The organism is Streptomyces sp. ISL-11, from assembly GCF_018614525.1.
Classification (GTDB): domain Bacteria; phylum Actinomycetota; class Actinomycetes; order Streptomycetales; family Streptomycetaceae; genus Streptomyces.
The window spans coordinates 1-41805 of sequence record NZ_JAGGOL010000100.1; the positions used below are offsets into that span (position 1 = coordinate 1).

Here is a 41805-nt window from a genome sequence, read left to right on the forward strand (position 1 = left end):
GGCGGGGGCAGCGGCGGGGGTGAGGCGGCGGCCTCGGCGCGGGCCCTGCGCGGCGGCACGGCCAGCTGGACGACGTCGGCGAGGGTGCCGGCGTACCGGTCGGCGACGGCGCGGCACAGGCTCAGCAGCCCGGGGCCGAGCACCGGCTCCGGGGAGAGCACCTGGGCGATGGGCGCCAGCGGGCCGCGGTAGTCGCTCTCCGCGAGCCGCTCGACGATGAAGCCGTTGTGCAGCTCCCCGCCCTCCCGGCGCCCTTTGGCCACGACCCGGGCACCGAAGCGCACCCGCACCCGGGCTCCGGGACGCGCCTCGGCGTCCATGGCGGCGGGCACGGCGTAGTCGAAGTACTGGTCGAGGTGGATGAGCCCCTTGTCCACGAGCACCCGGGCCACGGGCAGCTCCTCGGCGAGCGCCGCCCCCCGCCAGGTGCGCGGCTTGGCGCGGGGCACCTTGGCCTGGCGGACGGTCTCCCGTATGAGCGCGAGCTGCTCGGCCCCCTGCGGTTCCCCCGCAGACGCCTCCCCCGACCCCGACCGCCCGTTCTCGCTGCTCACGGCTCCAGTCTTAGCAGACCCCACTGACACCCCCACGGCCGACGGCGATCCGGGCGGGCCCCGCCCCCGTACGCGCGACGGCCCCGAACCGTTTCTTCGGTTCGGGGCCGTACGTGGTGCTCAGTGGCGGTCGCGGGCCTACAGCCCCGCGGCCTTCTTCAGGGCGTCCACGCGGTCCGTGCGCTCCCAGGTGAAGTCGGGGAGCTCGCGGCCGAAGTGGCCGTACGCCGCGGTCTGGGCGTAGATCGGGCGGAGCAGGTCGAGGTCACGGATGATCGCGGCCGGGCGGAGGTCGAAGACCTCGCCGATCGCGGTCTCGATCTTCTCGACGTCGACCGTGGCGGTGCCGAAGGTCTCGACGAACAGACCCACCGGCTCGGCCTTGCCGATCGCGTAGGCGACCTGGACCTCGCAGCGGGTGGCCAGGCCCGCGGCGACCACGTTCTTCGCGACCCAGCGCATCGCGTACGCGGCCGAGCGGTCGACCTTGGACGGGTCCTTGCCGGAGAAGGCACCGCCGCCGTGGCGGGCCATGCCGCCGTAGGTGTCGATGATGATCTTGCGGCCGGTGAGGCCGGCGTCGCCCATCGGGCCGCCGATCTCGAAGCGGCCGGTCGGGTTCACCAGCAGGCGGTAGCCGTCGGTGTCGAGCTTGATGCCGTCCTCGACGAGCTCCTTGAGGACGTGCTCGACGACGAACTCGCGGATGTCGGGTGCCAGCAGCGAGTCGAGGTCGATGTCCGAGGCGTGCTGGGAGGAGACGACGACGGTGTCCAGGCGCACGGCCTTGTTGCCGTCGTACTCGATGGTGACCTGGGTCTTGCCGTCGGGGCGCAGGTACGGGATGGTCCCGTTCTTGCGGACCTCCGACAGGCGGCGGGAGAGCCGGTGCGCCAGGTTGATCGGCAGCGGCATCAGCTCGGGGGTCTCGTCGCAGGCGTAGCCGAACATCAGGCCCTGGTCGCCGGCGCCCTGCTTGTCGAGCTCGTCCTCGTCGCCCTCGACGCGGCTCTCGTACGCGGTGTCGACGCCCTGCGCGATGTCGGGCGACTGTGCGCCGATGGACACCGACACGCCGCAGGAGGCGCCGTCGAAGCCCTTCTTGGACGAGTCGTAGCCGATTTCGAGGATCTTGTTGCGCACGAGCGTGGCGATCGGCGCGTAGGCCTTGGTCGTCACCTCACCGGCGACGTGCACCAGGCCGGTGGTGATGAGGGTCTCGACGGCGACGCGGGAGGTGGGGTCCTCCTGGAGCAGCGCGTCGAGAATGGTGTCGCTGATCTGGTCAGCGATCTTATCGGGGTGGCCCTCGGTGACAGACTCCGAGGTGAACAGGCGGCGGGACACATCGCTCCCTGGGGTTGCAGCGGCTGCTGGCTGATCATTGACGGACCCGGTCGAGAGCTGCGCTCGACGCGAGTCCTGGGCCAGTTTATCCGGCGTTCGCGTGGTTGGGGCATCCGGTCCCGCATCAGTGGGCGGGTGACCTGCGACACTCGGCGCCCGAAAGTGCCCGGAAGCCTCAGGAGAGGCGGTCCGCCACAAGATCCCAGACCGTGTCGGCGAGGGTCTCCTTCGGCCCGTACGGCACCGGGGTCTCCGAGCCGTCGGGGGCGAGCACGACCGCCTCGTTCTCCTCGGCGCCGAAGGTCTTGCGCTCCCCCACCTCATTGACGACGAGCAGGTCGCAGCCCTTGCGGGCGAGCTTGGCGCGGCCGTTGGCGAGGACGTCGTCGGTCTCGGCGGCGAAGCCCACCACGACCTGCCCGGGCCGGGGGCGGTCCGCCGAGAGTTCGGCGAGGACGTCCGGATTGCGCACCAGAGCGACCGGTTCCGGTTCCTGCCCGTCCCGCTTCTTGATCTTTCCGGTGGCGTAGGCGGCCGGCCGGAAGTCGGCGACGGCGGCCGCCATCACCACGGCGTCGGCGTCGGCGGCGGCCTTGAGCACCGCCTCGCGCAGCTGGACGGCCGTGCCGACGCGCACCACGTCGGCGCCGGCGGGGTCGGGCAGCTCGCTGTTGGCGGCGACGAGCGTGACCCGGGCGCCGCGGGCGACAGCCGTACGGGCCAGGGCGTAGCCCTGCTTGCCCGAGGAGCGGTTGCCGAGGAAGCGGACGGGGTCCAGGGGCTCGCGGGTGCCGCCGGCGCTGATGACGACGTGGCGGCCGGAGAGGTCGGCGGGCATGCCCTCGGGGCCGCGGGCCAGCACCCGGCGGCAGACCTCGAAGATCTCCGCCGGCTCCGGGAGCCGCCCCTTGCCGGTGTCGACGCCCGTGAGGCGGCCCACCGCGGGCTCGATGACGACCGCACCGCGGCGGCGCAGGGTCGCCACGTTCTCCTGGGTGGCCGGGTGCTCCCACATCTCGGTGTGCATGGCGGGCGCGAAGACGACCGGGCAGCGGGCGGTGAGGAGCGTATTGGTCAGCAGGTCGTCGGCGAGGCCGTGGGCGGCCTTGGCCAGCATGTCGGCGGTGGCGGGCGCGACGACGACGAGGTCGGCCTCTTGCCCGATGCGCACGTGCGGCACCTCGTGGACGGAGTCCCACACCTGGGTGGCGGCGGGGTGGCCGGAGAGCGCGGACCAGGTCGCCTCGCCGACGAAGTGCAGCGACGCCGCGGTGGGTACGACCCGTACGTCGTGGCCCGACTCGGTGAGGCGGCGCAGCAGCTCGCACGCCTTGTAGGCGGCGATCCCGCCGCTGACCCCCAGGACGACCTTGGGCTTGTCCATCGCTTGGCCTCTCCCCGCGCTCTCGCACACTTCGTGGGTTGCTACGTACCCATGACACACCAAGGGCCCGGCAGCTGTGCTGCCGGGCCCTTGGTGACGTTTGTTACCGCCGCTTACTGCGCCGGGGCCTCGATGGCCTCGGAGGTCAGCAGGCCGGCGTTGATCTCGCGCAGCGCGATGGACAGCGGCTTCTCGTGGACGTGGGTGTCCACCAGGGGGCCGACGTACTCCAGCAGGCCCTCGCCGAGCTGCGAGTAGTACGCGTTGATCTGACGCGCGCGCTTGGCGGCGTAGATCACCAGGCTGTACTTCGAGTCGGTTGCCTCGAGCAGCTCATCAATCGGCGGGTTGATGATGCCCTCGGGCGCGGTGATGGAAGAGGACACTCTCTGCCTTCCGAAGGGGGTGAAGAAAGATGGTCAACGGAGCAAGGCTAGCAGTTCGCGGGCGACGTCCTCGACGGAGGTGTTGACGAGCGTCACATCGAACTCCGACTCGGCGGCCAGTTCGACCTTGGCGGCCGCCAGCCGGCGCTCGATGACCTCGGGCGACTCCGTGCCGCGGCCGGTGAGCCTGCGGACCAGTTCCTCCCAGCTCGGCGGCGCGAGGAAGACCAGCTGGGCGTCCGGCATGGTCTCGCGGACCTGCCGGGCGCCCTGCAGGTCGATCTCCAGCAGGACGGGCTCACCCGCCTCCAGGCGGTCGAGGACCGCCTGGCGCGGAGTGCCGTAGCGGTTGCCGGCGAACTCGGCCCACTCCAGCAGCTCACCATTGGCGACGAGCTTGTCGAACTCACCGTCGTCCACGAAGAAATACTGGACGCCCTCCCGCTCGCCGGGGCGCGGCTTGCGGGTGGTGCAGGAGACCGACAGCCACACCTCGGGGTGGGCCTTGCGCATATGGGCGACGACCGTGCTCTTACCGACCCCGGAGGGGCCGGAGAGCACGGTCAGCCGCGGTTGTCCGGCCGGGGGGACGGGGGACGTCCCCCGGGAGACTGCAGTACTCATGCAGCGATTATCCCGGTTCCCAGGAGTGCCTGGGAACGTCAGGCGGCCTTGCCTCCGAACTCACGCTCCAAAGAGGCGATCTGGTTGGAGCCGAGTCCGCGCACCCGGCGGCTCTCGGAGATCCCGAGCCTCTCCATGATCTGCTTGGCGCGGACCTTGCCCACACCCGGAAGGCTCTCCAGGAGTGCGCTGACCTTCATCTTGCCGATGACTTCATTCTTCTGGCCCTGCTCGATGACCTCGTGCAGCGAGGCGCCGGAGTGCTTGAGCCGATTCTTGACCTCGGCGCGCTCCCGGCGAGCCGCGGCGGCCTTTTCGAGCGCGGCTGCGCGCTGTTCAGGGGTAAGGGGCGGAAGAGCCACGCCTACGTCACCTCGGATATCGAACTGTCGGATAACGGACCGGTGAGGAACCTAGTCGGACCACACCTTGGGAGCAACGAGCAACGCGCTTGCACGTTCGCTCTCGTCGGAGACTAGCGGCCGATCCCGCTCCAGTCAGCGAGAACAGACGAAAAGTCCTGGTCAGACTCGCTCGACCGGGACTTTTCCGGACATAAAGCCCGACAATTTTGTCTGATGTTGGCTGACGTTGGCCGACGTTGGCCGGAGTCTGCCGAGGTTGGCCGGGGTGAGCCGGACCGACCGGAGGGGCCTCAGCGCACCGCCGGGCCGCTCGCGGCCACCGCTTCCCGCACCTCGTCCGCGAAACGGGCCGCGCTCTCGCGCAGCGCCGCCACGTCCGGGCCGTGCCGCAGGACGCCCCGGCTGACATTGGGGACGACGTCTCGGACGGCCGCGCCGAAGACCTTCGGCAGATCGGCGGCGGTCGCGCCCTGGGCGCCGATGCCGGGAGCGAGCAGCGGGCCGTTGATGGCCAGGTCGGCGCCGGCCGCGCCGAGCGTGTCGCCCAGCGTCGCGCCGACGACCGCGCCGTACGAGCCCATGGGCGCGGCGCCCGCGTTCTCGGCCCGGAGGTGCTCCAGCATCGTCGCCGCGACGCTCGCTCCCCCGGCCCGCACCGCGTGCTGCACCTCGGCGCCCTCGGGGTTCGAGGTGAGCGCGAGGACGAAGACGCCGGTGCCGCTCTCGCGCGCCAGGTCCAGGGCGGGGCGCAGCGAGCCGTAGCCGAGGTAGGGGCTGACGGTGACGGCGTCCGAGAACAGCGGCGAGGCCGGGTCGAGGTAGGTGGCGGCGTAGGCGGCCATGGTGGAGCCGATGTCGCCGCGCTTGGCGTCCATCAGGACCAGCGCGCCGGCGTACCGGGAGTCGGCGACCGCCCGCTCCAGGACGGCGATGCCCCGGGAGCCGAACCGCTCGAAGAACGCGGACTGCGGCTTGAGGACGGCGACGCGGTCGGCGAGGGCATCGACGACCGTGCGCGTGAACCGCTCCAGGCCGCGGATGTCGTCGGTGAGGTCCCAGTCGGCGAGCAGGGAGGCGTGCGGGTCGATGCCGACGCAGAGCGGGCCGCGCTCGTCCATGGCGCGGCGCAGGCGCGTGCCGAAGGCTTCGAGGGTCATGCGGTCACCTTCCGGTGCTCGGCGCCGACGGCTTCGGCGAGGGTGGCGTACGGGCTCGCGGCCAGCTTCTCGACGAGGCCCCGGTGGATCCGGCGGGCCCAGAAGGGGCCCTCGTAGATGAAGGCGCTGTAGCCCTGGACGAGCGTGGCGCCCGCGAGGATGCGCTCCCAGGCGTCGTCGGCGCTCTCGACGCCCCCGACGCCCACCAGGGTGATCCGGTCGCCCACGCGCGCGTACAGGCGGCTCAGGACCTCCAGGGAGCGGGCCTTGAGGGGAGCGCCGGACAACCCGCCGGCGCCGATGGCCTCGACGGTGGCCTTGGGCGTCCGCAGGCCCAGCTCGTCGCGGGCGATGGTGGTGTTCGTCGCGATGATGCCGTCCAGGCCCAGCTCCACGGCGAGGTCGGCGACGGCGTCGACATCCTCGTCGGCCAGGTCGGGGGCGATCTTCACCAGCAGCGGCACGCGGCGGTCGGTGACCGTGCGGTCGGCCGCCTCGCGCACGGCGGTGAGCAGCGGGCGCAGCGCCTCGGTGGCCTGGAGGTTGCGCAGGCCGGGCGTGTTCGGGGAGGAGACGTTGACGACGAGGTAGTCGGCGTGACCGGCCAGGCGCTCGGTGGAGGTGACGTAGTCGGCGACGGCCTCGTCCTCGGGGACGATCTTCGTCTTGCCGATGTTGACACCGACCGTCGTACGGAAGGCCGCCTTGCGGGCCGCCAGGCGCTCCGCCACGGCCGCGGAGCCGTCGTTGTTGAAGCCCATGCGGTTGACGAGCGCGCGGTCCGCCACGAGGCGGAAGAGGCGCTTCTTGGGGTTGCCGGGCTGCGGCTGCGCGGTGACCGTGCCGATCTCGACGTGGTCGAAGCCGAGCATGGTCATGCCGTCGATCGCGGTGGCGTTCTTGTCGAAGCCGGCGGCGAGGCCGAAGGGGCCGTGCATGCGCAGGCCGAACGCCTCGGTGCGCAGCGCCTTGTGGCGAGGGGCGAGGACGGCCGCGACGAAGGTGCGCAGCACGGGGATGCCCGCGGCGCGGCGGATCCACCTGAAGGCCAGGTGGTGGGCCCGCTCGGGGTCCATCCGCCGGAAGATCAGTCGGAAGAGGAGGGAGTACATGCAGGGCCAGGCCTTCGTTGGGCGAGCGGGGTATCCGTCAGGTCCGCCCGCCCGCCCCTGGCGGGGCGGGCGGGCGGAAGAGGATTACTGCCGGGCGGCGATCAGGTGTTCCGCGTGCTCCTGGAGGGAACGGACGCCGACGTCGCCGCGGGTGAGCGCCTCGATGCCCTGGACGGCGGCCGCGAGGGCCTGGACCGTGGTCAGGCACGGCACCGCGCGGGCGACCGCGGCGGTGCGGATCTCGTAGCCGTCGAGGCGGCCGCCGGTGCCGTACGGGGTGTTGACGATCAGGTCGACCTGGCCGTCGTGGATGAGCTGGACGATCGTCTTCTCGCCGTTGGGGCCCTCGCCCTCGCTCTGCTTGCGCACGACGGTGGCGCTGATGCCGTTGCGCTTGAGGACCTCGGCGGTGCCGGAGGTGGCCAGCAGCTCGAAGCCGTGGGCGACCAGCTCACGGGCCGGGAAGATCATCGAGCGCTTGTCGCGGTTGGCGACCGAGACGAACGCGCGGCCCTTGGTGGGCAGCGCGCCGTACGCGCCGGCCTGCGACTTGGCGTAGGCCGTGCCGAAGACCTTGTCGATGCCCATGACCTCGCCGGTGGAGCGCATCTCCGGGCCGAGCACGGTGTCCACACCGCGGCCGGAGGCGTCGCGGAAGCGGCTCCACGGCATCACGGCCTCCTTGACGGAGATCGGCGCGTCCAGCGGCAGCGTGCCGCCGTCGCCCTCCTTGGGCAGCATGCCCTCGGCGCGCAGCTCGGCGACGGTCGCGCCCAGCGAGATGCGGGCGGCGGCCTTGGCCAGCGGCACGGCGGTCGCCTTCGAGGTGAAGGGGACGGTGCGGGAGGCGCGCGGGTTGGCCTCCAGCACGTAGAGGATGTCGCCGGCCATGGCGAACTGGATGTTGATCAGGCCGCGGACGCCGACGCCCTTGGCGATGGCCTCGGTGGAGGCGCGCAGCCGCTTGATGTCGAAGCCGCCGAGGGTGATCGGGGGCAGGGCGCACGCCGAGTCGCCGGAGTGGATGCCGGCCTCCTCGATGTGCTCCATGACGCCGCCGAGGTAGAGCTCCTGGCCGTCGTAGAGCGCGTCGACGTCGATCTCGATGGCGTCGTCGAGGAAGCGGTCGATGAGGACCGGGTGCTCGGAGATCAGGCCGGCGTGGCGGGTGAGGTACTCCCCCAGCGAGGGCTCGTCGTAGACGATCTCCATGCCGCGGCCGCCGAGCACGTAGGACGGGCGGACCATGACCGGGTAGCCGATCTCGGCGGCGATGCCCTTGGCCTCCTCGAAGGAGAAGGCGGTGCCGTACTTCGGCGCGGGCAGCCCGGCCTCGGTCAGCACGCGGCCGAAGGCGCCGCGCTCCTCGGCGAGGTCGATGGCCTCGGGCGAGGTGCCGACGATCGGCACGCCGTTGTCCTTGAGCGCCTGGGCCAGGCCCAGGGGGGTCTGGCCGCCGAGCTGGACGATGACGCCCGCGACGGGGCCGGCGAGGGTCTCCGCGTGGACGATCTCCAGGACGTCCTCCAGGGTGAGCGGCTCGAAGTAGAGCCGGTCGGAGGTGTCGTAGTCGGTGGAGACGGTCTCGGGGTTGCAGTTGACCATCACGGTCTCGAAGCCGGCGTCGCTGAGCGCGAAGGAGGCGTGGACGCAGGAGTAGTCGAACTCGATGCCCTGGCCGATGCGGTTCGGGCCCGAGCCCAGGATGATCACCGCGGGCTTCTCGCGCGGCGCGACCTCGGACTCCTCGTCGTAGGAGGAGTAGAAGTACGGGGTCTTGGCGGCGAACTCGGCGGCGCAGGTGTCGACGGTCTTGAAGACCGGGCGGACGCCGAGCGCGTGCCGGACCTCGCGGACGACGTCCTCGCGCAGGCCGCGGATGGCGGCGATCTGGGCGTCGGAGAAGCCGTGGCGCTTGGCCTCGGCGAGGATCCCCGGCTCCAGCTTGGGCGCGTCGCGCAGCTCCTCGGCGATCTCGTGGATGAGGAAGAGCTGGTCGACGAACCAGGGGTCGATGCGGGTGGAGCGGTAGACCTCGCCCTGGGTGGCGCCGGCGCGGATGGCGTCCATGACGGTGTTGATCCGGCCGTCGGTGGGCACCTGGGCCTTGGCCAGCAGCGCGTCCTTGTCGCCGGGCTCGGAGGCGAAGTCGAACTGCGAGCCCTTCTTCTCCAGCGAGCGCAGCGCCTTCTGGAGCGCCTCGGTGAAGTTGCGGCCGATGGCCATGGCCTCGCCGACCGACTTCATGGTCGTGGTGAGGGTGGCGTCGGCGGCCGGGAACTTCTCGAACGCGAAGCGGGGCGCCTTGACGACGACGTAGTCGAGCGTGGGCTCGAAGGACGCCGGGGTCTTTTCGGTGATGTCGTTGGGGATCTCGTCCAGCGTGTAGCCGACGGCCAGCCGGGCGGCGATCTTCGCGATCGGGAAGCCGGTGGCCTTGGAGGCCAGCGCCGAGGAGCGCGAGACGCGCGGGTTCATCTCGATCACGATGACCCGGCCGTCGTCCGGGTTGATCGCGAACTGGATGTTGCAGCCGCCGGTGTCGACGCCGACCTCGCGGATGATCGCGATGCCGATGTCGCGCAGCCGCTGGTACTCGCGGTCGGTGAGCGTCATCGCCGGGGCGACGGTGATCGAGTCACCGGTGTGCACGCCCATCGGGTCGAAGTTCTCGATGGAGCAGACGACCACGACGTTGTCGTTCTTGTCGCGCATCAGCTCCAGCTCGTACTCCTTCCAGCCGAGGATGGACTCCTCCAGGAGCACCTCGGTGGTCGGGGAGAGCGTCAGGCCCTGGCCGGCGATGCGGCGCAGCTCCTCCTCGTCGTGGGCGAAGCCGGAGCCGGCTCCGCCCATGGTGAAGGAGGGGCGGACGACGACGGGGTAGCCGCCGAGCGTCTCGACGCCCGCGAGGATCTCGTCCATGGTGTGGCAGATGACCGAGCGGGCGGACTCGCCGTAGCCGATCTTGGCCTTGACGGCCTCGACGACGCCCTTGAACAGCTCGCGGTCCTCGCCCTTGTGGATCGCCTCCACATTGGCGCCGATGAGCTCGACGTCGTACTTCTCCAGGACGCCCTGCTCGTGCATGGAGATCGCGGTGTTGAGCGCGGTCTGGCCGCCGAGGGTGGGCAGGAGGGCGTCGGGGCGCTCCTTGGCGATGATCTTCTCGACGAACTCCGGGGTGATCGGCTCGACGTACGTGGCGTCGGCGATCTCCGGGTCGGTCATGATCGTGGCCGGGTTGGAGTTGACCAGGATGACGCGCAGGCCCTCGGACTTCAGGACCCGGCACGCCTGGGTGCCGGAGTAGTCGAACTCGGCGGCCTGGCCGATGACGATCGGGCCGGAGCCGATGACCAGAACGGACTGGATGTCGGTGCGCTTAGGCACGCTGGCCCTCCATCAGGGAGACGAAGCGATCGAACAGGTACGCGGCGTCGTGCGGGCCCGCTGCTGCTTCGGGGTGGTACTGGACGCTGAATGCCGGCTGGTCGAGCAGTTGGAGCCCTTCCACCACGTTGTCATTGAGACAGACGTGGGAGACCTCCACCCGGCCGTAGGGCGTGTCGGTCGCGCTGTCGAGCGGTGCGTCGACGGCGAAGCCGTGGTTGTGCGCGGTGACCTCGACCTTGCCGGTCGTACGGTCCTGCACGGGCTGGTTGATGCCGCGGTGGCCGTACTTCAGCTTGTAGGTGCCGAAGCCGAGCGCGCGGCCGAGGATCTGGTTGCCGAAGCAGATGCCGAAGAGCGGGGTCTTCCGCTCCAGGACACCACGCATCACGGAGACCGGGTGGTCGGCGGTGGCCGGGTCGCCGGGGCCGTTGGAGAAGAACACACCGTCGGGGGCGACGGCGTAGACGTCCTCCAGCGTGGCGGTGGCGGGCAGGACGTGCACCTCGATGCCGCGCTGGGCCATTCGGTGCGGAGTCATGCCCTTGATGCCGAGGTCGACCGCGGCGACGGTGAACTTCTTCTCGCCGATCGCGGGGACGACGTAGCTCTCCTTGGTGGCGACCTCGGCCGCGAGGTCGGCGCCCTGCATCTCGGGGGCCTGGCGCACCTCGGCGAGCATCGTGCCCTCGTCGGGCAGGGCGTTGCCGGAGAAGATGCCGACCCGCATGGCCCCGCTCTCACGGAGGTGGCGGGTGAGGGCGCGGGTGTCGATGCCGCTGATGCCGACGACGCCCTGGGCGACGAGTTCCTCGTCGAGGGAGCGGCGCGAGCGCCAGTTCGAGGAGACCCGGGCGGGGTCGCGCACCACGTAACCGGCGACCCAGATGCGGCCGGACTCGGGGTCCTCGTCGTTGACGCCGGTGTTGCCGACGTGCGGGGCGGTCATGACGACCACCTGGCGGTGGTACGAGGGGTCGGTCAGGGTCTCCTGGTAGCCGGACATGCCGGTGTTGAAGACCGCCTCGCCGAAGGTCACCCCCACGGCCCCGTAGGCGCGGCCGCGGAAGGTCCGGCCGTCCTCCAGGACGAGTACGGCGGGAACCTTGGTGGCTCCCCGGGTGGAGGTCGTCATCGTGCGCCTTCCATGTCGTTCTGCTGGTGCTGTGTGTGTTCCATGCCGGTATCGCCCAGGGCCTCGACCCAGGCGGCGTGCTCGGCGGCCCGGTCGGACCGGAAGCCGGAGTCGATCCGCTTGCCGCCGTGCTCCCAGGTGATCACCAGCAGGCCGCCCTCGGCGAGGACCTTGCCGGCGATGCCCTTGTCGAGCCTGGCTCCGCGCAGCGCGCCGGCGGGGACGAAGAAGTCCCGCGCGCCCGGCCGGACGACGTCCAGGCCCTGGTCCGTCAGGGTGAGCTCGACGCGGCTGCGGGTGCCCAGGCCCTGGGCGACGATGCGGTCGAGCCACTGGCCGGCGGTGGTGGAGCCGTGGTAGCGGCCCGTCATCGCCAGCCTGGCCTCGCCGGGCTCCTCGGGCGCCGTGGGCAGCTCGGGCAGGTCGCCCTGGAGCGTGCCGCGCCACTTCCAGCCCTCGCGCATCAGCCAGTAGACGAGCGCGATGAAGAGCAGCAGCCCGACGACCCAGCCGATGCGGGCGGCCCAGTCCGTGACGTCGGCAGACTTCTGCCCGGCCGCCAGATTGATCAGTGCAGGTGTCACGCGAGTTTCCCGTCCACGACCGTCGCGCGGCCCCGCAGGAAGGTGTGGGTGACGCGCCCCGGCAGCTCACGGCCCTCGTAGGGGGTGTTGCGGCTGCGGGAGGCGAAGCCCGCGGGGTCCACGACTCCACGGTAAGCCGAATCGACCAGGGTGAGGTTGGCGGGTTCCCCGGCGGCCACGGGCCGCCCGTGTCCGGCGAGGCGGCCGATGGCGGCCGGGCGGGCGGACATCCGGTCCGCGACCTGCGCCCAGTCCAGCAGGCCGGTCTCGACCATGGTGTGCTGGACGACCGACAGGGCGGTCTCCAGGCCCACCATGCCCATGGCGGCCGCGCCCCACTCGCAGTCCTTGTCCTCGTGCGGGTGCGGGGCGTGGTCGGTGGCGACGATGTCGATCGTGCCGTCGGCGAGGGCCTCGCGCAGGGCCATGACGTCGCGCTCGGTGCGCAGCGGCGGGTTGACCTTGTAGACCGGGTTGTACGAGCGCACCAGCTCGTCGGTGAGGAGCAGGTGGTGCGGGGTGACCTCGGCGGTCACGTCGATGCCGCGGGACTTGGCCCAGCGGACGATCTCGACGGAGCCGGCGGTGGAGAGGTGGCAGATGTGTACGCGCGAGCCGACGTGCTCGGCGAGCAGCACGTCGCGGGCGATGACCGACTCCTCGGCGACGGCCGGCCAGCCGCCCAGGCCCAGCTCGGCGGAGACGACGCCCTCGTTCATCTGGGCGCCCTCGGTCAGCCGGGGCTCCTGGGCGTGCTGGGCGACGACGCCGTCGAACGCCTTTACGTACTCCAGGGCGCGGCGCATGATCACCGCGTCGTCGACGCACTTGCCGTCGTCGGAGAAGACCCGCACCCCGGCGGCCGACTCGTGCATCGCGCCGAGCTCGGCGAGCTGCTTGCCCTCCAGGCCGACGGTGACGGCGCCGATGGGCTGGACGTCGCAGTAGCCGGACTCCTTGCCGAGCCTCCAGACCTGCTCGACGACGCCGGCGGTGTCGGCGACGGGGAAGGTGTTGGCCATGGCGAAGACGGCCGTGAAGCCGCCGCTGGCCGCGGCGCGGGTGCCGGTCAGGACGGTCTCGGAGTCCTCGCGGCCGGGCTCGCGCAGGTGGGTGTGGAGGTCGACCAGGCCGGGCAGCAGGATCTTGCCGTCCGCCTCGATGACCGTGGCGTCGCCGGCGTCGCCGGCGTCGAGGCTCGTGCCCACCGCCGCGATGGTCTCGCCGTCGATGAGGACGTCCTGCGGCTCGCCGCCGAGGATCTTCGCACCGCGGATAAGAATCTTGCTCATGGTTACTTGTTCTCCTCGGTGCGGGGGGCGGAAACGGCGGGCTCGGCGCCACCGAGCAGCAGGTAGAGGACGGCCATGCGGATGCTGACGCCGTTGGCGACCTGCTCCACGGCCGTGCAGCGGGTGGAGTCCGCGACCTCGGCGGTGATCTCCATGCCGCGGTTCATCGGGCCGGGGTGCATGACGACGGCGTGCTCGGGCATCCGGGCCATCCGGTCGCCGTCGAGCCCGTACCGGCGGGCGTACTCGCGCTCGGTGGGGAAGAAGGCGGCGTTCATGCGCTCGCGCTGGACGCGCAGCATCATCACGGCGTCGGACTTCGGCAGCACGCTGTCGAGGTCGTAGGAGACCTCGCACGGCCAGTGCTCGACGCCGATCGGCACCAGGGTCGGCGGGGCGACGAGCGTGACCTGCGCGCCGAGGGTGTTCAGCAGGTGGACGTTGGAGCGGGCCACGCGGCTGTGCAGGATGTCGCCGACGATGGTGATCCGGCGGCCGGCGAGGTCGTGGCCGAGGCCGGCGTCGCGGCCGACCAGGCGGCGGCGCACGGTGAAGGCGTCCAGGAGCGCCTGCGTGGGGTGCTCGTGGGTGCCGTCACCGGCGTTGACGACCGCGCCGTCGATCCAGCCCGAATTGGCGAGCCGGTAGGGGGCGCCGGAGGCGTGGTGCCGGATGACGACGGCGTCCGCGCCCATCGCCTCCAGGGTCAGGGCGGTGTCCTTGAGCGACTCGCCCTTGGAGACCGAGGATCCCTTGGCGGAGAAGTTGATGACGTCGGCGGACAGCCGCTTGGCGGCGGCCTCGAAGGAGATGCGGGTGCGGGTCGAGTCCTCGAAGAAGAGGTTCACGACGGTGCGGCCGCGCAGGGTGGGGAGTTTTTTGATCGGCCGGTCGGCGACCCGGGCCATCTCCTCGGCGGTGTCGAGGATCAGGACGGCGTCGTCGCGCGTGAGGTCGGCGGCCGAGATGAGGTGACGCTTCATCCGGTTGCTCCGTGGTTGAGGAGGTTTTGTGGGGTACGAACGGGCAACAGCCGGGCACACGGCTCCACGGCCCCGGGTCACCGGGTCCGCGGAGGGCAGCCGCTACTGCTCGGCCGGAACGGTCTCGCGCGTGCCGAGGAGCACGCTGTCGCGGCCGTCCTCCTCGGTGAGCTGGACCTTGACCGTCTCCCGCAGCGACGTGGGGAGGTTCTTGCCGACGTAGTCGGCGCGGATCGGGAGTTCGCGGTGGCCGCGGTCGACGAGGACCGCGAGCTGGACGGCGCGGGGCCGGCCGATGTCGCCCAGCGCGTCGAGCGCGGCGCGGATCGTGCGGCCGGAGAAGAGCACGTCGTCGACGAGGATCACCAGGCGCCCGTCGATCCCCTCACCGGGGATCTCCGTACGGGCGAGCGCACGGGCGGGGCGGAGCCGCAGGTCGTCGCGGTACATGGTGATGTCGAGGGAGCCGACCGGGGTCTTGCCGCCGGTGATTTCCTCGAGCTTTGCGGCCAGCCGGCGGGCGAGGAAGACCCCGCGCGTCGGAATGCCGAGGAGCACCACGTCGTCGGCGCCCTTGGCGCGTTCGACGATCTCGTGGGCGATGCGGGTCAGTACCCGGGCGATGTCCGGTGCTTCCAGCACGGGACGGGCGGCCGGGCCGACAGAGGAGCTGACGGACCCCACGGGGTGCGCGTCGCGATGTGCGTCCATACGAAACGGACCTCCTTCTCCGCCTCACGGGACGGACTTTAAAGGACGTCGGATTAACGCTTTCACGGTACCAGGGTCCGCGGCGGGCACCCGCCACCGCCCCTGACGGGGGACGCCTATGGACCATTCGGCTTGACGAAGTCAGATTACGCTGCGTAACCTCACAGTGAGTAACCAGCCACGCGGCAGAGCCGCACGTTGATACAGCGTCCGGGGAGCTTTATGTCCAGCGAATACGCCAAACAGCTCGGGGCCAAGCTCCGCGCCATCCGCACCCAGCAGGGCCTCTCCCTCCATGGCGTCGAGGAGAAGTCCCAGGGCCGCTGGAAGGCCGTCGTAGTGGGCTCGTACGAGCGCGGCGACCGTGCCGTGACCGTGCAGCGCCTGGCCGAGCTGGCCGACTTCTACGGAGTTCCGGTGCAGGAACTGCTGCCGGGCACCACGCCGGGCGGGGCCGCCGAGCCGCCGCCGAAGCTGGTCCTGGACCTTGAGCGCCTGGCCCACGTGCCGGCCGAGAAGGCGGGCCCGCTCCAGCGCTACGCGGCCACCATCCAGAGCCAGCGCGGCGACTACAACGGCAAGGTCCTGTCGATCCGCCAGGACGACCTGCGCACTCTTGCCGTGATCTACGACCAGTCGCCCTCGGTACTTACCGAACAGCTGATCAGCTGGGGCGTCCTGGACGCCGACGCGCGCCGCGCCGTGCAGCACGAGGACGCCTAGTCCCCGCGCCGTGGATACAGAAACCGCCGGGGGCGGGGCCATCCTTTCGGATCGCCCCGCCCCCGGCGGTTTTCGTCTGTCCTGCGGTACGCGCTACTTCTCGTCGCGCCGAAGACTCGGCTTGAGCTCCTTGAAGCGGCCGAGCAGACCGTTGACGAAGGACGGCGAGTCGTCGGTGGAGAACTCCTTGGCGAGCTGCACCGCCTCGTCGATCGCCACCGCGTCCGGGGTCTCGTCCTCCCAGATGAGCTCGTACGCACCGAGGCGCACGATGTTCCGGTCGGCGACCGGCATCCGGTCCAGATCCCAGTCGACCGCGTAGTCCGCGATCAGGTCGTCGATGCGGGACACGTGCTGTGCGTATCCCTCGACCAGCTGCATCGTGTACTCGTTGACCGGGGGCTGACGATCGTCGGACCGCGAGTGCCGGATCCAGTCCGCGAGGACGTTCTGCACGGTGGTGCCGCGCTGATCGGCCTCGAAGAGGATCTGGAAGGCGCGCTTACGGGCCTTGCTGCGAGCGGCCACGGTTAGCTGTTCACCCGACCGAGGTAATCACCGGTGCGCGTGTCGACCTTGATCTTCTCACCGGTGGTGATGAAGAGCGGGACCTGGATCTCGTAGCCGGTCTCCAGCTTGGCCGGCTTGGAGCCACCGGTGGAACGGTCGCCCTGGACGCCCGGCTCGGTGTGCTCGATGACGAGCTCGACCGCGGCCGGCAGCTCGACGTAGAGCACCTCGTCGCCGTGCTTGGCGACGGTGGCCTCGAAGCCCTCGAGCAGGAAGTTGGCGGCGTCGCCGACGGCCTTGCGGTCGACCATGAGCTGGTCGTACGTGTCCATGTCCATGAACACGAAGTACTCGCCGTCCATGTACGAGAACTGCATCGTCCGCTTGTCGACGGTGGCCGTCTCGACCTTCACGCCCGCGTTGAAGGTCTTGTCGACGACCTTGCCGGAGAGCACGTTCTTCAGCTTCGTACGGACGAAGGCGGGGCCCTTGCCGGGCTTGACGTGCTGGAACTCGACGACGGACCAGAGCTGGCCCCCGTCGAGCTTGAGCACCATGCCGTTCTTGAGGTCGTTCGTGGATGCCACGGTTGCGGTATCTCCTGGACTGGTGGAACCAGAAAGTGCGGTGCGCCGCTAGAGCGCGAGCAGCTCTTTGGTCGTAATGGTGAGTAGCTCGGGTCCGCCGTCCGCCTCGGGGCGAACGACGAGCGTGTCATCGATCCGGACGCCGCCCCGCCCCGGGAGGTGAACCCCCGGATCTACGGTGACCGGCACGCAAGCGTCCAGTTTACCCATTGCCGACGGTGTGAGCCGAGGGTCCTCGTCGTTTTCGAGTCCCACGCCGTGTCCGATGCGCGGTCCGAGGCGTTCACCGTGCCCCGCGGCCTCCAGGACGACCCGCGCAGCGCGGTCCACGTCGCGGTACGGAGTGCCCGGCGCCAGGGCCTCCCGGCCGGCCCGCTGCGCCGCGAAGACCTGCTCGTACAGCTCGATCTGCCAGTCGGCCGGAGTCGTGCCGATGACGAAGGTGCGGGCGATCTCACTGCGGTAGCCGCGGTAGTCGGCACCCAGGCAGACGCTGAGGAAATCGCCCTCCTCGACCCGGCGGTCGGTGGGCGTGTGCCCGGCCAGCCCGGAGTTCGGCCCGGTGCCCACCGAGGTCGGCAGCGCCGGGCCGGTCGCGCCGTGGTCGACCAGCCGGCGCTCCAGCTCCAGCGCGAGGTGCCGCTCGGTGCGGCCCACGAGGATCGACTCCAGGAGCTCTCCCAGGGCCTGGTCGGCGATCTCCGCTGCGATGCGCAGCGAGGAGATCTCCTCGGCGTCCTTGACCAGCCGCTGTTGCTCCACGGCGGTGCCCAGGTCGTCCAGGCGGAGCCGGGGCGCGACCGAGCCCAGGGCACGGTGGCGGGCGACGGTGAGGTGCTGCTCCTCGACGGCGAGCGAGCCGGCGCCCGCCGCGGCCGCCCGCTCGGCGCCGGCCACGGCCGTGTCGCTGCCGGGCTCCGGCAGCTCCTGTACGCGCAGCCCTTCGGCCAGCCGGTCGTCGGGGGTGTCCCCGAAGGAGTCCCGGCAGTAGAGCAGGACGTCCTCGCGGGGCCCCACGAGCAGGGCGGCGCCCGGCGGGGCGCCGCCGGCCAGATACCGGACGTTGGCGCGGCCGGACACCAGTGCGGCCTCGCTGCCGGCCGCCTCGTACCGCTCGCGCAGCCGCGCGCGGCGTGCCGCGTACACCTCGGACATGTTTCCGAGCCTACGGCCGCGGGTCGCGGGCGGCCGTTCCAGCGCGTCCGACCGGGCGCGGGTGCCGTGTCCGTTGTCGTGCGCACCACCGCTGCGCGGCGGTGTCCTCAAACGCCGGACGGGCTTGATTCGGCTGGGCTCAGCCGCCTTCAGCCCGTCCGGCGCTTGAGGACGCGCCCGCAGGGCGCCCGCCGCCGCAGGCGGCACAGACGACCCGCAGCCGAAGACCCACCGGACACCGCCTAGCAACCGGGCGTGCCCGCCACGGCGCGGGCGACGATGTCGTCCAGGAGGCGGGCCGTGGTGGCGACGTCCTGCTGGGTGTTGTCGATGATGGGCAGCCCGGAGCCGTACCAGCCGGCCATGCGGCCGTGGATGCGGGCGACCTCCTCGTCGCTGAGACGGCGGTTGCCGCTGCGCTCGGCGTTGCGCTCCAGGACGACCTCCAGGCCGGGCAGGAGCACCACGGGCAGCAGGCCGGGGCCGACGTGGCGCTTCCAGCCGCCGAGGCCGACGACGGGCCGGTCGGGGAAGACGGCGTCGTCGAGGATGCAGGAGATGCCGTTGGCGAGGAAGTTGCGGGCCGCGAAGCCACAGGTGCGCCGGGCGAGGCGGTACTGCGCCTCGGAGTGGTCGTTCCACCCGGACTGCGGGTCGGCGAAGCCGGACCGCACCCATTCGCGGACATCGTCGAGGCTGATGTGCGCCGTGGGCACCCGGCGGGTGTCCGCCCAATGGCGCGCCACGGTCGTCTTGCCGGCCCCGGCCGGGCCGATGAGGAGCACGGCGACGGCGGCGTGCGCGGAGGCGGCCGCGTCGGTGGGCATCGGGAAGTGCCCGGTCGCCGCGGCCGGGGGCGGCGGCATCGGGGGCGGGGGCGGCGGCAGCGGCGGTCCCACGGGGTACTGCATCCGGTGGCACTCCGTCTCGTACGGGCGACTGGCGCGGGCAAGGGGCAGGAACCGGGGCTTCGCCCCTGACCCCGGTCCGCGGGGGACAGACCACTGGCCCACCACCCGGGCGGGCCAGACGGGAGAGTACCCGACGCGGAATGAACGCCCCTGCTAACCCGCGAGTTCCTCCGCGAGCGCCCGCAGCGCCAGCCGGTACGAACCGATGCCGAACCCGGCGACCGTGCCGCTGGCCACCGCCGCGATGACGGACGTGTGGCGGAACTCCTCCCGGGCGTACGGGTTGGAGATGTGCACCTCGATGAGCGGCGCCGTGCGCTGCGCGGCCGCGTCCCGCATCGCGTAGGAGTAGTGCGTGAAGGCACCGGGGTTGATGACGACGGGGACCGAGCCGTCGGCGGCCTCGTGCAGCCAGCGGACCAGCTCGCCCTCGTCGTTGGTCTCACGGACCTCGACGGCGAAGCCGAGCTCCTTGCCGAGCCGGGCGCACTCCTCCACCAGACCGGCGTAGGAGGTCGCGCCGTACACATCGGGCTCCCGCGAGCCGAGGCGGCCCAGGTTCGGCCCGTTGAGGACGAGAACCCTGCGCGCGCTCACGCCGCGATCTCCGCGTGGGCCGCCAGCAGCATCGCCGGGTCGGGGCTCTCCAGGACGGTGGGCTTGGCGAGACCGTCGAGGACGATGAAACGCAGCCGGTCGCCGCGCGACTTCTTGTCGACCTTCATGGTCTCCACCAGCTTGGGCCACTGGTCACCGCGGTAGGTGACGGGCAGGCCCACGGACTGGAGGATCGCGCGGTGGCGGTCGGCGGTCGCGTCGTCGAGGCGGCCGGCGATGCGGCCGAGCTCGGCGGCGAAGACCATGCCGACGGAGACGGCCGCCCCGTGCCGCCAGTTGTACCGCTCGTTCTTCTCGATGGCGTGGGCGAGGGTGTGGCCGTAATTGAGGATCTCGCGCCGCCCCGACTCCTTGAGGTCGCCGGAGACGACCTCGGCCTTGACGCGGATGGCGCGCTCGATCAGCTCGGCGGTGTGCGGGCCGCGGGGCGTGCGGGCCGCCTCCGGGTCGGCCTCGATGAGGTCGAGGATGGCCGGGTCGGCGATGAACCCGGCCTTGATGATCTCGGCGAGGCCGCTGACGTAGTCGTGGACCGGCAGCGACTCCAGCGCGGCCAGGTCGCACAGGACCCCGGCCGGCGGGTGGAAGGCGCCGACGAGGTTCTTGCCCTCGGCGGTGTTGATGCCGGTCTTGCCGCCGACGGCGGCGTCGACCATGCCCAGGACGGTGGTGGGCACGGCGATCCAGCGCACGCCGCGCAGCCATGTGGCGGCGACGAAGCCGGCCACGTCGGTGGTCGCGCCGCCGCCGACGCCGACGACGACGTCGGTGCGGGTGAAGTTGGTCTGGCCCAGGGCCTTCCAGCAGTAGGCCGCGACCTCGACGGTCTTGGCCTCCTCGGCGTTGGGGAGCTGAATGGCGATGGCCTCGTAGCCCTGGGCCGCCAGGTCCGCGCGCAGCACCTCGCCGGTCTCGGCGAGCGCCTCGGGGTGCAGCACGGCCACGCGCTTGGCCTGGGGGCCGATGAGGCCGGGCAGCTCGCCCAGCAGCTGGTTCCCGACCAGGACCTCGTACGGCGCGGTGCCCGCGCTGCCGGCGACCTGGATGCGGGTGGGGGCGTCGGTCATGCGTTCCTCACTGCGTGGTGTCGGGGGTACGGTCCCGGGGCAGCGCCAGCGCCTCGATCACGGCGTCGGCCACCTCGGCCGGGGTCCGGCCGCCGGTGGCGACGGTGGCGCGGGAGACCTCGGTGTACAGCGGGCGGCGCGCCTCCATCAGCTCGCGCCAGCGCTGCCGCGGGTTGACCGCGAGCAGCGGACGCGGGGCGTCCAGGCCCACCCGGCGGACGGCGTCGGCGAGTTCGACGTCGAGGAAGACCACCGGGAGGCCGGTGAGCAGCGCGCGGGTGCCGTCGTCCATGATCGCGCCGCCGCCGAGGGAGAGCACCCCGAGGTGCTCGTCGACGGCGTCGCGCACGGCCTGCCGTTCCAGCTCGCGGAAGTGCGGCTCGCCCTCGTCGATGAAGATCTCCGGGATGGGCTTGCCGGCCCGCCGCTCGATGTCGGCGTCGGTGTCGCGGTAACCGGTGCCCAGCCGCTGGGCGAGCAGGGCACCGATGGTGGACTTGCCGGCTCCCGGCGGGCCCACCAGCACGACGAGGGGCGAGGTCACTTGATGGCCAGGTTGTCGAGGTAGCCGCGGACGTTGCGACGTGTCTCGGGCACGCTGTCGCCGCCGAACTTCTCGACGACCGCGTCCGCCAGGACGAGCGCCACCATGGCCTCGGCGACGATGCCGGCGGCGGGGACGGCGCACACGTCGGAGCGCTGGTGGTGCGCCTGGGTGGCCTCGCCGGTGACGACGTCGACGGTGGCCAGCGCGCGGGGCACGGTCGCGATGGGCTTCATCGCGGCCCGTACGCGCAGCAGCTCGCCGGTGGTGAGGCCGCCCTCGGTGCCGCCGGAGCGGCCGGAGGTGCGGCGCAGGCCCTCGTCGGTGGCCACGATCTCGTCGTGTGCCTTGGAGCCGGGCACGCGGGCCAGGTCGAAGCCGTCGCCGACCTCGACGCCCTTGATGGCCTGGATGCCCATCAGCGCGGCGGCCAGGCGGGCGTCGAGGCGCCGGTCCCAGTGGACGTGCGAGCCGAGGCCGACGGGGACGCCGTAGGCGAGGACCTCGACGACGCCGCCGAGGGTGTCGCCGTCCTTGTGGGCCTGGTCGATCTCGGCGACCATCGCCTTGCTCGCGTCCGCGTCCAGGCAGCGCACCGGGTCGGCGTCGAGCTTCTCGACGTCGGAGGGCTTGGGAAGGACGCCGTACGGGGCCTTGGCGGCGGCCAGCTCGACGACGTGGGAGACGATCTCGATGCCGGCCGTCTCCTTGAGGAAGGAGCGGGCGACGGCGCCGAGGGCGACCCGGGCGGCGGTCTCGCGGGCGGAGGCACGCTCCAGGATCGGGCGGGCCTCGTCGAAACCATACTTCTGCATTCCGGCCAGGTCCGCGTGGCCGGGGCGGGGCCGCGTCAGCGGGGCGTTGCGGGCCAGCGAGGCGAGCTCCTCCGGGTCCACCGGGTCGGCCGCCATGACCTGCTCCCACTTGGGCCATTCGGTGTTGCCCACCATGACGGCGATCGGGGAGCCCAGGGACAGGCCGTGGCGCACGCCGCCGAGGAAGGTGACCTGGTCCTGCTCGAACTTCATGCGGGCGCCGCGGCCGTAGCCGAGGCGGCGCCGGGCGAGGGCGTCCGCCACCATCTCGGTGGTGACGGGTACACCGGCGGGGAGACCCTCCAGCGTCGCCACCAGTGCCGGACCATGCGACTCCCCGGCCGTCAGCCAGCGCAACCTGCTCAACGGGACTCCCTCTGCCTCGCGCCTCGGATCGTGCGACGGCGCGACCTGGGGGCACCTCCCAGCGGTGGCTGGGGGCGCGCGGCCCTGGCCCGCCACCCTGATCCTCCCACGACCTGCTGACATTCCCGGCCGCAGGTCCAGGTTGTGGACCTACTGCGTCAGGTCGTGGACGTGCCGGGTCACGCCGCGCGCGCCGCCAGTGCCGCCTCGCCCGCGGCCCGCATCGCGGCCAGCGGCGCGGGCGCGCGGCCCGTCATCAGCTCCACCTGGAGCACCGCCTGGTGGACCAGCAGGTCCAGACCGCCGAGGACGGCGCCGCCGCGAGCCGCCCAGGCGGCGGCCAGGGGGGTCGGCCACGGCTCGTAGAGCACGTCGAAGAGGGTGCCGGGCCGCTGCGGCACGGCGTCCGCGAGGGCGTCGGTGGCACCCGCCGGGGTGGTGGCGATCACGAGCGGCGCGACGAGCGCCTCCGCGGCGCGGGACCAGTCGGCGGTGCGGACGGACACGCCCAGGCGCTCGCCCCACTCGCGCATCTCGGCGGCGCGCTCCGCGCTGCGGACGTAGACGGTGACCTCGCCGGCGCAGATCCGGGCGAGCGCGGCGAGGGCCGAGGAGGCGGTGGCCCCGGCGCCGAGGACGGCGGCGGAGGCGACCTTCTCGACGCCGCGCTCGCGCAGGGCCGCCGCGATGCCGGGGATGTCGGTGTTGTCGCCGACGCGGCGGCCGTCGCCGGTGAGGACGACGGTGTTGACGGCCTCGACGGAGGCGGCGGTGTCGCTGACCGAGTCGAGCAGCGGGATGACCGCCCGCTTCAGCGGCATGGTCAGCGAGAGCCCGGCCCAGGCGGCGTCCAGGCCGTCGAGGAAGCCGGGCAGGGCGGCCTCGTCGACCTCGAAGCGGTCGTACGTCCACTCCCCCAGGCCCAGCTCCGCGTAGGCGGCCCGGTGCAGGACCGGGGAGAGGGAGTGGGCGATCGGCGAACCGAGCACGGCGGCGCGGTGGCGTGCGGTCACTGGCCCGCCTTCTTGCTTCCCTGCTGGTACTTCTGGCGGTTCTTGTTGTGCTCCTCGTTCGTGACGGCGAACAGCGTCTCGTTCTCGCTGACCGACACGAAGTAGTACCAGGGGCCCGGCGCCGGCTGGAGCGCCGACTTCAGGGCCTCCAGACCGGGGTTGCTGATCGGGCCGGGGGGCAGGCCCTTGATCTTGTAGGTGTTGTACGGGTCGTTGAACTTCCGCAGGTCACTGACGGCCCCGACGTCCAGCGTGCTCTGCTTCCGGGCGTAGTTGACCGTGGAGTCGAAGTCGAGGAGGCCGTACGTCTCCTTGTTGTCCGGCTTGAGCCGGTTGTAGACGACCCGGGAGATCTTGTCGAAGTCGTGCTTGTACTTGCCTTCGACCTGGACGAGGCTGGCGAGCGTGACGACCTGGAGCGGGGACTTCAGCCCCAGTTCCTTGGCCTTGCCCTCCACGTCCTGCTGGGTGTAGTTCTCCTTGGCCCGGGCGACCATCTGCTTGAGGATGTCCTCCGGCTTGGTGCCCTTGGCCGCGCTGTACTGCGAGGGGAAGAGGAACCCTTCCAGCGGGTCCTTGATGTCCGGGTTGCTGCCGGCCCAGGCGGGCAGTCCCAGGTTCTTCACCTGGCTCGTGGCCACGTCCTTGGTGGTGCCGGCCTTGAGTCCGAGCTTCTTGTCGATCGCGGCGTAGATCTCGAACGACTTCATGCCCTCGCCCAGCGTGAGCGCGTTGAGCGTCTTGGGGTCGGTCATCATCGTCACGGCCGCCGCGCCCGACATCTCCTTGCGGAGGATGTAGATGCCCGGCTGGATGGCCTTGCCCTTGGGGTTGGCGCCCGCCGCCTCGGTGAAGGCGCCGACGCTCTTGACCACGCCCGCCTTCTGGAGGACGGCGCCCATCTCGGTCAGGCTCGCGGACTTCGGGATCTCGACCTGGATCTGGCCGGTGCCCTCGCCGTCGTAGTCGGGCGCGGCGCCGAAGTGGCTCTGCCAGTAGTCGTACGCGACGTAGCCGCCGCCACCGACGACGCCGAGCAGCACCACGGCGACGACCAGGCAGGCCGTGCCGCTGCGGCGCTTGTTCTTCTTGCCCTTCTGGGCCTTCTTGCCGCGCCGGTCGCGGCCGCGGGGCCGCTCCTCGCGCGCCTCGTCCGCGTCGTCGTCCACGGCCGTGGACGCGGCCGGGTCGTCCGGGGCGTCGTCGAAGAGGGAGAGCTTCTCCGGGCCGGGCTCGGAGTGCCACTCGTCGGGCTGCGGTGCGTGCTGCTGCTCGTAACCCTGCTGGGACTGCTGCGGCACCTGCTGGGACTGCTGCGGCACCTGCTGCTGAGAGTGCTGCTGCTCCTCCTGCTGCCGGCGCATGTGCTGCGGCTGGGGCGGCGGGTAGGCGTCCGGGGTGCCGTAGTAGTCGGGCCGGCCGCCGGAGTACGGGTCGACGGGCTGCTGCCCGTACTGCTCGCCGGGCTGGCTGCCGTACGGACCCCCCGCGCCCTGCGAGGGGTCCCAGCCGTACTGCTGCTGCTGCTGCTCGTACTGTTGCTGCTGCTGGGGGTGCGGCTGCTGCGGGTGCTGGTGTCCGTCGTATCCCCGGTCCCCGTACAGAGGGTCCTCGGGATGCCACGGTTGGGAGCCGGGTCCCCGGCCGTACTCAGTCATCGATCCCCTTGAGCCGCACAGCGGCAGCCGATGGGCGCTCCGGGGAGCGCCGGTTCCCAATCGTCCGGCCCGGTACGGGAGACGTTCGAACAGCTGCCATGTCGCGCGGAACGTTACCGTACTGCGATCAGATGACCATGTCGACTGCCTCGCCGGGCGGCCGGCCGGAGACCTTCTCCATCTCCAGGGCGTTCTGGAGAATGACCACGGCCGCCGCCTGGTCCACCACTGAGCGGCCCTTCTTCGAGCTCACTCCGGAGGCCCGCAGCCCCTGCGTGGCCGTGACGGTCGTCATGCGCTCGTCGACCAGCCGGACGGGCACGGGCGCCACCCGCCGGGCCATCTCCTTGGCGAACGTCCGCACCTTGGCCGCGGCCGGCCCCTCTCCCCCCTTGAGGGAGCGGGGCAGACCGACGACGACCTCGATGGGCTCGTACTCCGCGACGATCGCCACCAGCCGCTTGTGCGCCTGCGGGATGTCGCGCCCGGGGACGGTCTCGACCGGGGTGGCGAGGATCCCGTCGGGGTCGCACGAGGCGACCCCGATCCGGGCGTCCCCGACGTCGACGGCGATGCGCCTGCCGCTTCGCACGGCGGTCAGGCCGCTTCCGCGACGAGGCGCTCGACGGCGGCCATGGCCTCGCCGACGGCGTCCGGGTTCTGGCCGCCGCCCTGGGCGACGTCCGGCTTGCCGCCGCCTCCGCCGCCGAGGGTCTTGGCGGCCGTGCGCACCAGGTCGCCGGCCTTGAGGCCACGCTCGCGCGCGGCGTCATTGGTGGCGATGACGGTCAGCGGACGGCCGTTGACCACCGTGAACAGGGCCACGACGGCGGGACGGCCGCCCTGGATCCGGCCGCGGACGTCGAGGACCAGCTTGCGCAGGTCGTCGGCGCCGGTGCCGTCCGGCACCCGGCCGACGGCCAGGGCGGTGCCGTGGACGTCCTTGGCACCCTCGGCCAGCCCGGCGGCGGCCTGGAGCACCTTCTCGGCGCGGAAGCGCTCGATCTCCTTCTCGGCGTCCTTGAGCTTGGCGAGCATCCCGGAGATCTTCTCCGGCAGCTCCTCCGGGCGGCCCTTGACCAGCTCGGTGAGCTGGGCGACGACCGTGTGCTCCCTGGCCAGGAAGTTGTACGCGTCGGCGCCGACCAGGGCCTCCACGCGGCGCACGCCGGAGCCGATCGAGGACTCGCCGAGGAGCTTGACCAGACCCAGCTGGGCGGTGTTCGCGACGTGCGTACCGCCGCACAGCTCCTTGGAGAAGTCGCCGATGGTCACCACGCGCACGCGCTCGCCGTACTTCTCGCCGAACTCGGCGATGGCGCCCTGCTTCTTGGCCTCGTCGATGCTCATGACCTCGGCCTGGACGTCGAGTTCCCGCGAGAGGACCTCGTTGATCCGCTGCTCGACGTCCGTGAGGACGGTGCCGGGCACGGCGGCCGGGGAGCCGAAGTCGAAGCGGAAGCGGCCGGGCGAGTTCTCCGAGCCGGCCTGGGCGGCCGTCGGGCCCAGCGCGTCGCGCAGCGCCTGGTGGGTGAGGTGGGTGGCGCTGTGGGCGCGGGCGATGGCCCGGCGGCGCGCGACGTCGATCACGGCGTGGGCGGAGGCACCGACGGTGACCTCGCCGACCTGGACGACGCCCTTGTGGACGCTGACGCCCGGTACGGGCTTCTGCACGTCGCGGACCTCGATGACGGCGCCGCTGTCGAGCCGGATCCGGCCCTGGTCGGCGAGCTGGCCGCCGCCCTCGGCGTAGAAGGGGGTGCGGTCCAGGACGACCTCGACCTCGTCGCCCTCGGTGGCGGCGGGCGAGGGCACGCCGTCGACGAGCAGGCCGACGACCGTGGCCTCGTTCTCCGTGCGGGAGTAACCGGTGAAGTCGGTCTCGCCGGCGGTGTCGGCCAGCGCGCGGTAGGCGGACAGGTCGGCGTGGCCGGTCTTCTTGGCCTTGGCGTCGGCCTTGGCCCGCTCCCGCTGCTCCTTCATCAGGCGCCGGAAGCCGTCCTCGTCCACGGACAGGCCCTGTTCGGCGGCCATCTCCAGGGTGAGGTCGATCGGGAAGCCCCAGGTGTCGTGGAGCAGAAACGCCTTGTCGCCGCCGAGGACCGTGCCGCCGGCGGCCTTGGTGTCGGAGACGGCGGTGTCGAGGATGTTGGTGCCGCCCTTGAGGGCCTTGAGGAAGGCGGCCTCTTCGGCGAGGGCGACGGTCTCGATGCGCTTGCGGTCGGTGAGCAGCTCCGGGTACTGCTCGCCCATCGTCTTGAGCACGACGTCGACCAGCTCGGCGACGACCGGGCCGGTGGCGCCGAGCAGGCGCATGTTGCGGACGGCACGGCGCATGATGCGGCGCAGTACGTAGCCGCGGCCCTCGTTGCCGGGGGTGACGCCGTCGCCGATGAGCATGACGGAGGTGCGCATGTGGTCGGCGACCACGCGCAGCGACACGTCGGTGCTGTGGGCGGCGCCGTAGCGGACACCGGTGAGCTCGGTGGCCTTGTCCATGACGACGCGCAGGGTGTCGGTCTCGTACATGTTCTGCACGCCCTGCAGGATCATCGCCAGGCGTTCGAGACCGAGGCCGGTGTCGATGTTCTTGCTGGGCAGGTCGCCGAGGATCGGGAAGTCCTCCTTGTCCTCGCCGGCACCGCGCTCATACTGCATGAAGACCAGGTTCCAGATCTCCACGTACCGCTCGTCGTTGACGGCCGGGCCGCCCTCGACACCGAACTCGGGGCCACGGTCGTAGTTGATCTCGGAGCAGGGACCGCACGGGCCGGGGACGCCCATGGACCAGTAGTTGTCCTTCTTGCCCAGGCGCTGGATGCGCTCGGCGGGGACGCCGATGACGTCGCGCCAGATGCGCTCGGCCTCGTCGTCCTCCAGGTAGACGGTGATCCAGAGCTTCTCGGGCTCCAGGCCGTAGCCACCGTCCGCCACGGAGCTGGTGAGCAGCTCCCAGGCGTGCTTGATGGCGCCTTCCTTGAAGTAGTCGCCGAAGGAGAAGTTGCCGCACATCTGGAAGAACGTGCCGTGGCGGGTGGTCTTGCCGACCTCTTCGATGTCCGGCGTACGGACGCACTTCTGCACGCTGGTGGCGCGCGGGAAGGGCGGCTTGACCTCGCCGAGGAAGTACGGCTTGAAGGGGACCATGCCCGCGGGGACCAGGAGCAGCGTCGGGTCGTCCGCGATGAGCGACGCCGACGGCACGACGGTGTGCCCGCGCTCCTCGAAGAAGCGCAGCCAGCGGCGGCGGATTTCAGCCGACTCCATCAGTGGTCCTCATTCCGGGTGAAGTGGTAGGTGTGCTGCTGTTCGAGGGCGGCCAGGCGGCGCTGCTCGGGGAGTTCGCGGTGGTCCGGTCCGGGCACCGCGGTGAGGCCGAGCGCGTCCTTCAGGGCCGCCTCGCGGTGCGCCATGCCGTCGCGTACGTCGAGGGCGAAGAGCTTGACCCGGCGGCCCGCGACGACCGCGCGGTCGGCCGCCTGGAGCGCGAGGCTCTCCGGGGTGAGCTTGGCGAGCTTCCGGTTGACCTTGGTGGTGGCCCAGACACCGGCTGCGACACCGGTGGTGAACCAGAAGGTGCGGCGGAACATTTCTGGGGTCAACCCTTCCCACGGGTGCGGCGGCTGCCGCGCCGGGCGGACGGCAGGGACTTGCCGGCGAACACGGAGCCCTTGGGCGCCGGCTCGGCCTTGCGGCCGATCGCGCGGCGCACGCCGTAGCCGAACGCGGCGACCTTGACCAGCGGTCCGCCGAAGGCGGAGGAGACGGTCGAGGAGAGCGCGGAGGCGTTCGCCGTGACCTCCTGGACGTCCGCGGCGATCGAGTCGACGCGGGCGAGCTGGGTGTTGGCGGAGCGTACGGTCGCGGAGGCGTCGGCGAGGAGGGGCACGGCCTGTTCGCTGACGTCGGCCACCAGCTTGGTGGCGGCCTTCAGCGTCTGCGCGAGGCGCACCAGCACCAGGGCGATGAAGGACACAAGGATCGCCCAGAAGACGGCCACGAGGATCCCGGCCACCTCTCCACCGGACACGCTGCACCGCTCCCTGCTGGTCGTCGTCGCTTGCCTGCTCTTGCAGTACGACCTTATCGCGCCGGGCTCCGGCAGCCGTACCGCATTGTCGCTGGGCGGAGCGGGGTTCCGGCAGGCGGAGTTTACGGTGCGCACACTCATCAGTACGCTCTGTGTGCCATGTCACAGCTCTCCGGCTTCCCGCTCTCCGGTCCCCCGTCCCACGGCGCCGCACCGGTCCCGCACCGGTCCGCACCGCCGGGCAATCTGCCCGCGGAGCTCAGCCGGTTCATCGGCCGGGACGGCGAGCTGGAGGAGCTGGCGGAGCGGCTGGAGCGGTCGCGGCTGGTCACGGTCACCGGGGTCGGCGGCGTCGGCAAGTCACGGGTGGTCGCCCGGCTCGCCGCGGCTGTGCAGGATCGCTTCTTCGACGGGGTGTGGCTGGCCGAGCTGTCGGCCCTGACCGACCCCGCCCTGCTGGACCACGCCCTCGCCGCCGCGCTCGGCCTCACCGACCACACGGTCCGCCCGCCCCGCGCCTGCCTGCTGGACCACCTCGCGGACCGCCGCCTGCTGCTCGTCCTCGACGGCTGCGAGCACCTCGTGGAGGACTGCGCGCCGCTGGTGCGCGACCTGCTGCGGCGGGCGCCGGGACTGCGGGTCCTGGTGGCGTCCCGGCGGCCCCTGGAGATCGCCGGTGAGCAGGTCTTCCCGCTGCCGCCGCTGCCCGGGCCGGAGGCCGCCGCGCTGTTCGAGGACCGGGCCGCGGCGGCCCGGCCGCGCTCGCGGCCGGGGCCGGCGGAGGCCGGCGCGGTGGCCGAGCTGTGCCGGCGGCTCGACGGGATCCCGCTGGCCCTGGAGCTCGCGGCCGCGCGGCTGGGCGCACTGTCCGTCGGGCAGGTGCTGGAGCGCCTGGACGACCGGTTCCGGCTGCTGACCGGCGGCGTCCGGGGCTCGCTGCCGCGCCATCAGACGCTGCGGACGGCCATCGGCTGGAGCCATGAGCTGTGCACGTCCGCCGAGCGGCTGCTGTGGGCGCGGCTGACGGTCTTCGCGGGCCTGTTCGACCTGGAGGCGGCGGAATACGTCTGCTCGGGCCCGGAGCTGCCCGCCGAGGACCTGCTGGACGTCCTGAGCGAGCTGGTGGCGCAGTCGGTGGTCGTCCGCGAGGACACCGGCCTGGGGCCGCGCTACCGGCTGCTGGACACCGTGCGGATGTACGGGGCCGGCTGGCTGGACGCGCTGGGCGACACCGAGCGGATGCGGCGCCGCCACCGCGACTGGTACATGGGCCTGGCCACGTGGTGCGAGCTGGACTGGTTCGGCCCGCGGCAGACGGAGGTGGCCGCCCGCGTCGAGGCCGAGCTGCCCAATCTCCGCCTCGCGCTGGACTACAGCCTGGAGGCGAGCGGAGAGGCCCACATCGGCCAGTACCTGGCGGGGTCGCTGTGGTTCTGCTGGGTGGGCTGCGGCCGGCTCGCGGAGGGCCGGCACTGGCTGGACCGGGCGCTGGAGGTGCCCGCCGACAACGCGGCCACCGAGGAGACCCGGCTCAAGGCCCTGTGGGTGGTCGGCCATGTGGCGGTGCTCCAGGGCGATCCGGCCGGCGCCGTGGCGGCGCTGGAGGAGTGCCGGGACGCCGCCGAGCGCACCGGCAACGCCCGGGCGCTGGCGTACGCCGAGCACCGCACCGGCTGTCTGGCGCTGGTCTCGGACGACATGCCGCGCGCGGAGAAGCTGCTGCGTACCGCCCTGGCCCGCTACCGCGAGCTCGGCGAGCTCAACAGCAATGTGCTGATGGGCCAGGTGGAGCTGGCGATGGCCATCGCCTTCCAGGGCGATCCGGCGGGCGCGGTGAAGCTGTGCGAGGAGGTGCGCGAGGTCTGCGGGGAGCACGGCGAGCGCTGGGCGCTGGCCTACGCGCTGTACGTGCTGGGCTTCACGGCCTGGAGCGGCGGTGACCCGGCCGGCGCCCGGGTGCTGCTGGAGGAGTGCCTGGCCATCGATCACGCCTTCCACGACCTGGTGGGCGCGGTCCTGGCGATCGAGCTGCTGGCGCTGGTGACCTGGGAGGAGAGCGGCTCGGAGGCCGGCGCGGTGGAGGCCGCGGTGCTCCAGGGCGCGGCGGGGCGGCTGTGGCGGTCGGTGGGGCTGCCGCTGTTCGGTTCGCGGTTCTTCAACGCCCCGCACGCGCTGTGCGAGCGGCGGCTGCGGGAGCGGCTCGGCGTGCGGCGCTACGAGGAATGTCTGCGCGAGGGCGCCCTGCTGGACCTGGACGAGGCGACGGCGCGGGCCCTGGGCGATCCCCGGGCGGGCCGGGCGGCGCTGCCGGGCGCGCGGGAGTCCGTACGCCCCCGGGCCCGGGAAACGCACGAGCCCGCCGGCTCGCCGGCCACGGGGGCCGGGGAGACGACGGGCTGAGCGAAGCGACTCGGTGGAGCGCTACTGCCGCTGGATCAGCGGGCGTAGTACTCGACGACGAGCTGCTCGTCGCAGATCACCGGGATCTCCTTGCGGTTCGGCTCGCGGTCCAGACGGAACGCCAGCGCCGCGAGGTTCACCTGGAGGTAGCGCGGGGTCTCACCGTCGGCGGCGAAGCCACCGGCGCGGGAGACCTCGAACAGCGGCTTGGTGCGGCTGCGCTCGCGGACCATCACGACGTCGTCGGGACGGACGCGGAAGGACGGCTTGTCGACCTTGCCACCGTTGACCTCGATGTGGCCGTGGACGACCATCTGGCGGGCCTGGTAGATGGTGCGGGCGATGCCCGAACGCAGGACCAGCGCGTCGAGGCGGCGCTCGAGCTCGATGACCAGAGCCTCGCCCGTCTTGCCCTCGGCCTTCTTGGCACGGTCGTAGGCGCGGGCCATCTGGCGCTCGCTGATGTCGTACTGGGCGCGCAGACGCTGCTTCTCGAGCAGACGGACCTTGTAGTCCGAGTTCTGCTTGCGGCCGCGGCCGTGCTCACCCGGCGGGTAGGGGCGGGCCTCGAAGTACTTGACAGCCTTCGGGGTCAGCGCGATACCGAGCGCACGGGACTTCTTGACCTTGGGACGCGACTGGTTAGGCACGTTCTCCAGACCTCCGTTGTAGGTTAGGTTAGGCTCACCTTACTCAAGGAGATCGCATGTCTCGCCCTGGGAAAACCACGCGCGTCACAGACAACACAGACGAGAATGTCGACGCAGCTCAAGGCATCGACTCGACGGAGGTCCGATCAGCTCATGGTCTGCCGCGTCCCAGCGGGCTAGAAATCGCGCGGATGCCGTCAGCAGCCGAGCGCACACGAACTCTCGTACAGAGTACATGCTCCGCCGTGCTGCTCATTCCAGGGCTGAGCGTCACCCCCTGCACCCGGCCCGACCTGCTGACGCCCGAGGCGCGCAGCGTGGGCCCCGACGGTGAGATCTTCCTCGTCTTCCCCGCCGACTCCCCCGCCGTACGGGCCGCCACCCACGCGCAGGACGACGAGCTGGCGGCCGTGCTGGAGCTCACCGACGTCGCACCGGTCGCCGTGCCCAGCCGCATCCGGGGCCGGGCCTGGGTCTCCGGCTGGCTCACCTGCGTGCCCGGCGTGACCGAGCCCGGCCGGATGATGCTGCGGCTGGAGGTCGGCGACACCAGCGTCGACGACCTGTGGGGCGCGGAGAGCGTCGAGGCGGAGGACTTCGCCCGCGCGACGCCCGACCCGCTCGTCGCGCACGAGGCGGAGCTGCTCCAGCACCTGCACTCCGCCCACGGCGACCAGGTGCGCTGCCTGGGCACGCTGCTGGGCGAGCGCGGCCCGCTCGCCGAGCGCGACCGGGCCGTACCGCTGGCACTGGACCGCTTCGGACTGCGGGTGCGCTTCACGGAGAGCGGCACGGGGACCACGGCGGACAGGTCCTTCGACGCGCGGTTCGAATTCCCCGAGCCGGTACAGAACATCACGCAACTCCGCAGGGCGATGCGCACACTGTTCGAATCAGCGCTGGGCTGACCGGGAAATAGAGCCCGTCCGGTGCTTGAGGACACCGCGCGCAGCGCGGAAAGGGCCCGGGGCCCGGCCCCGGAGAGTCACTCCCCAGAGGGAGACTGCTCGCCGCGCAGGCGACCCCGTACGCGCTCCACCACATCCGCGTACCGCGCCTCCGCCCCGTACCGCGTCGGTTCGTAATACCGCTTGCCGTGGACCGCGTCCGGCGCGTACTGCTGCGTGGCGATCCCGCCCGGGACGTCGTGGGGGTAGACATAGCCCTGCGCGTGGCCGAGCTTCGCCGCGCCCTTGTAGTGACCGTCGCGCAGGTGCGGGGGCACGGGTCCGGCGAGGCCCGCGCGGACGTCCGCCAGAGCCGCGTCGATCGCGAGGTACGCGGCGTTGGACTTGGGCGCGAGCGCGAGCGCCACGGCCACCTGGCCCAGCACGATCCGGGCCTCGGGGAAGCCGATCAGCGCCACGGCCTGGGCGCCGGCGACCGCCGTCTGCAGGGCGGTGGGGTCGGCCATGCCGATGTCCTCGCTCGCCGAGATCATCAGCCGGCGCGCGATGAACCTCGGGTCCTCGCCCGCCTCGATCATCCGGGCGAGGTAGTGCAGCGTGGCGTCGACGTCGGAGCCGCGGATGGACTTGATCAGCGCGCTGGCGACGTCGTAGTGCTGGTCGCCGTCGCGGTCGTACTTCACCGCCGCCCGGTCGACGGCGTCCTCCAGCGTCTCCAGGGTGATCTCGCCCTCGCCCTTGGCGATGGCCGACCCGGCCCCGGCCTCCAGGGCCGTCAGCGCGCGCCGGGCGTCACCACCGGCGATGCGCAGCAGGTGACCCTCGGCGTCCTCGGGCAGGGTCACGGCCCCGCCGAGACCCCGCTCGTCGGTGAGGGCTCGGCGCAGCAGGCCGCGCAGGTCGTCGTCGGTGAGCGCCTGCAGGGTCAGCAGCAGGGAACGCGACAGCAGCGGGGAGATGATCGAGAAGTAGGGGTTCTCGGTGGTGGCCGCGATGAGGGTGACCCAGCGGTTCTCGACGGCGGGCAGCAGGGAGTCCTGCTGGGCCTTGCTGAAGCGGTGGATCTCGTCGAGGAAGAGGACGGTCTCCTTGCCGTAGCCGCCGGAGGCGCGGCGGGCGCCGTCGATGACGGCCCGCACCTCCTTGACGCCCGCGGTGATCGCGGAGAGCTCCACGAAGCGCTTGTTGGTGGCCTGGCTGACGACATACGCGAGGGTCGTCTTGCCGATGCCGGGCGGGCCCCAGAGGATCACCGAGGAGGGTCCGGCGGGGCCGCCGCTCCCCTCCCCCACCAGGCGCCGCAGCGGGCTGCCGGGCTTGAGGAGATGGCCCTGGCCGACGACTTCGTCGAGGGTGCGCGGGCGCATCCGGACGGCCAGCGGACTGCTCGCCGGGTCTTTCTCCTGGCGGTCCTCTGCGGCTGCGGTGAACAGGTCGGGTTCCACGTTCGAAACCCTATGCCACACCTCCCCCAGCTACCGCTGGGCGGTGCCCCCAGACAACGCCGCCGGACCGAGAGGTCCGACGGCGTCGGGAAGAGCGGAGGAGGATCAGGAGGAGCCGGTCCAGAAGTCCCACCACTTGGTGAGGATCAGCATGCCGATGACGCCGATCCACAGCACCGGCACCACCCAGTGGAACTCCAGCACCGCGCGCCGCGGCCCGTCCGGCAGCGGGATGAAGCCGTGGCGGATGTTCTGCACGGTCACGTAGCAGAACATGACGATGGTGGCGACCCAGGCGAGGCAGCACCACAGGCACAGCGACCCGATGACGTACAGCGACTGGTACTGGAGCCAGGTGACGAAGCCGACGCCGAAGAGCGTGCCCGCCTCCATGCCCAGCCAGTACCAGCGGGGGTAGCGGGCCCCGGAGACCAGGGCCAGCCCGATCGCGACGATCGCGCCGTAGCAGACCAGGCCCAGCATCGGGTTGGGGAACCCGAAGGCGTGCGCCTGCTCGCTCTTCATGATGTTGCCGCAGGAGACGATCGGGTTCAGGCTGCAGCCCGGTACGAAGGTCGGGTCCTCCAGCAGCTTGAACTTGTCGAGCGTGATGACCCAGGACGCCAGCAGCCCCATCGCACCGGTGACGACCAGCAGCCAGGCGAACGCCCGGCCGCCGCCCACCGCGCCCGAGGCGGGCCCGTCCCGCTCCGCGCCGTCGGTGTCCGAACGGTCAAGTGCCGAAGTGGTCATAGCGCCGTTGATCCCATCAGTCGGTCGTTGCCGCCCATTCTGCACCACGGACCCCGCAATCAGCCCTGCCTGGCGACGAGTTCACCCACGACCGCGTCGATTGCGACAGCCGTCTGCTCACCGCTCTCCAGGTCCTTGAGCTGCACCGCTCCCTCGGCCAGGTCCCGTTCGCCCGCGACGAGCGCGAAGCGGGCGCCCGAACGGTTGGCCGACTTCATGGCGTTCTTCAGGCCCTTGCCGCCGAACGCGAAGTCGGTGGCGACGCCCGCCCGGCGCAGCTCGGTCACCAGGCCGAAGAGCACCCGCCGGGCCTCCTCGCCCAGCGGCACGGCGAAGACCTGGGTGGCGGCCGGCAGGTCGAGCTCGATGCCCTCGGCCTTGAGCGCCAGGACCGTGCGGTCGACGCCGAGCGCCCAGCCGACGGACGGCAGCGCGGGGCCGCCGATCATCTCGGAGAGACCGTCGTAGCGGCCGCCGCCGCCCACCGCGGACTGCGAGCCGAGGCCGTCGTGGACGAACTCGAAGGTGGTGCGGGTGTAGTAGTCCAGGCCGCGGACCAGCTTCTCGTCGTCCTCGAACGCCACGCCCGCCGCGGTCAGCAGCGCGCGGACCTCCTCGTGGTAGGCCTTGCATGCCTCGCACAGGTGGTCGCGGAGCATGGGTGCGCCGACGAGCTGCTTCTGCACGGTCTCGCGCTTGTCGTCCAGGACGCGCAGCGGGTTGATCTCGATGCGGCGGCGGGTGTCGTCGTCGAGGTCGAGGGCGCGCAGGAACTCCTGGAGGGCGTCCCGGTAGGCGGGGCGGCACTCCTTGTCGCCGAGCGAGTTCAGCAGCAGCCGGAAGTTGCGCAGACCCAGCGACTTGTAGGCGTCGACCGCCAGGATGATCAGCTCGGCGTCCAGGGCCGGGTCCTCGGCGCCGATGGCCTCCGCGCCGACCTGCGAGAAGTGGCGGTAGCGGCCGGCCTGCGGGCGCTCGTAGCGGTAGTACGAGCCGGAGTACCAGAGCTTGACGGGCAGGTTGCCGGCCTTGTGGAGGTTGGCCTCCAGCGCCGCGCGCAGCACGGAGGCGGTGCCCTCGGGGCGCAGGGCGAGCTCGTCGCCGCCGCGCGTGGTGAGGGTGTACATCTCCTTGGTCACGATGTCGGTGGACTCGCCGACGCCGCGGGAGAACAGCTCGACCTGCTCGAAGCCGGGCGTCTCGATGTAGCCGTACCCGGAGCGCTTGAGCGGCGCGGCGATGGCCTCGCGAACGGCGAGGTAGACGGCCGAGTCGGGCGGGGTCAGATCGTAGGTGCCCTTGGGGGCCTTGAAGGTACTCACGGAAAAATCGTCACATTCCTCGTCGCGGAGCGGCGGTAGGACCGCTTCCGAGGCCGCGTCGCGCGTCGTCGCCGGCTACTGCCAGGTCCCGCAGGTACGGGTTGGTGGCGCGCTCGTGGCCGATGCTGGTCTGGGGGCCGTGGCCGGACAGCACCACGGTCGAGTCGTCCAGGGGCAGGCACACACGGGCCAGCGACTGGAGCATCTCGGCGTGGTCGCCGCCGGGCAGGTCGGTGCGTCCGATGGAGCCGGCGAACAACAGGTCGCCCGAGAAGAACACCGACGGGACGTCGGAGGTCTCAGGCATCCGGAAGGTCACCGACCCCTTGGTATGGCCGGGCGCGTGCGCGACGGTGAACTCCATCCCGGCCAGGTCCAGCCGGGAGCCGTCGGTCAGCTCCTTGACGTCGTCGGGCTCCCCCACGGTCAGTTCGCCCATGAGCCGCGCTCCGATGGAACGGCCCAGCGCCTTCTCCGGGTCGCTCATCATGTAGCGGTCGGCGGGATGGATCCAGGCGGGAACGTCGTGGGCACCGCACACCGGGACGACCGAGGCGACGTGGTCGATGTGGCCGTGGGTGAGGACGACGGCGACGGGCTTGAGCCGATGCTTCTTCAGTGCTTCCTCGACGCCCTGGGCGGCCTGGTGGCCCGGGTCGATGATCACGCACTCCTCGCCTGCGGCCGGGGCGACCAGATAGCAATTGGTCCCCCAGGCCCCGGCGGGGAACCCGGCAATGAGCACGTTCGTCCTTAAAGATCGACCAGCGGAATTCCAGCAGTGGACCGGCGGGGAACCCCTGGCGGGGATCTCAGCCGGTACAGAGCCTACCGGCGGCACTCCCGCCGCGGCGAACCCGTATACGGTACGGGCACACGCGCAACACAGGGCTCACGACCCGGACGAGACGGCACGAGGAGACGACCCGGTGGCCAGTAACGAGCAGCGGCGGCGGCAACTCGCCCGGGAGAAGTTCGAACGGCAGCAGGAACGCCGCGAGGCGGCCCGGCGCAAGGTGCGCCGCCGGAACGCGGTGATCGCCGCCGGTCTGGCCGTGGTGCTCGCCGCGGGCGCGACCGCCTTCGCCACCGGGGCGCTCTCCGGTGACGACAAGAAGGACAAGGCCGACGCCGCGGCCCCGACACCGCCGAGCCCGAGCAAGGGGCCGGACCCGTGCGCCAAGCCCGCTCCGGGCACGCCGGCCGCGAAGACGTGGAAGTCGGAGCCGGAGATGAGCATCGACGAGTCCGGCTCGTACGCGATGAAGCTCGACACCACGTGCGGCGCCATCGACGTCAAGCTGGACGCGGCCAAGGCCCCGCACACGGTCAACTCGCTCAACTTCCTCGCCGGCCAGGGCTATTTCGACCACACCCGGTGCCACCGCCTGACGAAGCCCCCTGCGGGCATCTCCGTGCTCCAGTGCGGCGACCCGAAGGGCACCGGCACCGGCGACCCCGGATACACCCTCAAGGACGAGAACCTGAAGGACCCCGCCGTCAACGGCGGTACGTATCCGGCGGGCACGATCGCGATGGCCAACCGCGGTCCGGACACCGGTGGCAGCCAGTTCTTCCTGGTGTACGAGGACAGCCAGTTGACGCCGAACTACACGCCTTTCGGGAAGATCGGCCCCGAAGGCATGAAGGTGCTCAAGAAGATCGCCGCCGCGGGCGAGCAGTCGGGCGGGGGCGACGGCCCGCCGAACGCCACCGTCGTGATCAACAAGGCGGCGGTGACCAAGTCCTGACGTCGCGCCGGTGGCCTCCGACCGGCTTCTCCGTGCCCGTTCAGCGAAATTTCGGTCGCGCGGGATACGGACAGCCGGGCCGCCGGTCGCCTATGTTGGCGTTGTGTAGGGTGCCTGCTCCGACGGCTGCAACGCACCCGGTCGACACTCAATCGATCAAGCCGTCGGACCGGTCAGGGCGCGGCCCTGCCGGAACAACTGTGGACGATGCCCGAGGGGCCGCGCACCGGCCCCGGCATCATGTGGAGGAGGCGCTGTGAGCAGCGACCCATGGGGCCGCGTCGATGAGACGGGGACGGTGTACGTGCGTACCGCCGACGGCGAGAAGGTCGTCGGATCGTGGCAGGCGGGCTCTCCCGAGGAGGCCCTCGCCTACTTCGAGCGCAAGTACGAGGGCCTGGTCGTCGAGATCGGCCTCCTCGAACGCCGGGTCAGGACCACCGACCTTTCGGCCAAGGACGCGATGACCGCGATCGACCACCTGCGCACGCAGGTCGACGAGCACCACGCGGTCGGCGACCTGGACGCGCTGCGGGCACGGCTCGACAAGCTCGTCTCCACGGTCGAGACCCGCCGCGAGGAGCGCAAGGCCGCCAAGGCCAAGCAGTCCGACGAGGCCCGTACGGCCAAGGAGGCGCTGGTCGCCGAGGCCGAGGAGCTGGCCGCGAGCGAGCAGTGGCGCTCGGCCGGCGAGCGGCTGCGCGCCCTGGTCGACACGTGGAAGGGCCTGCCGCGGCTGGACCGCAAGGCGGACGACGCGCTGTGGCACCGCTTCTCGCACGCCCGCTCGGCGTTCTCCAAGCGGCGCAAGGCGCACTTCGCGTCGCTGGACGCGCAGCGCGAGGACGCCCGTAAGGCCAAGGAGAAGCTGGTCGCCGAGGCCGAGGCGCTCTCCGGGTCCACGGACTGGGGCCCGACGGCCGCGCGCTACCGCGAGCTGATGACCGAGTGGAAGGCCGTGGGCCGGGCGCAGCGCGAGTCGGAGGACGACCTGTGGACCCGCTTCCGCGGCGCGCAGGACGTCTTCTTCCAGGCGCGCAGCGAGGTGTTCGCCGAGCGCGACGCCGAGCAGCAGGTCAACCTCACGCGCAAGGAGGAGCTGGTCGTCGAGGCGGAGAAGCTGCTCCCGGTCACGGACCTGAAGGCGGCGCGGGCCGCGTTCCGTTCGGTCAACGAGCGCTGGGAGGCCGTCGGCCACGTGCCGCGGGACGCCCGCCCGAAGATCGAGGGCCGGATGCACGCGGTCGAGCGCGCGATCCAGGAGGCCGAGGAGGCCGAGTGGCGGCGTACGAACCCCGAGGCGCGGGCCCGTGCGGCCGGTCTGACCGGGCAGCTGCAGGCGGCCGTGGACAAGCTCCAGGAGCAGGCGGACAAGGCGCGTGCCGCGGGCAATGACGCCAAGGCCGACAAGCTCACCAAGGAGCTGGAGGGCCGCAAGGCCCTGCTGGACCAGGCGCTGAAGGGCCTGGAGGAGTTCGGCGGCTAGACATGAGCACATGAGTAAGGGGCTCCGGCTATTGCCGGAGCCCCTTACTCATGCTCGCGTCACGGCCTACGCGCCGACGTCACGCGGTAGACGTCGTAGACGCCCTCCACGCCCCGCACCGCCTTCAGGACGTGCCCCAGGTGCTTGGGGTCGCCCATCTCGAAGGTGAACCGGGAGGTGGCCACCCGGTCGCGGGAGGTCTGCACGGCGGCGGAGAGGATGTTGACGTGCTGGTCGGACAGGACGCGGGTGACGTCCGACAGCAACCGGGAGCGGTCGAGCGCCTCGACCTGGATGGCCACCAGGAAGACCGACGACTGCGTCGGCGCCCACTCGACGTCGATGATCCGCTCGGGCTGCTGCGAGAGCGAGTCGACGTTGACGCAGTCCGCGCGGTGCACCGAGATGCCGTTGCCGCGGGTGACGAAGCCGATGATCGGGTCGCCCGGCACGGGGGTGCAACAGCGGGCCAGCTTCACCCACACGTCGTCGACGCCCTTGACGACGACGCCCGGGTCGGAGCTGGAGCGCCGCTTGGAGCGGCCGCGGATCGGCGCGGACTCCTCGATGTCCTCGGTGGCCGCGTCCTCGCCGCCGAGCGCCTGGACGAGCTTCTGGACGACGCCCTGGGCCGCGACGTGTCCCTCGCCGATGGCGGCGTAGAGGGAGGAGATGTCGGGGTAGCGCATCTCGTGCGCGAGGGTGACGAGCGAGTCGCCGGTGAGGATCCGCTGGATCGGCAGGTTCTGCTTGCGCATGGCGCGCGCGATGGCGTCCTTGCCCTGCTCGATGGCCTCGTCGCGGCGTTCCTTGGAGAACCAGGCGCGGATCTTGTTGCGGGCGCGCGGTGACTTGACGAAGCCCAGCCAGTCGCGGGAGGGGGCCGCGCCGGGGGCCTTGGAGGTGAACACCTCGACCAGGTCGCCGTTGTCGAGGGTCGACTCCAGCGGTACGAGCCGCCCGTTGACCCGCGCGCCTATGGTGCGGTGGCCGACCTCGGTGTGCACGGCGTAGGCGAAGTCGACCGGGGTGGCCCCGGCCGGCAGCGCTATGACATCGCCCTTGGGCGTGAAGACGAAGACCTCGTTGCGGGAGAGGTCGAAGCGCAGGGACTCCAGGAACTCGCCCGGGTCCTCGGTCTCCTTCTGCCAGTCCAGCAGCTGCCGCAGCCAGGCCATGTCATTGACGGTGTCCTGGTTCTTGCCGGCGTTCTTGGGCACGTCGGTGCGGACCTTGGAGGCGCCGGCGACGGCTTCCTGCTTGTACTTCCAGTGCGCGGCGATGCCGTACTCCGCGCGCCGGTGCATGTCGAACGTGCGGATCTGCAGCTCCACGGGCTTGCCGCTGGGGCCTATGACCGTGGTGTGCAGGGACTGGTACATGTTGAACTTGGGCATCGCGATGTAGTCCTTGAACCGCCCCGGCACCGGGTTCCACCGGGCGTGGACGGTGCCGAGCGCCGCGTAGCAGTCGCGGACGGTGTCGACGAGGACGCGGATGCCCACCAGGTCGTAGATCTCGGCGAAGTCGCGGCCCCGCACGATCATCTTCTGGTAGACGCTGTAGTAGTGCTTCGGGCGGCCGGTGACGGTCGCCTTGATGCGGGCGGCCCGCAGGTCGGCCTGGACCTCGTCGGTGACGATGGCGAGGTATTCGTCGCGCTTGGGAGCCCGCTCGGCGACGAGGCGGACGATCTCGTCGTACATCTTGGGGTAGAGGATCGCGAAGGCGAGGTCCTCCAGCTCCCACTTGATGGTGTTCATGCCCAGCCGGTGCGCCAGCGGGGCGTAGATCTCCAGGGTCTCGCGGGCCTTCTTCTCCTGCTTCTCCCGCTTGAGGTAGCGCATGGTGCGCATGTTGTGCAGGCGGTCGGCGAGCTTGATGACCAGGACGCGCGGGTCCTTGGCCATGGCGACGACCATCTTGCGGACGGTCTCGGCCTGCGCGGCCTCACCGAACTGCACCCGGTCGAGCTTGGTGACGCCGTCGACGAGCAGGGCGACCTGGTCGCCGAAGTCGCGGCGCAGGTCGTCCAGGCCGTACTCGGTGTCCTCGACGGTGTCGTG

General features: G+C 71.6%; 38 protein-coding genes and 1 pseudogene. 5 read left to right on the plus strand and 34 right to left on the minus strand.

The features are described from left to right. The 14 genes and pseudogenes from J7E86_RS20735 to pyrR form a co-directional block, all read right to left on the minus strand. Positions 1 to 554: pseudogene (locus tag J7E86_RS20735) on the minus strand (primosome assembly protein PriA); the annotation flags it as partial. Between the two features lie 138 nt (positions 555 to 692). Then, positions 693 to 1901, minus strand: a complete 1209-nt coding sequence (metK, locus tag J7E86_RS20740) for a methionine adenosyltransferase (protein ID WP_215083225.1) — start codon at positions 1899 to 1901, stop codon at positions 693 to 695. 175 nt (positions 1902 to 2076) lie between these two features. After that, positions 2077 to 3285 carry a bifunctional phosphopantothenoylcysteine decarboxylase/phosphopantothenate--cysteine ligase CoaBC gene (coaBC, locus tag J7E86_RS20745; protein WP_215083226.1) on the minus strand — a complete coding sequence of 403 codons (1209 nt, stop codon included), beginning with the start codon at positions 3283 to 3285 and terminating at the stop codon, positions 2077 to 2079. Between the two features lie 113 nt (positions 3286 to 3398). Further along, complete coding sequence (gene rpoZ, locus J7E86_RS20750) at positions 3399 to 3671, minus strand: DNA-directed RNA polymerase subunit omega (RefSeq protein ID WP_004948662.1); 273 nt, start codon at positions 3669 to 3671, stop codon at positions 3399 to 3401. A gap of 33 nt (positions 3672 to 3704) precedes the next feature. Beyond that, positions 3705 to 4295, minus strand: coding sequence for a guanylate kinase (gene gmk, locus J7E86_RS20755; RefSeq protein ID WP_215083227.1), 591 nt, complete (start codon positions 4293 to 4295; stop codon positions 3705 to 3707). A 38-nt stretch (positions 4296 to 4333) separates the two neighbouring features. Beyond that, positions 4334 to 4657, minus strand: coding sequence for an integration host factor (locus J7E86_RS20760; RefSeq protein WP_087928986.1), 324 nt, complete (start codon positions 4655 to 4657; stop codon positions 4334 to 4336). 293 nt (positions 4658 to 4950) lie between these two features. Next, the gene (gene pyrF, locus J7E86_RS20765; RefSeq protein ID WP_215083228.1) at positions 4951 to 5817 is read right to left on the minus strand and encodes an orotidine-5'-phosphate decarboxylase; all 867 of its coding nucleotides are present in this window, start codon (positions 5815 to 5817) and stop codon (positions 4951 to 4953) included. Further along, positions 5814 to 6929 carry a quinone-dependent dihydroorotate dehydrogenase gene (locus tag J7E86_RS20770; protein WP_215083229.1) on the minus strand — a complete coding sequence of 372 codons (1116 nt, stop codon included), beginning with the start codon at positions 6927 to 6929 and terminating at the stop codon, positions 5814 to 5816. The genes pyrF and J7E86_RS20770 overlap by 4 nt, the downstream gene beginning before the upstream one ends. 84 nt (positions 6930 to 7013) lie before the next feature. Beyond that, entirely contained in the window at positions 7014 to 10322 is a 3309-nt protein-coding gene (carB, locus tag J7E86_RS20775; RefSeq protein WP_215083230.1) for a carbamoyl-phosphate synthase large subunit, read from the minus strand. After that, entirely contained in the window at positions 10315 to 11457 is a 1143-nt protein-coding gene (gene carA, locus J7E86_RS20780; protein ID WP_215083231.1) for a glutamine-hydrolyzing carbamoyl-phosphate synthase small subunit, read from the minus strand. Before carA ends, carB begins: the two co-directional genes overlap by 8 nt. Then, on the minus strand, positions 11454 to 12041 hold the full coding sequence (locus J7E86_RS20785) for a hypothetical protein (RefSeq protein WP_215083232.1): 588 nt from the start codon (positions 12039 to 12041) through the stop codon (positions 11454 to 11456). Before J7E86_RS20785 ends, carA begins: the two co-directional genes overlap by 4 nt. Continuing rightward, positions 12038 to 13333 carry a dihydroorotase gene (locus J7E86_RS20790; protein ID WP_215083233.1) on the minus strand — a complete coding sequence of 432 codons (1296 nt, stop codon included), beginning with the start codon at positions 13331 to 13333 and terminating at the stop codon, positions 12038 to 12040. The genes J7E86_RS20785 and J7E86_RS20790 overlap by 4 nt, the downstream gene beginning before the upstream one ends. A 2-nt stretch (positions 13334 to 13335) precedes the next feature. Continuing rightward, positions 13336 to 14316: an aspartate carbamoyltransferase catalytic subunit gene (locus J7E86_RS20795; protein ID WP_215083234.1), complete on the minus strand. Its 981-nt coding sequence runs from the start codon at positions 14314 to 14316 to the stop codon at positions 13336 to 13338. Between the two features lie 102 nt (positions 14317 to 14418). Next, entirely contained in the window at positions 14419 to 15027 is a 609-nt protein-coding gene (gene pyrR / locus J7E86_RS20800; protein ID WP_215083235.1) for a bifunctional pyr operon transcriptional regulator/uracil phosphoribosyltransferase PyrR, read from the minus strand. Positions 15028 to 15249: 222 nt separating this feature from the next. On the opposite strand from pyrR, the gene bldD reads away from it, so the two are divergent. Continuing rightward, positions 15250 to 15750, plus strand: coding sequence for a transcriptional regulator BldD (gene bldD, locus J7E86_RS20805; RefSeq protein ID WP_004948690.1), 501 nt, complete (start codon positions 15250 to 15252; stop codon positions 15748 to 15750). Positions 15751 to 15843: 93 nt separating this feature from the next. On the opposite strand, the gene nusB is transcribed toward bldD, so the two are convergent. The 14 genes from nusB to J7E86_RS20875 form a co-directional block, all read right to left on the minus strand. Beyond that, on the minus strand, positions 15844 to 16278 hold the full coding sequence (nusB, locus tag J7E86_RS20810; RefSeq protein ID WP_215083236.1) for a transcription antitermination factor NusB: 435 nt from the start codon (positions 16276 to 16278) through the stop codon (positions 15844 to 15846). 2 nt (positions 16279 to 16280) lie between these two features. After that, positions 16281 to 16847: an elongation factor P gene (efp, locus tag J7E86_RS20815; protein ID WP_215083237.1), complete on the minus strand. Its 567-nt coding sequence runs from the start codon at positions 16845 to 16847 to the stop codon at positions 16281 to 16283. Positions 16848 to 16895: 48 nt separating this feature from the next. Then, positions 16896 to 18002: a M24 family metallopeptidase gene (locus J7E86_RS20820; RefSeq protein ID WP_215083238.1), complete on the minus strand. Its 1107-nt coding sequence runs from the start codon at positions 18000 to 18002 to the stop codon at positions 16896 to 16898. Between the two features lie 242 nt (positions 18003 to 18244). Continuing rightward, entirely contained in the window at positions 18245 to 18913 is a 669-nt protein-coding gene (locus tag J7E86_RS20825; protein WP_215083239.1) for an AAA family ATPase, read from the minus strand. Between the two features lie 153 nt (positions 18914 to 19066). After that, positions 19067 to 19510, minus strand: a complete 444-nt coding sequence (gene aroQ, locus J7E86_RS20830) for a type II 3-dehydroquinate dehydratase (RefSeq protein WP_215083240.1) — start codon at positions 19508 to 19510, stop codon at positions 19067 to 19069. Beyond that, on the minus strand, positions 19507 to 20598 hold the full coding sequence (gene aroB / locus J7E86_RS20835) for a 3-dehydroquinate synthase (RefSeq protein WP_215083241.1): 1092 nt from the start codon (positions 20596 to 20598) through the stop codon (positions 19507 to 19509). Before aroB ends, aroQ begins: the two co-directional genes overlap by 4 nt. A gap of 7 nt (positions 20599 to 20605) precedes the next feature. Next, positions 20606 to 21142 (minus strand): shikimate kinase, encoded by a 537-nt coding sequence (locus J7E86_RS20840; protein WP_215083242.1) that lies wholly within the window; start codon positions 21140 to 21142, stop codon positions 20606 to 20608. Beyond that, positions 21139 to 22323, minus strand: a complete 1185-nt coding sequence (gene aroC, locus J7E86_RS20845; protein ID WP_215083243.1) for a chorismate synthase — start codon at positions 22321 to 22323, stop codon at positions 21139 to 21141. The genes J7E86_RS20840 and aroC overlap by 4 nt, the downstream gene beginning before the upstream one ends. A 179-nt stretch (positions 22324 to 22502) precedes the next feature. Continuing rightward, a complete protein-coding gene (locus J7E86_RS20850; RefSeq protein ID WP_215083244.1) occupies positions 22503 to 23336 on the minus strand; it encodes a shikimate dehydrogenase in 834 nt (277 codons plus the stop codon). Next, positions 23333 to 24994, minus strand: a complete 1662-nt coding sequence (gene mltG / locus J7E86_RS20855) for an endolytic transglycosylase MltG (RefSeq protein WP_215083245.1) — start codon at positions 24992 to 24994, stop codon at positions 23333 to 23335. Before mltG ends, J7E86_RS20850 begins: the two co-directional genes overlap by 4 nt. Before the next feature lie 127 nt (positions 24995 to 25121). Then, positions 25122 to 25586 carry a Holliday junction resolvase RuvX gene (gene ruvX / locus J7E86_RS20860; RefSeq protein ID WP_215083246.1) on the minus strand — a complete coding sequence of 155 codons (465 nt, stop codon included), beginning with the start codon at positions 25584 to 25586 and terminating at the stop codon, positions 25122 to 25124. A 5-nt stretch (positions 25587 to 25591) separates the two neighbouring features. Further along, positions 25592 to 28261: an alanine--tRNA ligase gene (alaS, locus tag J7E86_RS20865; RefSeq protein ID WP_215083247.1), complete on the minus strand. Its 2670-nt coding sequence runs from the start codon at positions 28259 to 28261 to the stop codon at positions 25592 to 25594. Continuing rightward, positions 28261 to 28584: a DUF6167 family protein gene (locus tag J7E86_RS20870; protein WP_215083248.1), complete on the minus strand. Its 324-nt coding sequence runs from the start codon at positions 28582 to 28584 to the stop codon at positions 28261 to 28263. The genes alaS and J7E86_RS20870 overlap by 1 nt, the downstream gene beginning before the upstream one ends. Positions 28585 to 28592: 8 nt before the next feature. Beyond that, positions 28593 to 29009, minus strand: coding sequence for a DUF948 domain-containing protein (locus J7E86_RS20875; protein ID WP_215083258.1), 417 nt, complete (start codon positions 29007 to 29009; stop codon positions 28593 to 28595). A gap of 174 nt (positions 29010 to 29183) precedes the next feature. On the opposite strand from J7E86_RS20875, the gene J7E86_RS20880 reads away from it, so the two are divergent. Continuing rightward, complete coding sequence (locus J7E86_RS20880; protein WP_215083249.1) at positions 29184 to 31424, plus strand: AAA family ATPase; 2241 nt, start codon at positions 29184 to 29186, stop codon at positions 31422 to 31424. Positions 31425 to 31459: 35 nt separating this feature from the next. Here J7E86_RS20880 and rpsD read toward each other — a convergent pair whose 3' ends face one another. Further along, positions 31460 to 32074, minus strand: coding sequence for a 30S ribosomal protein S4 (gene rpsD, locus J7E86_RS20885; RefSeq protein ID WP_215083250.1), 615 nt, complete (start codon positions 32072 to 32074; stop codon positions 31460 to 31462). Between the two features lie 191 nt (positions 32075 to 32265). Here rpsD and J7E86_RS20890 point away from each other — a divergent pair, with 191 nt between their 5' ends. Next, entirely contained in the window at positions 32266 to 32982 is a 717-nt protein-coding gene (locus J7E86_RS20890; RefSeq protein ID WP_215083251.1) for a DUF2470 domain-containing protein, read from the plus strand. A 77-nt stretch (positions 32983 to 33059) separates the two neighbouring features. Here the strand turns inward: J7E86_RS20890 and J7E86_RS20895 are convergent, their stop codons facing one another. The 4 genes from J7E86_RS20895 to J7E86_RS20910 form a co-directional block, all read right to left on the minus strand. After that, the gene (locus J7E86_RS20895; RefSeq protein ID WP_215083252.1) at positions 33060 to 34427 is read right to left on the minus strand and encodes a replication-associated recombination protein A; all 1368 of its coding nucleotides are present in this window, start codon (positions 34425 to 34427) and stop codon (positions 33060 to 33062) included. A gap of 105 nt (positions 34428 to 34532) precedes the next feature. Beyond that, entirely contained in the window at positions 34533 to 35180 is a 648-nt protein-coding gene (locus tag J7E86_RS20900; RefSeq protein ID WP_215083253.1) for a vitamin K epoxide reductase family protein, read from the minus strand. Positions 35181 to 35239: 59 nt separating this feature from the next. Then, the gene (gene hisS, locus J7E86_RS20905) at positions 35240 to 36502 is read right to left on the minus strand and encodes a histidine--tRNA ligase (protein ID WP_215083254.1); all 1263 of its coding nucleotides are present in this window, start codon (positions 36500 to 36502) and stop codon (positions 35240 to 35242) included. Positions 36503 to 36512: 10 nt separating this feature from the next. Continuing rightward, positions 36513 to 37247, minus strand: a complete 735-nt coding sequence (locus J7E86_RS20910; protein WP_215083255.1) for an MBL fold metallo-hydrolase — start codon at positions 37245 to 37247, stop codon at positions 36513 to 36515. Positions 37248 to 37431: 184 nt separating this feature from the next. Between J7E86_RS20910 and J7E86_RS20915 the strand changes: the two genes are divergently transcribed. Together J7E86_RS20915 and J7E86_RS20920 are read left to right on the plus strand one after the other, a co-directional pair. Beyond that, the gene (locus J7E86_RS20915) at positions 37432 to 38253 is read left to right on the plus strand and encodes a peptidylprolyl isomerase (RefSeq protein WP_215083256.1); all 822 of its coding nucleotides are present in this window, start codon (positions 37432 to 37434) and stop codon (positions 38251 to 38253) included. Positions 38254 to 38509: 256 nt separating this feature from the next. Continuing rightward, the gene (locus J7E86_RS20920; RefSeq protein WP_215083257.1) at positions 38510 to 39739 is read left to right on the plus strand and encodes a DUF349 domain-containing protein; all 1230 of its coding nucleotides are present in this window, start codon (positions 38510 to 38512) and stop codon (positions 39737 to 39739) included. A 59-nt stretch (positions 39740 to 39798) separates the two neighbouring features. Here J7E86_RS20920 and J7E86_RS20925 read toward each other — a convergent pair. Beyond that, on the minus strand, positions 39799 to 41805 hold a 2007-nt coding region (locus J7E86_RS20925; protein ID WP_251019438.1), incomplete at its 5' end, for a bifunctional (p)ppGpp synthetase/guanosine-3',5'-bis(diphosphate) 3'-pyrophosphohydrolase.

Excerpts from the sequence above, each read along its gene's own strand:
- coaBC (WP_215083226.1), bottom strand. The coding sequence starts at position 3,285 with ATGGACAAGCCCAAGGTCGTCCTGGGGGTCAGCGGCGGGATCGCCGCC.
- gmk (WP_215083227.1), bottom strand. The coding sequence starts at position 4,295 with ATGAGTACTGCAGTCTCCCGGGGGACGTCCCCCGTCCCCCCGGCCGGA.
- pyrF (WP_215083228.1), bottom strand. The coding sequence starts at position 5,817 with ATGACCCTCGAAGCCTTCGGCACGCGCCTGCGCCGCGCCATGGACGAG.
- J7E86_RS20770 (WP_215083229.1), bottom strand. The coding sequence starts at position 6,929 with ATGTACTCCCTCCTCTTCCGACTGATCTTCCGGCGGATGGACCCCGAG.
- carA (WP_215083231.1), bottom strand. The coding sequence starts at position 11,457 with ATGACGACCTCCACCCGGGGAGCCACCAAGGTTCCCGCCGTACTCGTC.
- J7E86_RS20790 (WP_215083233.1), bottom strand. The coding sequence starts at position 13,333 with ATGAGCAAGATTCTTATCCGCGGTGCGAAGATCCTCGGCGGCGAGCCG.
- J7E86_RS20795 (WP_215083234.1), bottom strand. The coding sequence starts at position 14,316 with ATGAAGCGTCACCTCATCTCGGCCGCCGACCTCACGCGCGACGACGCC.
- pyrR (WP_215083235.1), bottom strand. The coding sequence starts at position 15,027 with ATGGACGCACATCGCGACGCGCACCCCGTGGGGTCCGTCAGCTCCTCT.
- bldD (WP_004948690.1), top strand. The coding sequence starts at position 15,250 with ATGTCCAGCGAATACGCCAAACAGCTCGGGGCCAAGCTCCGCGCCATC.
- J7E86_RS20820 (WP_215083238.1), bottom strand. The coding sequence starts at position 18,002 with ATGTCCGAGGTGTACGCGGCACGCCGCGCGCGGCTGCGCGAGCGGTAC.
- J7E86_RS20825 (WP_215083239.1), bottom strand. The coding sequence starts at position 18,913 with ATGCAGTACCCCGTGGGACCGCCGCTGCCGCCGCCCCCGCCCCCGATG.
- aroB (WP_215083241.1), bottom strand. The coding sequence starts at position 20,598 with ATGACCGACGCCCCCACCCGCATCCAGGTCGCCGGCAGCGCGGGCACC.
- mltG (WP_215083245.1), bottom strand. The coding sequence starts at position 24,994 with ATGACTGAGTACGGCCGGGGACCCGGCTCCCAACCGTGGCATCCCGAG.
- alaS (WP_215083247.1), bottom strand. The coding sequence starts at position 28,261 with ATGGAGTCGGCTGAAATCCGCCGCCGCTGGCTGCGCTTCTTCGAGGAG.
- J7E86_RS20870 (WP_215083248.1), bottom strand. The coding sequence starts at position 28,584 with ATGTTCCGCCGCACCTTCTGGTTCACCACCGGTGTCGCAGCCGGTGTC.
- J7E86_RS20880 (WP_215083249.1), top strand. The coding sequence starts at position 29,184 with ATGTCACAGCTCTCCGGCTTCCCGCTCTCCGGTCCCCCGTCCCACGGC.
- J7E86_RS20890 (WP_215083251.1), top strand. The coding sequence starts at position 32,266 with ATGCCGTCAGCAGCCGAGCGCACACGAACTCTCGTACAGAGTACATGC.
- J7E86_RS20900 (WP_215083253.1), bottom strand. The coding sequence starts at position 35,180 with ATGACCACTTCGGCACTTGACCGTTCGGACACCGACGGCGCGGAGCGG.